Genomic DNA, 56,577 nt, shown 5'->3' on the forward strand with positions numbered 1-56,577 from the left:
GACTGTGGTGTTTGACTGAGTTGTAGGTCGTGGGCCGGTTTAGTGCATACAAAGGAGTTCGCTGATGCTCAAGTCAATCAAGGTGCGCGATTACATGACCCGCAATCTGGTGACCTTTCGCCCTGAAATGAATCTGTTTACGGCGATCAACCGGTTACTGGATCACCGTATCTCCGGCGCGCCGGTGGTCGACGGGCAGGGGCATCTGGTGGGCCTGTTGTCCGAGGGTGACTGTCTGCGTGGCATTCTTTCCGGGGCTTATTACGAGTCCGCGGGGGGCGACGTCAGTGCCTATATGACCACCGAGGTGGAAATCATTTCCCCCGAGGCCGATATCATCGAGGTGTCCGAGTGTTTTCTGCGCGGTCGCCGGCGGCGTCTGCCGGTGGTCGAGGATGGCCGTCTGGTTGGCCAGGTCAGTCGTAGCGATGTGCTGCGCGCGGTCAAGGAGTTCGCCCAGCATGATGAAGGGCGCTTGCTGGTGGACTGAGGTGTCTGAGCTGTGCGGCCAGGCACTGAGCCGGAGGGCGATGCGATGAATGATCCACTGACGCGAGCCACCGCCACCGCTCCGCCCGTGGTGGGCGAGGGTTGCACCCAGCGTTACGATCCGCAGGCCCTGGGCCCGGAGGATGGTACCGAGTTTGCCGAGGCCGCCGAGTTGTGGCGGCAGCTGCAGCGGGATAAACAGGCGGCGGTCGACAGCGATAAGCCGAAATAAAAACGGGGCACTCATGGAGTGCCCCGTTTGCATTGCGCGGTCCGTTAAATGCGGAAACTGTCGACCAGCTGCTTGAGCCTGGAGGCCTGTTGTTCCAGGTCGCCGCAGGCGCGCAGGGTGGCGTTGAGGTTTTCCACGCCTTCCTGGTTGAGGGTGTTGATCTCGGTTATGTCGACGTTGAGCGACTCGATCACCGAGGTCTGTTCTTCGGTGGCGGTGGCTACCGACTGGTTCATGCCGTCGATCTCACCGATACGCGCGGTAACGCTGCCCAGGCGTTCGCCGGCCTGGTTGGCGATCACCACGCTCTCCTCGCTGTAACGCTGGCTCTCGGTCATGGTGGTGACCGACTCGCGGGAGCCGACCTGCAGCTCTTCGATCATCTTCTCGATTTCCTGCGCCGACTCCTGGGTACGGTGGGCCAGGTTGCGTACCTCGTCGGCGACCACGGCAAAGCCGCGGCCGGCTTCGCCTGCGCGGGCGGCCTCGATAGCGGCGTTAAGGGCGAGCAGGTTGGTCTGCTGGGAGATGCTTTTGATCACCTCGAGAATCTGCCCGATATTCACCGTCTTGCTGTTCAGGGTCTCGATATTGCTGCAGGAGGCGCTGATCTTGGACGACAGCTCGTTCATCGCCACGATGGTTTTTTCCACCACCTGGCGGCCGTCTTCGGCCAGGCCGCGGGCATCCGAGGCCTGGGTCGAGGCGTCGGCGGCGTTGCGGGCGATTTCCTGAGCAGCCGCACCCAGCTCATTGATGGCGGCGGCCACGCTGTTGGTACGGCTGGCCTGTTCGTCGGAATTGATCATCGAGGAGTTGGAGGCGTTGACCACCAGTTTGGCCACTTCGTTGACTTGGCTGGTGGCCGAGGAAACTTCACGAATCGAGCTGTGAATCCGCTCGACGAAACGGTTGAAGGCGGTGGCCAGGCGGCCGAACTCGTCATTGGACTGGATATGCAGGCGTTTGGTCAGGTCCCCCTCGCCCTGGGCGATGTCTTCCATGGCCTTGCCCATCACCAGCAGGGGCTGCATCAGCACCCGGATCAGCATGCTCAGCAGCAGGATGATCAGCACCACGGCAATCAGGGTGGCGATGATCGCCGAGGCGCGGAATTCGCTGAGCATCGCATAGGCTTTGGTCTTGTCAACGGACAGGCCGACATACCAGTTGACCGAAGGCAGGCCTTTTACCGGGGCGAAGGTGAGGATGCGGGTTTCGCCGTTGACCTGGGCTTCGCTGAAATCACTGCCGATGTGCGGGGTGTTCTGCGGAAAGATCTCGCTGAGGTTCTTCATCACCAGATTCTTGTCCGGGTGCACCAGGACCTTGCCGTCGGCGCTGACCAGGAAGGCATAACCGATGCCATTGAAGTCCAGGGAGTTGATGATCTCGACCAGGGTGTTGAGGCTCAGGTCGCCACCGACCACACCCGCCGCCTTGGCGGGCGTGGCGATGGTGATGATCAGCTCGCTGGTGGCCGCATCCACATAGGGTTCGGTCAGGGTGGTGCCGCCGGCGGTCATGGCATCCTTGTACCAGGGGCGCACGCGGGGGTCGTAGTCCGCCGGCATCTTCTCGTCCGGGCGCATGGTGAAGGCACCCTCGGCACTGCCCAGGTAGGTGAAGGCAAAGGTCGAGGTCAGGGCTTTCTGTTCGAGCAGGCCGACCAGGCTGTCGGTCGAGGCGTCGCGGGCAATCGACTGGGCGGTACTTTCGACCAGTAGAATGCGGCCCGACAGCCAGTTCTGGATGGTGCCGGCGGTGACGTTGCCCATCTCATGCAGGTAGCTTTCCAGATTCGCGCGGATGGCATTGCGTTGCAGGTAGTCGTTGTAGAGGGTAAACAGGGCAAAAGCGCAGAGCACCACCAGGGAGGCCGCGAGTAGAATTTTGTGGCTGAACTTCAGGTTATTGGTCATGGCTTCTTGCGTCCAGTGAGGTCAGGCATCAGTCTTTGGCCGATGTAAGGCAGTCGCTACGCCGGGATGCGGCGCTAAGAACTGTGTCGGCATACCAGCAGTAAAGCTTTAACCGGGAGGATGGCAATATGGCCGAGAACAATCAGTTTGTGCTGGGCGCGGGCGTCGATGGGCAGCCGGTCAGTCAGTCGTTGCGCCTGGCCAATCGCCATGGCCTGATCGCGGGTGCCACCGGCACGGGCAAGACCGTGACCCTGCAGCGGCTGATCGAAGGCTTCAGCGATGCCGGCGTGGCGGTATTCGCCGCGGATGTGAAGGGCGATCTGTGCGGCCTGGGTGCGGTCGGCAGCCCCCAGGGCAAGGTGGCCGAGCGGATTGCCAGCATGCCCTGGCTCGGGCATCGGCCGACGGCCTACCCGCTGAGTCTGTGGGATGTGCACGGTCAGAGCGGCCATCCGTTACGCACCACCCTGAGCGAAATGGGCCCCCTGCTGATCGGCGCGTTGCTGGAGCTGACCGACAGTCAGCAGGCGGCGCTCTATGCCGCGTTCAAGGTGGCCGATCGCGAAGGCCTGCTGCTGCTCGACCTGAAAGACCTCAAGGCCCTGCTGGCGCATCTGAAAAGCCACCCCGAGGTACTGGGCGAGGACAGCGCGCTGTTTACCTCCACCTCTTCCCAGGCCCTGCTGCGCAAGCTGGCGGGGCTGGAGCAGCAGGGGGCCGAGGCCCTGTTCGGCGAGCCCGCGCTGCAGCTGGAAGACCTCCTGCACCCGGATCGTGACGGCCGCGGGCGGATTCATCTGCTTGATGCCAGCCGCCTGGTACACGAAGCGCCCAAGGTTTACGCGACCTTCCTATTGTGGCTGCTGGCCGAACTGTTCGAGCAGCTGCCCGAGCGCGGCGATGCCGACAAGCCGGTGCTGGCGCTGTTCTTCGATGAGGCTCATCTGCTCTTCGCCGACACCCCGAAAGCCCTGCAGGAACGCCTGGAACAGGTGGTGCGACTGATCCGTTCGAAAGGTGTCGGGGTGTATTTCGTCACCCAGTCGCCCAGCGACTTGCCCGATGAGGTGCTGGCTCAGCTTGGCCTGCGCATCCAGCACGGCCTGCGCGCCTTTACCGCCAAGGAGCAGAAGTCCCTGCGCGCGGTGGCCGAGGGTTTCCGCCCCAATCCCGCGATCGATACCCTGGCCACCCTTACCGAACTGGGTATCGGTGAGGCTCTGGTCGGCACGCTGGAGGAGAAGGGCACGCCGGCCATGGTCCAGCGGGTGGCCATTGCCCCGCCGCAGTCGCGCATCGGTCCGCTCAGCGACAGCGAGCGGGTCGCGCTGGTCCGTCAGTCGCCACTGCTCGGGCGTTACGACAAACCCATCGACCGCGAATCCGCCTACGAGCTGCTTAGCGCCCGCGCCGAGCAGGCCGCCCGGGAGAAGGCCGAGCAGGCCAAGCCGGCGGCTGCTGGTAAGACCGCCGGTATCGGCAGTGCCGCGGGCGACCTGCTCGGCGGCCTGGCTGGCCAGGTGCTGAAATCGACGATGCGCCAGGCCGCCAATCAGATCGGTCGGCAGCTGGTGCGTGGCTTGCTGGGGTCCTTGCTAGGTGGCAAGGGCCGCTAGCAGGCCGTTGAAAAACTACCTACGTTGCCGATACGGCGTTAAAAACAGGCCGGGACGCGGCGTCTCAAAATGCTCATGTACAACTCGTACACTCCGCTTTTTCGCCTGTTTTTGCCTTGTCTCGGCGGCCTCGCCTACATTTTTCAACGGCCTGCTAAGTCCGGAGCTGGGTCGCAGGCGTTGCCTGGGCTCAGTCGGGGGCTTGGGTGCTTTTAGCCTGCAGATCTTTCTCGATCTTCTCGATTTCTTTCTCGAAGGCCTGATCAAGCAGGTTGGATTTTTTGCGCCAAGGCTTGCGCTCGGGGTCCGGCTGAGCGGCGTAGGTAATAACTTCCCCGCCGTATACTTCCTTGTAACGCTGCGCCTGGCGCTCGAGTTCGGCGCGCAGTTCGTCTTTCGTCACGTGTGTACCCATGGTGATCTGGAGGTTATTGGTTACGATATAAACCCGTCGGGATGTATCGTCCAATGCTTGAATCAGTTGGCTGTTGCGTTAGCGCTACAAAGCGTTTAACCAAAGCCTGCTGAAAGTATGTTTGCCATGCCAAAACAACTGTTTGGCGCAATTGTCAGGCGGTTCGAACCGGTGGCTTTTTATCAGCCAGGTAATTATGGCGAAGCCAAATTAAATGTCCAGCCCGCCTTGCTTGAGAACCCCGCTCAATACGAACGAGGTGCCCGATGGCCCGTATACGCCTATCTGTCGGCCGCGCAGTTCCTTTGGATGCGGTGAAAATACCGTCGACCTCGCGGTCTTCCGCCAGCTGCAATGCTCTACGTCATAGTAGGACTTCGATACTGCAGAGGTAGTTCAAAACCCGACAGACCTGATTAACCACATCCAGCAATGCGCCGCCGGAGTTATTGCCGCGCGATTATGAATAGCGTTATGCGCACAGCACGGCTTGTTTCCTTGGCTGCCCTAAGTTCGTGCAGCGTTTTTTCTAGTAATAAGGCTGGCAAACTCGATACGACATTTTGTCCGACATTATTAGCGCCGTTACAGGGGCGCTGCCAATAGCTGATAGTGCAGGCTGAAGGCCAGTTGGCTGGATTGTCCCTGGCGCAATAGCCGCAGGCCTGGCTGGCCGGGCAGGTGATGGGCATTGACCGGATGCGTGACGGGCTCGAAACAGAAGAAATCCTGGCCGGTCGGGGTGTAGAGGATAAAGTAATCGGCTCCCTGGCTGTGGCACAGCAGGCGGTAGCCGGCATCGGCCTGGATGATCTCGCAGTAGCCGTTCCAGCCGCTGAAGGCGTTGTCGATCTGCTCGGCGGGCAGCTCCCGGGGTTCGGCGAAGTCCCAGCCGGCCGGCAGCGCCGCGAGTGCTGTGGACAGGCGGCTGGGGTCGCACTGCCAGAGTTGCTCTGCAGCGACGCGCAGGCGGGTGTGGGGGCTGCGCGGAAAATAGGGGTGCCAGCCCAGGCCATGCCAGGCGGCGCGTTCGTCCAGATGAGTGACCTGCAGCTCGATGTCGAGCCGCCCGCCGTGCAGGCGAAAGCGCTGCACCGCGCGATAGGCAAAGGGCAGCTGGCTGTCGAGTTGCAGGACGATTTCCGTCGCGCTCTGTGCGCTCACCTGCCAGGGCTGTTGCCAGGCGCTGCCGTGGATCGGCAAGGGGTCGCTGGGGCTGTTGGCGGTCAGGTCGAACCAGCCATCGGGGCCGGCAAAGCCGCCGCCAGCGATGCGATTGGACCAGGGCACCAGCGGGTAGCAGGCCAGCCGCCGTGGCGTGGCGGCGTCGAGCGCCTGTTGGTCGCTGTGGCGCAGCAGCGCCTGACCGGTGGCGATGACCGACCAATTGACGATGCTGCCGCCCAGCTCGGGGGCCAGGCTCAGGCAGGTGATGCCGTCGTCGAGGCTGAGGAGTGTCGTTGTCATCGGGTTCCACCTTGGCCAGTAGCGGCCTTGAAAGTGGGTGATGTCGTTGCCGCACACGGCCGATGCGTGACCGGGGGTGTCATCGTACAACTGCTGGGATATGATGGCAGCCTAGCCGTCAGCCGAGAAAGATCTCCGATATGGACACTCAGAACAGCCCACCGCGCGTACGCAGAAAGCATCGCAGCCTGGCCCAGGAACTGGTGACCGAGCTGTCCCAGCGGATTCGCGACGGTGTGATCAAGCGCGGTGACAAGTTGCCGACTGAGTCGGCGATCATGGAAGAGCAGGGCGTCAGCCGCACCGTGGTGCGCGAGGCGCTGTCGCGCTTGCAGGCGGCTGGCCTGGTGGAGACCCGTCACGGCATCGGCACCTTCGTGCTGGACACACCGAGCCCCAGCGGTTTTCGCATCGACCCGGCGACCATCGTCACCCTGCGCGATGTGTTGGCGATTCTCGAGTTGCGCATCAGTCTCGAGGTCGAGTCGGCGGGGCTGGCCGCGCAACGGCGCAGCGCCGAGCAGCTGACGGCCATGCGCGAGGCCCTGGATGCCCTGAGCCAGAATGTCACCCACTCCGGTGACGCGGTGGCGTCGGACTTCCAGTTCCATCTGCTGATCGCCGAGGCCACCGGCAACCGCTACTTCACCGACATCATGAGCCACCTGGGCACCAGCATCATCCCGCGCACCCGGCTGAATTCGGCGCGCATCGCCCAGGACGATCAGGAGCATTACATGGCGCGCCTGAGTCGCGAGCATGAGCAGATCTTCGAGGCCATCGCCCGTCAGGATTCCGATGCGGCCCGCGCGGCCATGCGCCTGCACCTGACCAACAGCCGCGAGCGCCTGCGTCAGGCCCATGAAGCGGCGGAAGCGCAGGCCCTGCACGGTTGATGGTGAGGCATCCTGCTCGGCTTTAGCGTCCATCGTGATTAAGTCCGCCATGCCCTAGGCCTGGCGTTTGTATGCCAGCAGGACGATACCGCTGACCACCAGCACCCCGCCGAAAATCTGCAGGCCGTTGAGCAACTGGCCGAGAATCAGCCAGCCGAACAGCAGACCGGCCACCGGTTCGATATTCATCACCGGGGCATTGCGCGCGATATCCAGGCGGGTGACCAGGATAAACAGCGCGGAAAACGCCACCCCATACAGCAACACCAGGCAGCCCAGGGCGAGCCAGCCGGCCGTGGCGCTGGGCAGATCCATCCCGCCCGGCAACAGGCCGCCGCCCCCGGCCAGGGCCGAGGCGGCGAACACCACCAGCATGGTCAGCATGCTACGCACCGCGCCCGGCATGCCGCTGAGCCGGTGTTCGGTGATCCACAGGGCGCAGGCGAATGCCGCCGCGCCGGTAAGGCCGAACAGCACCCCTTCGATCCAGCGTTGATCGATCTCGGCCGGGCCGGACAGCTGCTGCGGCAGGTCGAGCACAAACACCAGGCCCAGCAGGATCAGCCCCATCAGCCAGGCCGCGCGGCGAGTCGGTCGCGGCCCGCCGAGGGCCCAGGTCAGCAGCGCCAGCAGGATCGGCGCGAGGTTGACCACCAGCAACGCCAGCGCCACCGGAATCCGCGCCACCGCCGAGTAGATGCAGAAACTCTGCACGGCAATCAGCAGGCCCAGCATCAGCTGCCAGCCCCAGGTCTGGCGGCGCATCTTCAGCGATTCCCTGCGCCACAGCACCAGGGCGGCGAGCGCCAGCAGGGTTACCCCTGAGCGGCAGAGCATCGCCAGCAACAGGCCGGTGTCGTGGTCGAAGGCGATCCGCGCGGCAATATGGTTGCCGGCGAAGGAGCAGGCCAGGGTAGCCAGGATCAGTGCGGCGATATGCCGGGGGAAGGGTGTGGCGGCTGGCATGGCGGGGGTTATGTCCTTACAAAGCAAGGAGCCGCCAGGTCGGCGGCTCCAGGTGATCGTGACCCATTGTTGAGTGTTACAGCACCACGCTCGGCAGCCACAGCGAGATAGCCGGAATATAGGTCACCGCCAGCAGCACCATAAACAGCGCGGCATAGAACGGCAGCAGCGCCTTGATGGTGTTCTCGATGGTCACCTTGCCGATGGCCGCGCCGACAAACAGCACCGCACCCACCGGCGGGGTGATCAGGCCGATGCCCAGGTTGACCAGCATGATCATGCCGAAGTGCACCGGGTCGACGCCAATATCCACCACCACCGGCAGCAGGATCGGCGTGAGGATCAGGATCAGCGGGGCCATGTCCATCAGCGTGCCGAGTACCAGCAGCATAAAGTTGATGCACATCAGGATCACGTAGCGGTTATCCGACAGGGTCAGAAACAGCGCGGTGATCTTCGACGGAATCTGCATCAGGGTCATGATGTAGCCGAAGCTGGCGGCGAAGGCGATCAGGATCATCACGATCGACAGCGTACGCACGGTGCGGTGCAACAGCTTGGGCAGCTCGTGCCACTTGTAGTCGCGGTAGATAAACATGGTCACGAAGAATGCCCAGACCACGGCGATGGAGGCTGACTCGGTGGCGGTAAAAATACCGGAGAGGATGCCGCCGAGGATGATCACCATGGTGAACAGGCCCCACAACGCATCCACGCAGATTTTCAGCGCCTGCTTGAGTGGGATGACCTCGCCCTTGGGGTAGTTGCGTTTGCGCGCAAAGAACAGGCACAAGCCCATCATCACTGCGCTGAGCAGCAGCCCCGGGCCGATACCGGCGATAAACAGCGAGGCGATCGACACCGTGCCGCCAGCGGCCAGCGAATACAGCACCGAGTTGTGGCTGGGCGGGGTCAGCAGCGCTTGTACCGAGCCGCTGACGGTGACGGCGGTGGAGTATTCACGCGGGTAGCCCTTCTTTTCCATTTCCGGAATCAGCACCGAGCCGACCGAGGCGGTATCGGCCAGGGACGAGCCGGAGATCGCGCCGAAGAAGGTCGAGGCCAGAATGTTGACCAGCGACAGACCGCCGCGGACGAAACCCACCAGCACGTTGGCGAAGTTCACCAGACGCCGCGACATGCCGCCTTCGGCCATGATCGCGCCAGCCAGGACGAAGAACGGGATGGCCAGCAGGGAGAATTTGCTCACGCCGCCGCTGATCTGAATCATGATCGCGTGGAGCGGAATATCGATGTACCAGGCACCGAGCAAGGCCGATATGCCCAGGGAGTAGGCCACGGGTACGCGCAGCAGAATCAGCACGAGAAAGCTGCCAAGCAGGATTAGCGCATCCATTTACAAGGCCTCCTTGCTGTCTTCAACCAACTCGAAGTTGACCACGCGGCGGTGGCTCTGGTCGCCGAGGAACAGGCGCTCAAGAACGAAGATCAGGGTGATAAAACCGCCAATCGGAATGGGTGAGTAGCTGATACCTACCCGCAGTGTCGGTAGCGTACTCATGAACTGGTTCCAGGTGGCTGCGCACAGCTTGATGCCCCAGATGGTCATAAACAGGGCGATGGCCGCCATCAGCAGCTGCACCAGCAGGTTGATGCAGGGTTGCCATGCGGGCGAGAGGCGGTCGGTAAAGGTGGTCACGGCCATGTGTGCGCCGGCCCTATAGCTGGCGGCGGCACCGATAAAGGTGAACAGCACCATCAGCATGATCGCAATGGGCTCCGGCCAGCCGGCACCACTGCCCAGCACGTAACGGGCGAAAATGCCCCACGGAATGATCAGCGCCATCACGACGATGGCGCTGCCAGCGACCCAGATGCAAGCCTGGTAAATCACGTCGTTGATGCGTAACAGCAAGTTTTTCATGAGACTTCACCACGCGCGTGGCGACGGCCTGAGCCGCCGCCACGGGGTTGTTCAGAGAGAGCGAGTTACTGGACCGCTTCGATACGCTTGATCAGCTCAGCGTAGGGCGCGCCGTATTTCGCGCGAATCGGCGCGGTGGCGTCGAAGAAGGGCTTCTTGTCGACTTCGATAAATTCGACGCCGGCTTCTTTCAGCTTGGCTTCGCTGCTGGCGGACTTCTCATCCCACAGCTTGCGCTCTTCGAACTGCGCTTCCTTGGCGTACTTCTTGACGATCTCCTGCTGCTCGGGGGTGAGCTTGTTCCAGCTGGCCTTGGACATCACCAGTGGCTCCGGCAGGATCAGGTGGCCGGTCAGGCTGTAGTACTTGGCCGTGCGGTAGTGGTTGTGCTCAAGCATGGTCGGCGGGTTGTTTTCCGCGCCGTCGACAACGCCGGTCTGCAAGGCGCTGAAGATTTCGCCGGTGTCCATGGCCACGCCATTGGCACCCATGGCGTTGAAGGTTTCGATAAACAGCGGGTTGCCCATCACGCGGATCTTCATGCCCTTGAGGTCTTCAAGGTTGCGTACCGGCGTCTTCGAATAGATGTTGCGGGTGCCGCCATCCATCCACGCCAGGCCGACCATGTTGAATTCGGAGTTGGTGATCTTGTCGAGGATTTCCTGGCCGATTTCACCGTCGATGATCGCGCGCATGTGCGCCGTGTCGCGGAAGATAAATGGCATGTTGAACACGTTGACGTCCGGTACCACCGGGCCAACGGTACCCAGGCTGACGCGGGTCATCTGCACGGCACCGATCTGCACCTGTTCGACCACTTCCTTTTCCGAACCGAGCACGCCGCCGGCGAACATCTTGAAGCTCAGCTCACCATGGGTGGCCGCTTCGATCTTCTTGCCCATGGCTTCCTGGGCGACAACGGTCGGGTAGCCGGCCGGATGAATCTCGGCCATCTTCATGGTGGTGGCTTGCGCCAGGCCTGACAGGCAGAAGGCAAAGGGCAGGGCGGCGACAAGCAACTTGCGTTTGAAGGTCATGGTGAAGCTCCAGTCTTGTTGTTGTTGGGAGTGCAGCGTTGCGAAAACCGAGCGCGCGACCAATCGCGAGTCGCCGCTCAGTTGTTGAAGCAGGTTTCCTCCAGGCCCTTGGCACCGGGTTGCAGGGCGAACACAGCGCCAGCCAGTGGCTGGTCGCTGAGGTCGCCGGCCGGGCGGATCGAGGTGACAAACAGGGTGTCCAGATTGCGCCCGCCAAAGGCGCACATGGTTGGCTTCTTCACCGGCACGGCGAGGGAGCGATCCAGGCGGCCGTCGGGGCTGAAACGGTGGATCAGCCCGGCGTCGTTGGCACAGATCCAGTAGCCGCCGTCGCTGTCCACCGCCGCGCCATCGGGGCGGCCGGGGTGCTGGCGCATGTCGACGAACAAGCGGCGGTTATGCGGCGTGCCGCTGTCGATGTCGTAATCGAAGGCCCAGATGGCCTGTACCGACGGGTGCGAGTCGGACAGGTACATGGTCCGCCCATCCGGGCTGAAGGCCAGGCCGTTGGGCACAATAAGGTCGCTTATTTGTGCGGCAAGCGGCTCGCTTTGCCCGCCGTTGTAGCGGTACAGGGCCCCGACCGGCGCGGCGGCGCTCATATCGAGCAGCATGCTGCCGGCCCAGAAGCGGCCCTGGCGGTCGCAGCGGCCATCGTTGAAGCGCATAGCCGGGCGGGCGTGCGCCACGCTGCTCAGTGGGCTGCTGTGCAGGCTACCGTCCGCGCCGGGCTGCAGGTGAAACAGGCCGCTTTGCATGCCCGCGATCCAGCCGCCGTCACGGCAGCGGGCAATACAGGCGAGCATTTCCGAAGCCGTCCATTGCTGGGTGCGATTATCCGCGGGGCTCCAGCGGTACAACTGGCCGGCCGGGATATCGACCCAGTACAGGGCCTGTTCCTCGGTACTCCACACCGGGCTTTCACCGGTGGCATTGCGTGCGTCGACAATCAGTTCGGCTTGCATGGCAGCTGGTTTCCCTTGGTGGTTCTGCAGCGCTGGGGTGTTTCAGGCGTCGCCGAATGGGCCGGCGGCAACAAAGGCACCGCCCTGGTAGACCATCGCCGGATCATCGGCGGCGGGCATGGGCTGGGCTTCGATCTGGGCGCGGAACTGCTCCGAACTGTCCTTGGGCTGGTAGCCCAGGTGCGTGGCCAGGTGGTTGTCCCACCAGACGTTGTGGTTATCCGACATGCCATAGACCACGGTGTGGCCGACGTCGGGGGTGTACAGGGCACGTTCGAGCAGCTGGGTCAGGTCGCTGTAGCTCAGCCAGGTGCTCATCATTCGGCGGTTGTGCGGCTCGGGGAAGGAGGAGCCGATGCGGATGCTCACGGTCTCGATGCCGTAGCGGTCGAAGTAGAAGCTGGCCATGTCTTCGCCGTAGGACTTGGACAGGCCGTAGTAGCTGTCCGGCCGGCGCGGCGCGTTGGCGTCGATGAATTCGTTCTGCTTGTAGAAGCCGATCACGTGGTTGGAGCTGGCGAAGATCACTCGCTTGACGCCATGCCGGCGCGCCGCTTCATAGATGTGGAACACGCCGCAGATATTGGCCCCGAGGATTTCCTCGAACGAGCGCTCGACCGACACCCCGCCGAAGTGCAGGATCGCGTCCACGCCCTCGACCAGCTGATGCACCGCGGCCTTGTCGGCCAGGTCGCAGACCCGGACTTCTTCATAGGTGCCAGCGGCGGGAGCCATCTCGGCGATATCGGAGACCCGCAGGATGGCAGCGTAAGGCCGCAGGCTTTCCCGCAGTACCTTACCCAGACCGCCAGCGGCACCGGTGAGCAGCAGACGATTGAAGGGAGCTGGAGCGTTGGCTGTTGGGGTCATGGCAGGGCTCTGCTTTGTTGTTATTGGGTGTGTCATCTGTTGTCGTATGACTTGCACCGATTATCATCAGGCCAGTGGGCAGATGTCAACGCGCAAGAGGAACCACATGCGGTTATTCGTCTGCTCGATACCGCGATTTGTCAGGCGCTAAACCCCTTGTGTTGTGTGGTTTTGTTCGGGTTAAAGGCCTCTATAACGCCATCTTCAGGGCGGTTTGGCAAGCGCCTGAGCGGCTCTCTCCAGGCTCCGGTCGGTTGTTCGGCAAATGTGCGTTCCTGCACTATCGACTAAAGTTGTATGACAACGTATCTCGTGCGATTCGAGTGGAGGCGCTGGCTAAAGTGCGTCGGCTTTCGAGGGCCATGGCATGAGCAGAAAATCACCCGACTTGCGCGCCGCTGCCGCGCCGACCCTGATCGACGTGGCCAGGGTGGTGAGCGTTCCCCCATCACCCTATCCCGCATTCTGGGCCGTCCCCGCCCCGCGACAGGAGGTGGTCTTGCTCGCGGCCGCGCCGGAGCATCGAACAAGCGGTTGCCGAACCGCCTGGCTGCGCCAGTTGCGATGCGTTATTTTCCAGATTGTTTAGCGGCTAGAAAGCGTTGCTCAGCACTCGCCAGCACAAGGTGTCATTTTGATGAGATCGTCATTCGAAAGTGTCCTGAAGGACAAGAACCGGCTGCATCTCGAGCGAGTACGGCGTGACGAGCCGGTGGTGGCCAAGCGCCGGGTTGCCTTCGTATTGTTGGATCACTTCTCGATGATGGCCTTTACCGGTGCCGTGGATGCGTTGGTCACGGCCAACCTGATGAGCGCGTTGCCGTTGTACGAGGTGCTGGTGGTCGGTGTCGAGGATGTGGTGGTCAGTGACCTGGGTATCGTCATCTCGGCGGACTGTCGTCTAGCCGAGTTGCAGGAGCGCCAGCAACAGCTGATCGTGGTCTGTGGTGGCTTGCGGGTGCCGTTGCAGCCGCACCCGTTGCTCAGGGCCAAGCTGCGCTCGGCCGACCATGCCGGGACCATGCTCGGCGGGCTGTGGAACGGTGCCTATTTTCTGGCTGAAGCCGGGCTGCTGGATGGCTACGACTGTGCTTTTCACCCCGATGGCCGGTCAATGATGACTGAGCTGTTTCCCCGGGTGCGACTGTCCAGACATTCCTTTGTGTTGGATCGCGAGCGAATAGCCTGCGCCGGTGCCAGCAGTTCCCTGGACATGATGCTTGCGGTGGTCAAGCGCGACTGTGGTGACAGTCTGGTTCAAGCCGTGGAAGAAGTGCTTAGCTGCGACAAGCTGCAGGAGGTGATGGACGTGTCGGTGGTGGCCGTAGATCGCGACCCGACCTTGCCGCAGCCGCTGAAGCTGGCCCTGGAGCTGATGCACAACAATATCGACGAGCCGCTGAAGATGGATGAGATCGCTGCCTGCGCAGAGATTTCCGTGCGCCAGCTCGAGCGGCAATTCTGCCGTCACGTCAACGCCACGCCTTCACGCTACTACCTGGAGTTGCGCCTGACTCGCGCGCGTCAGTTATTGCAGCAGACCAATAAATCCCTTGCCGATATTGCCGTTGCCTGTGGCTTCGTCAGCATCTCGCATTTCCGCCGCTGCTTCCGTGAGTTCTTCGACATCGCGCCGGGCTGTTTCCGGGCTGGCGTGCGCAAGGGCTAAACCGCCGACATTGAAACGCCATGGCTTTCTGGGGGCGAGAAGGGCAGCTGACCCGCGATTCGGGCCGGATGGAAATCGTGCCCATCGCTATTCCGTGAGGGCTGTTGAGGTAATCGGGAACAGACCACGATCACCCTCGGGCGTCACCATCAACAGCAGTCCGCGTCCTATCGCCCCGCATCCCCCTCAGCCAACGCACAGAAAAACTCCACGTATTGCCTATGCCCGCCGCAAAAAACCACATCCAGCCTGAGCGGGTCTGCGCTGTCGCTGATGCCGGCGAAGGCTGGCCAGGGCGGCAGGTTGGGGGCGGTTGCGCTGCGTTGCAGGTGCGCGATATCGATGCCGGGGCGGGCGACTTCGCCGTTGCTGCTATCGATATAGGCCAGGGTGTTATTGCTGTCGAAGGCTTCGCCGAGTCGCTGCACCAGGCTGAGAAAGCCGCGGTCGCTGCCGCCGCGCAGTTGTTGCGGCCTGCCGTCGAGGGTGCGGGTGTTGGAGGTGACGGTGTCGCCGACGCCGAGGATGCGCGGCATCAGCGCCGGGTCGAAATGCTCGCGGGCCAGTTGCAGTAGCGCGTCCTGGTCGCGCGGGGCCTGGCGGGCGTTGAAGTGTTCGCCCAGCGGGTAGTGCCCGGTGCGTTGCTGGTAATAGTGGTTGAGGATCAGCAGCACGCCGACTTCCTTGATCGCGCCCTTGAGCATGAACTGGAAATCGGTGCTGCCGGCATCGTCGCCGTCGCTGTATTTGAGCCGTTCGTGGCCCTGGGTGTCTTGCCCGAGATTCGGTGCGTAGTGGACGAAGAAGGCGTCTCCCAGGCCGGCCTGGCTGGCTTGCTGTTGCAAGGCGCTCATAAAGTCGGCGACCGCCTGCTGCAATTGCCGGTACAGCATCGGTTGGGCGCTGAAGTGTTGGTAGAGGCTGTTGAGGTTGAGGGTCGGCGAGGCGAGGTTATCCAGCACGCTGGCACTCACCAGGGCGGTGATCTCGGTGGCGGCGAGGGCGTAGGGCGGGGCGGCCAGCAGTTCGGCGAGAAAGCGCGTGGCCTTGTCCGGCACGCCTCGCAGGAACGCCAGCTCCGCCTCACTGACGCCTGGGTGGCTGACCCTGGCGAAGCGGTCCTGCAACTGCACGCCACCGGCGGCCAACCCCGGCAGGTAGAGGCCCTGTTCGCGGGCATGGTTGGGGTCGTCGAAGGCCTTGTCGACTATGCTGTTCACCCCGCGGCTGCCGATATGTTCGCCGTTGGTCAGTACCTGGAAACACCCGGCCAGAAGCGCCGCGGCCTGCACGTAGCGGCGTTCGAGGGTGCGGGTCAGCGGGTCGCGCACCAGGCCCATGCAGACGCCATCCAGGTCCTGGATGATCAGCAGTTTGTCGGTCGCGAGAAGGGAATCGAGCAAGCGCGGGTGGTCGAGGGAGAAGCGTTGGATGTGGGTAGTCATGGGGGCATCTTACGCCCAGTGCCAGGTTCGACCAAAGTTGAGGCCGGGATGTTGATGGCTGAGCAAAAAAGGGGACGCCCATTAGCCGGTCTGTTGCGGGCCGGCAGCTGTCGGTCATGAAGGGCAGAAGTCGGCCTGGAGCGGTCATTCCGGAATAAAAATAAACCTGTCCCCTTTGCACCGTTGCGCTTGACCCTATTCCCTCCTTCCGGCCACATGCGCGTACTGATCAAAAATGAACAAGGAAGAACCCCACATGCCCCGCCTGGTTTGGCTGCGCGACCACATGCAACACAGCGACACCCTGGCGCAGTGGCTGCATCAGCAGTTCGCATACGAGTTTATCGAGCAGCCATTGGCCGACTGGCAGCGCGAGTTCGCCGAAGGCCAGGATAATGGCGACTGGCAATGCCTGATCGCCCTGGAGAATGACCAGCTACTTGGCGGTGCTGCACTCGCCGCCAACGACTTGCCCGAACGCCCGGAGCTGAGCCCTTGGCTCGCCTGCGTCTTTATCGCCCCGCAGGCCCGCAAACGAGGCCTGGCGGAACAGCTGATAGAAGGCATTTGCGCCGCCGCAAAGGCCAACGGCACCACACGGCTGTACCTGCACACCCATGATCGCAGCGACTACTACGCCAAACGTGGATGGCAGGTGCAGGAGTGTTTTCAGGCCTGGGGCAAGGAGCAGTGGTTGATGCTGCGGGATCTTTGAGTTCGCTTATGTTTGAAGCCGAAGGCGGAGAGTAAACCTCTGGGAACGTGGATGCTCGCAACAGGGATGAGCCGGCCAGAAGCTGCTGGTGCAGCAGCATCAATACCGTGGTCTGTTCCCGATTGTTGCTGATGGTGCTTTCTGTGACCCCGGTTTTATATGGTGCGGTGATTGAGGCGATGGTGAAGCCTTCGCTGGAAAGGGGAATGCCGTCACCAGTAGTCGGCTGCTATCGGCCATTAGCGGTCATCCAATGTTTACATCGATAGGTACTCTCCAACAGTTCTGCTCGAAGCTAATGCTTTACCCCGCGAAACGGGGTAAAGCCAAAGCAATGATTTAGTTACCGCGGTACGTTGAGAAGCCATACGGGCTGAGCAGCAGCGGAATATGGTAGTGAGGCACACTGCCATCCGCTGCGAAAATCACCGGCACCTCGGGAAAGAAAGTTGCCGCCTGATGACTCTTGAACCATTCACCGGTTTTGAAGGTGACGCGATAAGTCCCTTTCTCCAGCGCTTTGCCTTCCGGATACAGTGCAGTGATGCGACCCTGCTCATTGGTGGTGCCGGTGTTCAGCTTGCTCCAGTCCTCACCGTCCTGCTTTTCCAGGGTCACACTCACGCCTGGTGAGGGAAGGCCGTCCTGCAGATTCAGCACATGGACGCTCAGTGGGTTACCTGCCGCAAAAACTGCGGAGGAAAGTGCGCTCAGTACGGCACCTGCGAAAAGGGTTTTCAGTGTATTCATGGTGATCTCCTGATTACTTGAGGGTGGGTAAAACTTGTGCAATGGCTTTCAGCGCGCAGCCTTCATCGATCTGGCCACCACCGGCTCCGGCAACGCCGATGGCACCGATAACTTCGTCACCCACCTTCAGCGGTACGCCACCGCCTAACAGCAGCAGCTCATCGAGGGTGTTGAGGTTTTCAGCTTCTGGATTGCTGCGCGCACGCTCTGCCAGCAGGCCGGTAGCTGTCTTCGTTGACAGGGCGGTAAAAGCCTTGCGCTGCGCGGCCAGGGTGTTGTGTGGCCCGACATTGTCATCGCGCTGCACGGCGACCAGGTTGCCGCCGCGGTCGACGACCGCCGCTACGCCGGTTCGGCCGTCTGCATGACAGGCTGCCAAGGTGGCGTCCAGAAGTTGATTGGCCATGGCCAGGGTGACATCCGCACGCTGGGCAACCTTTGGAGTCTCGGCCCACACGGCACTTGAAGCTATGGCCAGCGCCAGGCATGACGTGGTGAAGCGTTTTCCGATTTGCATAAGTCCTCCCGTTCCAAGCTCGGCTGAGCAGTTGCCGGCCATACTGCACAAGCGTTGCGCTCAGACTGATTGCCTGCGCATTACCAATTTGTAATGGGACGAAGCGGCTTATCGGCCTAGGCTATGCGCCTGTGCTGGAGGACTTGATGCGTATCCTGGTGGTTGAAGACGAAGTAAAGACGGCGGATTACCTGCGCAAGGGCCTGGGTGAGTCCGGCTATATGGTTGAAGTCGCCTTGAATGGCCTGGATGGCCAGCACCTGGTGCAGGAAAGCGAGTTTGATCTGATCATCCTCGACGTCATGCTGCCCGGTTTGGACGGCTGGCAATTGCTGCAGATCATCCGGCGAAAATCGCAAACGCCTGTGCTCTTCCTGACGGCGCGAGATGCCATCGAAGACCGCGTCAAAGGGCTTGAACTGGGTGCCGATGATTACCTGATCAAACCCTTCTCCTATGCAGAGTTGCTGGCTCGCGTGCGCACCCTGCTGCGCCGCGGGCCACCCCGAGAGGTGGAGCAGTTTCAGGTTGCCGATCTGCATCTGGACTTGCTCAAACGCAGGGTCACCCGCAATGGTGAGCGCCTGATCCTGACCAACAAGGAGTTCGCGCTGCTGCACCTGTTGCTCAGCCGCGAGGGTGAGGTGCTGTCACGAGCGCTGATTGCCTCGCATGTCTGGCAGATGAATTTTGATAGCGATACCAATGTCGTGGACGTCGCTATTCGACGTTTGCGGGCCAAGGTTGATGATCCGTATCCGATCAAGCTGATCCACACCGTGCGTGGCATGGGCTACATGCTGGATGCCCAGGCATGAGTCTTTTGCCGCGCACACTGAGCCTGCGACTGGCACTGATGTTTGCCCTGGTCAGCGCGGTGCTGCTGGGCGCAGTGGGGCTTTACCTGTACCAGTCGTTGCAGCGCGAAATCGCCTGGCGTGATGATCAGGCACTGCTCGGTCGTCTGCTGCGCATGCAGACGCTTATCGGTGACAGTGAGAGTGTCGACTTACTGCGCAGCCGCCCTCAGTTGTACGAAAACATGCTGGGCAATCGCGATAACTTGCTATGGGTTATCGACAAGAATGGGCAGCGTCTGATCGAAATCAACCCACTTGCCCTGCCATTACCGAGTCTCTCGCCAGCGCCTGCGGCGAGGCTTGCCGATAGCTCGGATAGTCCAGCGCTGCGTCTTGCCTGGGTCGATATATCGACTGCAAACAGCCGCCTTACCTTGATCGCGGGTAAGTACCTTGGCGAGCGTGAGCAGATGCTCAGTGCCTATCGTTTGAAAGTTGTGCTGGCAGTGACGGTGGGGGCGTTGTTGGCGTTTTTGCTCGGCTGGCTGGTAAGCCAGCGTGGCCTTAAGCCTGTGCGTCAGCTGGCGACACGCGCCGCCACTATTGATGCGCGGCACCTGCATGTACGCCTGGAGCCGTTCAAGGATGTCCGCGAATTGAGTGCGCTAAGCCATGCACTCAATCAGATGCTTGGCCGACTGGAACAGGGTTTTGCCCAGCTTTCGCGCTTCTCTGAAGACCTCGCGCACGAGATGCGCACGCCACTGAGCAACCTGATGGGGCAAACCCAGCAGACGCTTGATCGCAGTCGCTCGACTGAGGAATACCAGAATCTGCTGGCCTCCAATCAGGAGGAGTACGAGCGCCTGGCCCGGATGATCGACAGCATGTTGTTTCTGGCACGAACGGAGCAGCCCGGATCGTCGATCAAACGCGAATCTGTTGATCTGCAGAGCCTGGTTGGGCAGCTCTGCGAATATTTCGAAGGAATGGCGCAGGAGCGTGGCATTGAGCTGATCAATATGGCCAGCGACACGCTGAACGCTGACCCGGAGTTACTGCGGCGGGCGCTGGCTAATCTGCTAGCAAATGCGCTGCGTTATGGCGCGCCTGATACACCGGTGACAATCCGTTCCTTACACACCACTAATGGGCTTGAGGTCAGTGTGCATAACCAGGGTGATGTGATTGCTGCCGAACACCTGCCGCATCTTTTCGAGCGGTTTTATCGCTGTGACCCTTCGCGCAACCAGCCCGATGATTCGGGTGGGCTTGGGTTGGCAATAGTGCGCTCAATCATGCAAGCCCATGGGGGAAAAGTCAGTGTCACCAGTAGCCATTTAGGCACGGATTTAGTGCTGTTTTTCCCGATAGATTTATCTGAGTGATTGAGTCGTTCCCTCTTTCCTAGACACATGTCTAATGTCCGCTTCTGGCCGTTAGCTGTCTGTCACGCGCCGTAGCTTTTCGGTGCGCAAGCAACCCCTCACCAAGGTCCGCCATGCGCGTACCCCGGAGCCAGGCATCGGCCGAACCGCGAGCGCAGCCCGCAAGCATTTGCCATCCCCCACGCTGCCCGGCAGAATCGCCCGCCGATCCAGCCGTCCGTGCCGGACGTGTGTGGTGAAAGGGGTTGAAGTTGAACGAACGGGCATTGTCCATGCGCCTGGAGCGCGTAGCGGCTCATGTACCGGTGGGTGCGCGCCTGGCCGATATTGGATCGGATCATTGCTACCTGCCCGTGGCGTTGCTGCGGCGTGGCGTGATCACGGCGGCGGTGGCCGGCGAGGTGGCGTTGACGCCGTTTCACGCGGCTGAACGTACCGTGCGCGAGAACGGACTGAGCCAGTGCATCAGCGTGCGCCTGGCCAATGGCCTGGCGGCAATCGAGCCGGGTGACGGGATCACGGCGATCAGCCTTTGTGGCATGGGCGGCGAGAGAATCCGCGACATTCTCGACAGCGGCAAGGCCCGCCTGAGCGGTGCTGAGCGCCTGATTCTGCAGCCCAACGGTGGTGAGCAGCCCCTGCGCCAATGGCTGATGGACAACGGCTACTGCATCCTCTGCGAGGACGTGCTGCGGGAAAACCGCTTCTATTACGAAGTCATAGTCGCCGAGCGCATAAGGCCGGTGCTGTACAGCGCTGAGGAGCTGTACTTCGGACCGCGGCAGCTGCAGCAACGCAGCCCGGCATTTCTGACCAAGTGGCAGCGAATCTTGCGCTTGAAGCAACGCACCCTGGCCGACTTCGCCCAGGCACGGCAGGCCGTGCCCGAGGCGAAGGTGCGGGAGGTTGCCCAGCACGCCCGCTGGATCAGCGAGATGCTGGCTTAAGCGTGCCCTGGGGGCGGGCTCAGGTACGCAGTATCTCGTTCACCAGGCTTTTCTTGCTGCGCAGTGAGCTGACCACCTGCCAGAGGATAAAGACCAGGGCCAGGCAGAGGAATACCGCGGCGATGGGGTTGCTGAGAAACGCGCCGAAGTTGCCGTCGGAGAGCATCAGGCCGCGGCGCAGGTTGGTTTCCGCCATGGGCCCGAGGATAAAGCCGATGATAAAGGGGGCCGCGGGCATCCCGGCTTTGACGAAGAGGTAACCGAGCAGGCCGAACAGCAGGATCGACCAGACGTCGAACAGCCGGCTGCTCAGACCGAAGGCACCGACCACGCAGAGCACCAGGATAATCGGCAGGAGAATGTGCTTGGGCACGTCGAGCAGCTTGATAAACAGGCGCAGGCCGTAGAACTCCATAAACAGCATCAGCACGGTGGCGACGATCAGCGCGGCGAAGATGGTGTACACCAGCGGCCCCTGGCTGATAAACAGCAGCGGGCCGGGCTGGATGCCATGGATCAGGAAGCCGCCGAGCAGGATCGCGGTGACGGTGTCGCCCGGAATACCCAGGGTCATCAGCGGCAGCATGGCCCCGCCGATGCCGGCGTTGTTGGCCGTCTCACTGGCGACGATGCCGCCGATATTGCCCTTGCCGTAGGTTTCGGGATTCTTCGCGCGCTTCTTCGAGATGATGTAGGCGACCAGGTTGGAGGTGCCGGCACCGATGCCCGGGAGGATGCCGATACCCAGGCCGATCAGGCCGGAGCGTCCGGCGTTGGGCAGCTGCTCCCGAAACTCCTTGAGCGAGAAGCCGAAGCCCTTGATGTGCTTGAGACTGACCGACTTGGCCTTGTCCTGATGAGCACGGCGGCCGGTCTCGGCCAGTTTGATGATTTCGGCCACGGCGAACATGCCGACCATCACCGTGAGCATGGCGAAGCCGCCATTGAGCTCGGCGACGCCGAAGGTGAAGCGGCGGAGCGCCTCCACCGGGGCGATGCCCACGGTGGATACGGCAAAGCCCAGGGCCCCGGCGAACAGGCCCTTGACCATGGAACCGGCGGACAGGGTGGCGATCAGGGTCAGGGAGAACACCGCGATGGCGAAGTACTCGTGGGGACCGAAACGCAGGGCGACCTTGGCCAGCTGTGGGGCGATAAGCATCAGCGCCGCGATGCTGAAAATGGTGCCGAGAAAGGAAAACACGATACCGATGCCGAGGGCCTTGACCCCATGGCCCTGTTCCATCAACGGGCCGCCGTCGAACACCGTGGCGATGGAGGAGGGCGTGCCGGGGATCTTCAACAGGATGGCCGAGATCAGCCCGCCCGAGGTGGCCCCGATAAACAGCGCGACCAGCAGCGACAGGCCGGCTTGCGGGCCCATGGTGAAGGTCAGCGGCAGGCACAGGGCCACCGCCATGGTCGCCGACAGGCCGGGCACCGCGCCGAAGACGATGCCGACGGCAACGCCGACCACCATCAGCACCATGATATGGACAGTGAAGACGGCACCGAAGCCTTGCTGCAGTAATTCGAGCATGGTCGATCCTCCTTAGAACGGCAGCAGCCCGGAAGGCAGCATCAGATCGAAGGCCTCGCGGAACAGTAGATAGGTGATGGCCGACGTGACCAAGGCGATCAGGGCATAGACGAGGTGGTTGACCCGATGATCGAGTGGGGTCAGGACGATGAACTGCAGGTACAGGTAGATCGCGGTCATGATCGGAAAGCCGACCGGGTTGAGCAGGGCGATATAGCCGACGATCAACGCCAGGGTCTTGACCACCGTCTTGATATCGCTGCTGGCCGGGGTTTCGCCCTCGCCCTCGCCCTCGCCCTCGCCCTCGCCCTCGACCTCGACCTCGACCTCGCCCTCAGCCACGGCCGTGGCGAGGCCGCGCACACTCAGCAGTTGCAGCACGCCGAGCAGGCAGAGCATGGCCGACAGCAGGCTGGGCACGAAGGCCGCGTCGATACCATCGTGGCGCGGCAGCTGGGTGGTCATTAACAGGTAGCCGAGACCGGTGCCGAGCATGGCAACGCCGATCAGCAGCTCCTTTTTCTTGCTGGTAGCCATCGGGGAACCTCTGGGGATGGGACCGGGAACCGGTCGGTCGTCAAACCGACCGGGTCACCTGTTACTTGTTGCGCAGAGCATCCTTGTACTGCATGAAATCGTCGCGGGTCTTGCTCAGTACGGCGATAGCTTCTTCGGTGCCATGGTAGGCCACCGGTTGCTTGAAGGACTTCTTCAGCTCATCGGCGTACTCGGGCATCTCGGTGATCTGCTGCATGATGCCGGCCATCTTGGTCACGATGGCTGGGTCGGTGCCTTTCGGGAAGGCGACCACATAGGGCTTGTCGATGGTGAAGTCGACGCCCTGCTCCTTGAAGGTCGGCACGTCGCCGAGCAGTGCGTTGCGCTCGCTATTGGGCTGGCCGAGGGCGAACATCTGGCCGCCAGTGACGTAGTCCTGCACCGAACCGTAGCTGATCGCGCCCAGATCGATACGACCGCCCAGCAGGGCGACGACCTTCTCCGACACGGTACCGGCGTCGACCATCTTCAGTTTCACCCCGGCCAGCTGTTCGAACATCAGCCCCTGGATATGCGAGAAGCTGCCTATCTCGGTGCCGTAGCTGACGCTGTCCGGATTGGCCCTGGCCTTGTCGATCAGCTCCTGCAGGGTCTTGACCCCGGCGCTCTCGCTGGAAACGAAGATCGCGCCCTTGTCCACGCCGGCGATGCAGGCAATATCGAAGGCTTCGAAGCTGTCATCCGACAGGCCGGCCACTTCGTTGACGATCAACTGGCCGGTGTGGGTAAAGAGGAGGGTGTTGCCGTCCGCCGCCGCGCCCTTGACCTGCTCGGCCGCCAGGGTGCCGCCACCGCCGGCGACGTTGGTGACCACCATGTTCTTGCCGGTGATCTTGTTGAAGTACTTGGCCATCATGCGCGCATTGAAGTCGGTATCGCCGCCGGGGTTGGCGATCACCACCACCTGCACTGGGCGGGTCGGCCAGTTGACCTCGTCGGCGGCGAAGGCGGTCGATTGGGCGGCGAGGGCACCCATACCGACCAGGGCAGAGAGGAGGGAGGCGCGGATTGTTTTTTTCATTGGAGTTCTCCGGTGAGTGGGCTTGCGGCGAAGCGATTAATTAGGCCGGTGTGCGGCCGAGGCTCGGTTGCTTGGGGTGGTACTGCCAGCCTGGCACCAGGTACTGCATGGCCATGGCGTCGTCGCGGGCAGCACCGGCGACCTGTTGATAGAGTTCGTGGGCGAGCATGATGCGGTCCATGTCCGGCTCGATGCCCAGTCCCGGTTTCTGTGGCACCTGCACCTGACCGCCGATGATCTGCAGCGGTTCGCGGGTCAGGCGTTCCTGGCCTTCCTGCCAGATCCAGTGGGTGTCGATAGCGGTGATGCGCCCCGGTGCGGCGGCGGCCGCATGGGTGAACATGGCCAGGGAAATATCGAAATGGTTGTTGGAGTGCGAGCCCCAGGTCAGGCCGAATTCCTCGCACATCTGCGCCAGCCGCACCGAGCCTTGCATGGTCCAGAAGTGCGGGTCGGCCAGGGGGATGTCGACCGCTTCCAGGCGTAGCGAGTGGCCCATCTGCCGCCAGTCGGTGGCAACCATATTGGTGGCGGTGGGGATGCCGGTGGCACGTTTGAACTCGGCCATGATCTCCCGGCCGGAGTAGCCGTTTTCCGGACCGCAGGGATCTTCGGCATAGGCCAGCAGATGACCCTGGCCCTTGCACAGTTCGATGGCCTCACTCAGCGACCAGGCCCCGTTGGGGTCGAGGGTCACGCGGGCTTCGGGGAAGCAGGCCTTGATCGCGGCCACCGCCTGCATTTCCTCGGCACCGCGCATCACCCCGCCCTTGAGCTTGAAGTCAGTAAAGCCATAGCGGGCGTTGGCGGCCTGGGCCAGACGGGCGATGGCCTCGGGGGTAACGGCGGGCTGATGGCGCAGGTGGTACCAGTCTTCCCCCGAGCCCTGGCCGGCCAGATAGGGCAGGTCGCTGCGCTGACGGTCACCTATATAGAAGAGGTAGGCGAGCATCGGCACGCTGTCGCGTTGCTGGCCGTTGCCGAGCAGCTCGGCCACCGGCACGTCAAGGTGCTGGCCGAGCAGGTCGAGCAGCGCGGCTTCGACGGCGGTGATCACGTTGTCCATGCGCAGATTGATCTCATGCGGCTGCTTGAGTACGGCGGCCTCGGCCGCGGACGTCACCTGATGCACGGTGGCCTGGGGCGCGCCGCCATCACGCCCGGCGATGGCCTGGCGCAGGCTGTTGAGTACGCGGTTATAGCGGCCGACCGGCTGACCGATGACCAGCCCTTTGCTGCGCTCCAGGGCCTGGCGAATACCTTCTCCGCCGGGCACTTCGCCGATGCCGCTGCGACCGGCGCTGTCTTTCAGCAGCACCAGGTTGCGGGTGAAGTAGGGCGCATGGGCACCGCACAGGTTGAGCAGCATGCTGTCGTGGCCGGCCACCGGGATGACCTGCATCTCCACCACTCGCGGGCTGTGCGTATGGACTTGTTCAAGCATGGACAGGGCTCTCCAGGGGCAGGGCAGCCGGGGTGCGGAGCGGTGCGCCGGTCGCACCAAGGCGCGGCGTTGCAGGCAGGGTGCGGTGCAGGGGGCGCAAGCAGGAATGAGGGCGGTGGTGCGGTGCGGTGCTACGCAGCAGGTGCAGAGCGTTGCGCGAGGGCACGGCGTACAAGGCGAATTGGCCCTGGCTGGCGACAGCGGCCGGGCAGATGAAAGGCACGTGTGTCTTGCGAGTGGTAATCATGGCTGGGCCTGATTTTTTGTTTTTAGAATGTCATACGTTGTCGTATGACTTGGCTGGATTATCAACAGCGTCTGACGAGCTTGTCAACGCGCCGTTGCGCGAAAAGTACCGGCGCTGACCATCGGTTATGGCTGCGGTGTGCCTCTACCACTTAAGTCGTAGTAATCCTTGCTGGCTCTGCAATGACCATGGCAAGGCTTCTAGCGCCGAGCCTGGCGCGCAGCCGTGGCGTCGCTGCGCTAGTGCCTGGCGGAGGTGGGGGGTGGCAACTCGGGCGATAGTCTGTCGAGAAAAGTGATGGTATTGATCATTGTTGTACGATAACGTATCTCTACAGTCTCGACTGCTGCTCCTCTCCACCATTCGCTTTACAGGGTGTTCGCACAATGAATCCACAAGAACTGAAGTCCATCCTCTCTTCCGGTCTGCTGTCCTTTCCCGTGACCGATTTCGATGCTGCCGGCGATTTCCGCCCCGATACCTATGCGCGCCGCCTGGAATGGCTGGCCCCCTATGGTGCTTCGGCGCTGTTCGCCGCCGGTGGTACGGGGGAGTTTTTCTCCCTGACTGGCAAAGAGTATTCGGCAGTGATCAAGACCGCGGTCGACACCTGCGCGGGCAGCGTGCCGATCCTCGCCGGCGTCGGTGGGCCGACCCGTCAGGCCATCGAAATGGCTCAGGAAGCCGAGCGCCTGGGGGCCAAGGGCTTGCTGCTGCTGCCGCACTACCTGACTGAAGCCAGCCAGGAAGGCGTGGCCCTGCACGTTGAAGCCGTGTGCAAATCGGTGAAGATCGGTGTGGTGGTCTACAACCGCAGCGTCTGCCGCCTGAACGCGCCGCTGCTGGAGCAGGTGGCGGAGCGTTGCCCGAACCTGATCGGCTACAAGGACGGCATCGGCGATATCGAGCTGATGGTGTCGATCCGCCGCCGTCTGGGCGATCGCCTGAGCTACCTGGGCGGCCTGCAGACCGCCGAAGTCTACGCCGCGGCTTATAAGGCCCTGGGCGTGCCGGTGTACTCCTCGGCGGTGTTCAACTTTATTCCCAAGACCGCGATGAGTTTCTACCACGCCATGGCGCGTGACGATCACGCCACCGTTGGCAAGATCATCGATGACTTCTTCCTGCCATACCTGGCCATCCGCAACCGCTGCGCCGGTTATGGCGTCAGCATCATCAAGGCCGGCGCGAAGATTGTCGGCCATGACGCAGGCCCCGTGCGCACCCCGCTGACCGATCTGCTGCCGGAAGAGTACGAAATGCTCGCCGCCCTGATCGAAGCCCAGGGCGCGCAATAAACAGTTGAATGTGGCGGGCCAAGCCGCCGTAGGGTGCGCTGTGCGCACCAGCCGTTCGCCGTCATTGGTGCGCGCGGCCTGGGCGGCCCCGCGACACCCTACGCAAGCCATACATAGCTAGGACGGGATCATGAACAAGCGTTACGACAACTATATCGGCGGCCAATGGGTCGCCGGCCGCGACTACTCGCGCAATATCAACCCGTCCGACCTCTCCGATGTGGTCGGCGAATACGCCCAGGCCGACGCCTCCCAGGTTGATCAGGCCATCGCCGCCGCCCGCGCCGCGTTTCCGGCCTGGTCGACGTCCGGTATCCAGGCGCGCAGCGATGCGCTGGACAAGGTCGGCAGCGAAATCCTCGCCCGCCGTGAAGAGCTTGGTGCGCTGCTGGCCCGGGAAGAGGGCAAGACCCTGCCCGAAGCGATTGGCGAGGTGACCCGCGCCGGCAATATCTTCAAGTTCTACGGCGGCGAATGCCTTCGCCAGGCCGGTGAAGTGCTGGCCTCGGTGCGCCCCGGCGTCTCGGTGGAAGTGACCCGCGAGCCGCTGGGCGTTATCGGCCTGATTACCCCGTGGAACTTCCCCATCGCCATTCCGGCCTGGAAAGTCGCCCCGGCCCTGGCCTACGGCAACTGCGTGGTCTTGAAACCGGCCGATCTGGTGCCGGGCTGCGCCTGGGCGATTGCCGAAATCATCTCCCGCGCCGGCTTCCCGGCCGGGGTGTTCAACCTGGTGATGGGCAGCGGCCGAGTGGTCGGTGAAGCCATCGTGCAGCACCCGCAGGTCGATGGTGTCAGCTTTACCGGTTCGGTCGGCGTCGGCCGCAGCATCGCCGCCAACTGTGTGGCGCGTGGTGCCAAGGTGCAGCTGGAGATGGGCGGCAAAAACCCGCAGATCATCCTCGATGACGCGGACCTGAAAACCGCTGTGGAACTGTCGGTGCAAAGCGCCTTCTACTCCACCGGCCAGCGTTGCACCGCCTCCAGCCGGCTGATCGTCACCGCCGGCATCTACGACCGGTTCGTCGCGGCCATGGCCGAGCGGATGCAGTCGATCACCGTCGGCAATGCGCTGGAGAAGGGCACCGATATCGGCCCCGTGGTGTCCCAGGCGCAGCTGGAGCAGGACCTGCGTTATATCGAGATCGGCAAGCAGGAAGGTGCACGCCTGGTCTGCGGCGGTGAGCGCGTCTCCTGCGCGCAGGACGGCTACTACCTGGCCCCGACCCTGTTTGCCGACTGCACGGCGGACATGCGCATCAGCCGCGAAGAGATCTTCGGCCCGGTGGCCAATGTCATCCGCGTGGCCGATTACGACGAGGCGCTGGCCATGGCCAACGACACCGAGTTCGGCCTGTCCGCCGGTATCTGCACCACCTCGCTGAAGTACGCCAACCACTTCAAGCGTCACGCCCAGGCCGGCATGGTCATGGTCAACCTGCCCACTGCCGGGGTGGATTACCACGTGCCGTTTGGCGGCCGTAAGGGTTCGTCCTATGGCAGCCGCGAGCAGGGTAAATACGCCCAGGAGTTCTATACCACGGTGAAGACCACTTACGTCGGTTAAGTCCGGCACCGGTCTCAACCGCGTAGGGTGGATCACGTTTCACCGATCCACCACAGCGTCGTTGTGGTGGATGAAAAAGCGTCATCCACCCTACGGCCGCAACAAGAGCTTTATCCCGCCCAACAATAAAAAGGGAACGGTCATGAGTACAGCTAACACTGCCGGCACCTTCGCCGGTGCGCCGATTATCACTGAGCTGCAGGTGGTGCCGGTTGCCGGCCACGACAGCATGCTGCTCAATCTGAGTGGTGCCCACGGCCCATTCTTTACCCGCAATATCCTGATTCTCAAGGACAACGCCGGGCGCATTGGCGTCGGCGAGGTTCCCGGTGGCGAAGCCATCCGTCAGACCCTGGAAGATGCCCGCAGCTTGCTGGTGGGCCAGTCCATCGGTAACTACAACGGCCTGCTCAACCAGGTGCGCAAGGCCTTTGCCGACCGCGACTCCGGCGGCCGTGGCCTGCAGACCTTCGACCTGCGCATCACCATCCACGCGGTCACCGCCCTGGAGGCGGCGCTGCTCGACCTGCTCGGTCAGCACCTCGATGTGCCGGTGGCGGCCCTGCTCGGTGAAGGTCAGCAGCGTGACGCAGTGGAGATGCTCGGTTACCTGTTCTTTATCGGCGACCGCGAGAAGACCGATCTGGGCTACCGCAGCGAAGCCGATGCCGATGACGCCTGGTTCCGCGTGCGCAACCAGGAGGCGCTGAGCCCCGAGACCATCGTTCGTCAGGCCGAGGCGGCCCATGCGCGTTATGGCTTCAACGACTTCAAGCTCAAGGGCGGCGTGCTGCGCGGCGGCGAGGAGGTTGAGGCAATCCGCGCCCTGGCCGAACGCTTCCCGCAGGCACGGGTGACCCTCGACCCCAATGGCGGCTGGTCCCTGGCGGAAGCCATCGAGCTGTGCCGCGACCTGCACGGCATGCTGGCCTATGCCGAAGACCCCTGTGGTGCCGAGCACGGCTACTCCGGGCGCGAGGTGATGGCCGAATTCCGCCGCGCCACTGGCCTGCCGACCGCGACCAATATGATCGCCACCGACTGGCGGCAGATGGGTCACTGCATCCAGTTGCAGTCGGTGGACATTCCGTTGGCCGACCCGCATTTCTGGACCATGCAGGGCTCGGTGCGGGTGGCGCAGATGTGCAACGAATGGGGCCTGACTTGGGGCTCGCATTCCAACAACCACTTCGACATTTCCCTGGCGATGTTCACCCATGTGGCCGCCGCCGCGCCGGGCAAGGTCACCGCCATCGACACTCACTGGATCTGGCAGGACGGCCAGCACCTGACCCGCAATCCGCTGCAGATCGAAGGCGGCCTGGTGCAAGTGCCGAAGACCCCCGGCCTGGGCGTGGAGCTGGATTGGGATGCCCTGGCCAAGGCCCATGAGCTGTACCAGGGCATGGGCCTGGGCGCGCGCAACGATGCCGTGGCCATGCAGTACCTGATCTCCGGCTGGCAGTTCGATAACAAGCGGCCCTGTCTCGTTCGCTAATCCGCGGTCCGGCGTCCCGGCGGCCGGCGTCCCGGCGGTCCAGCGGGGCTGCTGCCAGCGCGCAGCAGCCCCGCCTTATTCGAATTCTTGTTGAGCTCGCCCCATGCATGCAGTCAAACCAGGCCGGGTGCGTTACTCCATCCTGCTGATGCTGTTCCTCGTCACCACGGTCACCTTTGCCGACCGCTCCAGCCTGTCGATTGCCGGTGCCGCGCTGCAGGCGGACCTGGGCATTGATGCAGTAATGCTCGGCTATATCTTTTCAGCGTTCGGCTGGGCCTATGTGATCGGGCAGATTCCCGGTGGCTGGCTGTTCGATCGCTTTGGTGCCAGGCGCGTGTATTTCATCACTCTGTTCTGTTGGTCGCTGTTTACCCTGTTGCAGGGCCTGGTCGACATGCTGCCGCTGGCCTGGGCCATCGTTACCCTGTTTGGTCTGCGCCTGGCGGTAGGCTTTGCCGGTGCGCCGTGTTTTCCCGGCAATGCACGGATCATCGCCGCCTGGTTCCCGACTCGCGAGCGGGCCACCGCCACCGCCATGTCCACGTCGGCGCAGTATGCCGCCACTGCGGTATTTGCCCCGCTGATGGGCTGGGTGGTGCAGGACCTGGGCTGGCAGTATGTGTTTTTCGTGCTGGGCGGCCTGGGCCTGCTGCTCTGTGGCGTGTGGCTCAAACTGATGCACGGCCCGCGTGAACATCCACATCTGGGCGCGGCCGAGTTCGCCCATATCGAAGACGGCGGCGCGCTGATCGATATGGCCCCGCGCCCTGCCGGTGCGGGCGGCTCGCAGTGGCGCTCTCTCAAACTGCTGCTGACCCAGCGCACGCTGATCGGCCTGTACCTGGGCCAGTACTGCAACAACGCCATCACCTATTTCTTCCTCACCTGGTTTCCCGTGTATCTGGTGCAGGCGCGCGGCATGAGCATTCTTACCGCCGGCTTTATGGCGGCGCTGCCGGCCATCAGCGGCTTCGTCGGCGGCGTGCTCGGCGGCCTGGTGTCGGACGGCCTGCTGCGCAGCGGCTATTCCCTGACCCTGGCGCGCAAGCTGCCCATCGTCGTCGGCATGCTGCTGGCGAGCAGCATTGTGCTGTGTGTCTATGCCGAGAGTGATACGGCGGTGATCGGCCTGATGGCCCTGGCGTTTTTCGGCAAGGGCTTCGGCTCCCTCGGCTGGACGCTGGTGGCCGACACTTCGCCCCGGCAGATCGTCGGCCTGTCCGGCGGGCTGTTCAATACCTTCGGCAACCTGGCGGCGATCACCACACCTATAGTGGTCGGTTACCTAGTCGGTCTCACGGGCTCGTTCGATGCGGCGCTTGTCTATGTGGGTGCCAACGCTGTGCTGGCGGTGATCAGTTATCTGTTTATCGTCGGCCGAATTCACCGGATCGAACTGGGCGAGCCGCCAAGCCTGGCGGCTGCAAGCGCCATGGCGGCGTCCAACTTGAAATCCTGATCCGAACTAGAGGAGAGCATGTCCATGCAGTTGATTTCCCATCAGGATTCGCCGCGCTATATCCGCCTGCACCCGGCCGACAACGTCGGTGTGGTGGTCAATGAGCAGGGCGTGGCCAAGGGCGGCCGCTTTTCCGATGGCCTGGAGGCCGTCGAAGGCATTCCGCAGAGCCATAAAGTGGCGTTGCAGGACATCGCCATCGAAGGTGAAGTGGTGCGCTACGGCGAGGTCATAGGTTATGCCCTGGAGCCCATCGCCGCCGGGCGCTGGGTCACCGAGGCGCAGCTGCGCATGCCCGAGCCTCCGGCCCTGGACAACCTGCCCAAGGCGACCTTGGCCGCCGCGCCGGTCGAGCCGCTTACGGGTTATACCTTCGAGGGTTTCCGCAACCCGGACGGCAGCGTCGGTACGCGCAATATTCTCGGCGTGACCACCACCGTGCAGTGTGTGGTCGGCGTGCTCGACCACTGCGTGGAGCGGGTACGCAAGGAGCTGCTGCCCAAGTATCCCAACGTCGACGACGTGGTGGCCCTGTCGCACAGCTATGGCTGCGGTGTGGCGATCAACGCGCCGGATGCGGTGGTGCCGATCCGCACGCTATACAACATCAGCCGCAACCCCAACCTCGGCGGTCAGGCGCTGGTCATCAGCCTCGGCTGCGAAAAGCTGCAGGCCAGCCAGTTGATGGATGGCGATCAGCTCACCAACGGCATGGACGAGGAAGACTGGTTGTTCCGCCTGCAGGATTCCAGCAACGGTTTCGCCGGCATGGTCGAGCAGATCATGGCGATGATCGAGGCGCGCCTGCAGGTGCTTGATCGGCGTCGCCGCGAGACGGTGCCGGCGTCTGAATTGTCCGTTGGCATGCAGTGTGGCGGCAGCGACGCCTTCTCCGGTATTACCGCCAACCCGGCGCTGGGTGTGGCCGCCGATCTGCTGGTGCGCGCCGGTGCCACGGTGATGTTCTCCGAGAACACCGAGGTGCGTGACGGCATCCACCTGCTCACCCCCCGTGCCGCTAGCGTCGAGGTGGCCGATGCGCTGATCCGCGAGATGGATTGGTATGACCGCTACCTGCAGCGCGGCATGGCCGACCGCAGCGCCAACACCACCCCGGGCAACAAGAAGGGCGGGTTGAACAACATCGTCGAGAAGGCCATGGGCTCGATCGCCAAGTCCGGCTCCAGCCCCATCGCTGGGGTGGTGTCACCGGGTGAGCGGGTGCGTGGCAAGGGGCTGTGGTTCTGCGCCACGCCGGCCAGCGACTTTATCTGCGGCACCCTGCAGATCGCCGCCGGGATGAACCTGCACATCTTCACCACCGGCCGCGGCACGCCCTACGGCCTGGCCATGGTGCCGGTGATCAAGGTCGCCACCCGCACCCAGCTGGCCGAGCGCTGGCCCGACCTGATCGACGTCGACGCCGGGCAGATCACCAGCGGGCGCATGACCCTGGACGAGATGGGTTGGCACATCTTTCAGCTGTACCTGGACGTCGCCAGCGGCAAGCAACAGACCTGGGCCGAGAAGCACAGGCTGCACAACGATCTGGTGTTATTCAACCCGGCTCCGGTCACCTGAATGCTGGTGCGCGCGGCGCACCCTACGGAGCAGGCGCGTACGGACTGTAGGGTGCGCCGTGCGCACCAATTTCCACCGAGATAAAGGCCATCATGAACAAACCCCAGGTACTGCAGATCGGCCCGCTAAGCGAACGCTTCAACCGCACGCTGGCTGATCACTATCAGGTGACTGCGCTATGGCAGCAGGCTGATCCGCTGCGTTTCCTGCAAGAGCAGGGCGAGCAGTTCGAGTTGCTGGTGTCTTCGGCGCGCTTTGGTTGCAGCGCCGAGCAGCTGGCGTGTCTGTCGAACCTGCGCGCCATCTGCAGCTTTGGCGTGGGCTACGACCCCTATCCGCTGGAGCTGTTGCGCGAGCGTGGCATCGCCCTCAGCACCACCCCGGATGTGCTCAACGATTGCGTGGCCGACCTGGCCATGGGCCTTATCATCGACACTGCGCGGCGCATGTCGGAAAGCGACCGCTTCGTCCGTGCCGGTAACTGGGTCGATGGTGCGTTTCCACTGGCGCGCAAGGTCAGCGGCAAGCGCCTGGGGATCGTCGGTCTCGGCCGCATCGGCGAGGCAGTGGTGCAGCGCGCCAGCGGGTTTGCCATGAAGGTGCGTTACCACAACCGCAAGCCGCTGGCCGATTGCCCCCATGCTTATGAGGCCAATCTGATCGAATTGGCGCGCTGGGCGGATTTTCTTGTGCTGACATGCCCCGGCGGTGCGTCTACTCAGCAGCTGATCGGCCGCGAGGTGCTCGAGGCTCTGGGGCCGGACGGCATTCTGATCAATGTCGCGCGCGGTTCGGTGGTCGATGAGCCGGCGCTGATCGCCGCCCTGCGCAGTGGTGCCCTCGGCGCTGCCGGGCTGGATGTGTACGCGGCCGAACCGCAGGTGCCGCTGGCGCTGCGCGAGCTGGATAACCTGGTGCTGCTGCCGCATATCGGCAGCGGCAGCGAAGAAACCCGGCTGCAGATGGAAGAGCTGGTGCTGGCCAATCTGCAGGCCTTTCTCGAACACGGTGAGCTGCTCACGCCCCTGTGAGCAGCTGCTGTAACCCATATGCGTTTCGGCTGTCGCCGCCTCGCCTATAACCCGGTTGGGCCACAAGCCTGCGCCGGGTCCCTCTAAAGTCGTTCTCGACATCCCGGTAACGGCGCGCCACAAGCGCGCCGTTTTTTTGGGCTATGCCTGAGCAGGTTGCTGTCGACATGCTCCGCTCATGCAGGAGCTTGCCCGCGAACCGAAGTGAATAGAGAAACATCGCGGCCAATAACGAGGCCTCCTCGCCGCTTCTGCGGGTTGCTCAGGGCAGCTTCTCCAGGGCCGCGCAACTGGCCGGGTAGTTCTGCTGGCAGGCGCTCTGGAACAGCCGGCGGGCCTGAGCGGGGTCGTGTGCAACGCCCTGTTCGCCACGCAGGTAGAGGTTGCCGAGGATATGCTGGGCCATCGGGTTGCCACCGGCGGCGGACTGGTTGAGGTACTTGAGCATCTGCGCCGGGTTGGCGAAGTCGGGATTGTCGCGGCCGGTATAGAGGTAGGCCAGGCTGACCGCCGCCATGGCGTGGCCCTTATCGGCGGCCAGCTTCCACCAGTACTCGGCCTGCTTGAGGTCCTTCTGCGGTTTGCCGACAAAGTACAGGCTGCCGAGCTGGAACTGGCTATCGAGATCACCACGATTGGCCTGAGCCTGCAGCCGCGCCTGGTCGTGGGTATCGACAGTGCTGGGTGGTTGCGCCTTTCCCGTCTCGGGGGCTTGCGGGGCGGTGGTCTGGCTGGCACAGCCGGCCATCAGCAGGACGGCGCAGAACAGGGCGATGGGCCTGAGGGCAGGTGTCATGGGCATTCCTTGTGCGGGTTGGCGGGCGTAGGTCCGTGCGGCTGCCGTCTGGCGGCGCTACAGGCAGTATCGGGCAAAATACCTCGGCTGCGGGCGCAAGTTGCGTCGCCGGCCGCTGGTGTGTGCGGCGCGGGCGACCAGAATTCATCGCAGTTTGTCGCCTCGGGCGTTTCCCTGGCGGCGCGGAGCTGCGATTCTTGGCGGACAGGTGCGGTGCGCCAATAGCTTTCCGAGGTATGTATGCAGATCAGTTCCGACTTCGACAGCGGCAATATCGAGGTTATCGACGCCAGCAACCCGCAGCGGGTGCGGCTGGCCATTCGTCCCGATCTCAACAGCGGGCACTTCCAGTGGTTCCACTTCAAGGTCGAGGGCCTGCAGCCAGGCCAGCGCTACGGCTTCAGCCTGGGCAATGCCGGGCAGTCGTCCTATCCCCGCGCCTGGGACGGTTATCACGCCGTGGCTTCCTACGACCAGCTCAACTGGTTTCGCGTGCCCAGCCGGTTTGAAGATGGCGCGCTGAATTTCGACATCGAGCCGCAGCACGGGCAGATCTGGTTCGCCTATTTCGAGCCCTACAGCCGTGAGCGCCACGGCCGGCTGATCGAGCAGGCGTTGAGCCAGGCCGGTGCCGAACTGTTCGCCACCGGCAAAAGCATCGAGGGGCGCGATATCCAGGTGCTGCGCGTCAGCCGCAATCCCGCGGCCCAGCGGCGGATCTGGATCATCGCTCAGCAGCATCCCGGCGAGCATATGGCCGAGTGGTTTATCCAGGGGCTGATCGAGCGCCTGCAGCGGCGCGACGATGCCGAGCTGAATAGCTTGCTGGCGCAGGCCGATCTGTATCTGGTGCCGAATATGAATCCCGACGGTGCCTTTCGTGGCCATCTGCGCACCAATGTCGCCGGTTGCGACCTCAATCGTGCCTGGCAGTCGGCCAGCACCGCGCAAAGCCCCGAGGTGTTCTTCGTTCAGCAGCTAATGCGCCAGGTCGGCGTCGACCTGTTTCTGGATATCCACGGTGACGAGGAAATCCCCCATGTGTTTGTCGCCGGCTGCGAAGGCAACCCCGGCTATAGCTCGCGCCTGCAACGCCTGGAAAACCAGTTCAAGCAGTTGCTGATCGACAGCGGTGCCGAATTCCAGACCACCTTCGGCTACACCCCCGACCAGTTCGGCGAGGCCAATACCAGCCTGGCCTGCAACGCCGTCGGTCTGGAGTTCGATTGCCTGGCATTCACCATCGAAATGCCGTTCAAGGACCACGACGACAATCCCAACCCGCAGACTGGCTGGAACGGCGCGCGCTCCATGCGTTTGGGCCAGGACGTGCTGAGCGTGGTGGCGGCGATGGTGGGCGGGTTGCGCTGAGGTAACAGACAAAACGCTATGCCCCGGACTGTGCGGCGTTCAGGCCCCTCACGTCGTAGGGTGTGCTGTGCGCACCGAGGCTGGCTACAGATTCCTGGTGCGCACAGCGCACCCTATTTATGCGCGCTCTCTAGCCGTTTCACTCTTCCCCCAGACGTTCCATGTGACGCGTATAAAAACGCCCGTCGCAAGGACGGGCTGAAGGTTACACACACAAGGAGTAAACAGACGCGGGTACAGCGGTGAATCAGAGGATCGACAGCGGGTAGTTGAAGATCAGGCGGTTCTCGTCGAACTCGTTGTTGCTGAAGTCGCGACGGATGGTGTTGTTGCGCCATTTCATCGACAGGTTTTTCAAGCTGCCGCTCTGGATGACGTAGGCCAGTTCGGTTTCGCGGCCCCACTCCTTGCCGTCGTTGGTGCTCGCGGTGTGCACGTTGTCGCCGCTGATATAGCGGTTCATCAGGGTCAGGCCGGGGATGCCGAGGGCGGCGAAGTTGTAGTCGTGGCGCACCTGCCAGGAGCGTTCCTGGGCGTTGTCGTAGCTGGCGTTGTAGCTGTCGTTGGCCAGGCTGCCGCCGCTGGTGCCGTTGACGCGCATCCAGCCGGTATCGCCGCTGACCTTCTGCAGGCCGACGTAGAAGGTGTTGCCGCCGATCTTGGCCGAGAACAACCCCGAGTAGGTCCTGTTGTCCAGCTCGCCGGCCAGGGCGCTGCCGTCATCTTCGCCCTGGAAGTAGCCAAGGTTGGCCCCCAGGGTCCAGTCGCCGACCGGTTGGCTGTGCTGCAGCTGCAGGTACTGCTGGTTGTAGATGTCCTGCAGTTCGGCATGCCACAGGCCGACCAGGGTGCGGTTGTCGTTGAAGCGGTATTCGCCGCCGGCGAAGTTGAAGCGGTCGGAGCTGGCACCGGCGAAGCTCATGTCTTCCATACTGGCGTCGTTGCGCGGGCTGTTCTGGCGGAACTGGCCGCCGTAGAGGGTCAGGCCGTCGATCTCGTTGGAGGTCAGTTGGGCCCCCTGGAAGGTCTGCGGCAGCGAACGGCCGTCGTCGGAGCGCAGGATCGGCAGCACCGCCATCCATTCGCCGACCTTCAGCTCGGTCTTCGACAGCTTGGCCTTGGCGGCCACGGCCAGGCGACCGTAGTTGTCGGCCGGGCGGCCGTCGTCATGCACCGGCAGCAGGCTGGTGTTGCGCGTGCCGCGGCCACCGTCGAGTTTGATTGCGCCCATGGCCAGTGCATCCAGACCGAAACCGACGGTGCCCTGGGTAAAGCCCGAGCGCGCGTCGAGGATCATGCTCTGGGTCCACTCTTCGGCCTTGCTCTGGCTGTTAGCCGGGTCGACGAAGTTGCGGTTGATATAGAAGTTGCGCAGGCCGAGGGTGACCTTGGCGTCGTCGGTGAAGCTGGCGGCCTGGCTGCTGAGTGGCAAGGCGAGGGCCATGCTGCCTGCGGTGAGCAGGGCGAGCGAGAGGGCATTGCGTGCAGTCATTGTTGTTGTGCTCCCATTTTTGAACAAGCCGTTCCCTGCCTGCCTCGGGTAGCCAGCGGCGAGCGAAAGGAACGGGTGAGTTGCCCCATGCCAGGGCGACAGGCGTGTCCGAGGTCGGAACGCGCCTCTGCTTCGGGCTTAGCCGTCGGCGAATGCGGGGTGTGTGTGCGTGTGTCGCTGAGGCGTTCTGCTGGCTCGCCGCGAAGCGGAGCCGGCCGGGAGGGGCGAGAAGCGAGCCGATGCGGCGAGGGCAACAGTCGTCATGGTTGGGCCTTGTTTTTGTTTTTATGGTTGGTCATATGTTGTCATACAACTATGGCTGGATTATCGACAGCCTTACCGAGCTTTGTCAACGCGTCCCTAGACGAAAGTCCAATAAGAAAAACTGCTGGCGACGGTCTGCAGTCATCACTGAGTCCAGGTATTTAAGGGCTTTGATGGGAGCTTTCGATTATCTCAGGCGCTGCCCAAGGCCACCCCGGTCTGCCGGATACAGACGCCCTGCCGTGTATACAGGGCTGTTGTTGCCTAATTTGTTGTGCGATAACGTACGACAAAATTGGACGCTTTATGTCCACTGCATGATGTGGAGGCACCTATGCCGCATTGCCTTGTCGAGGGCTCGCAAAGCCTGACGCAACTGATTGCGCCGGCCGAGTTGCTCGGCGTTGTCGAGGACGCGGCGGCCGCCACCGGGTTGTTCCTGCCCGGGGAGGTCAAGCTGCGCCTGAGTCTGTGTGAGTACTTCAGTGTGGGCGGCAGCCAGGAGGATTTTGTTCACCTGATCTTCTACATCCTGGCCGGGCGTACGGATCAGCAGAAGCGCCTGCTGCCCCGGTGCGGCGCTGCGTATCGGTGTCGAGGATCTGGATGCCTTGCATGCCTAGCTGACGGCGCGGGGCTATGGCAATGCGCGGCCGGGCATCACCAGTCAGCCCTGGGGGCGTGATATGGCGGTGACCGATCCGTTTGGCAATCGCCTGATCTTTACCGATATTCGCGCGGCTTAACCGCGCAAGTCAGGCAGCGCCAACCGGCTGGTCGGCGCTGCACTGGCTACTTCAACCGCGGTAGTAGCGCTGCGGTACAAACGGGGTCTTGGCCACTTTCATGGCCACGCGCTTGCCGCGCACCATAGCCCATACCTCGGTATCCAGGGCGATATGGCTGCTTTGCAGATAACCCATGGCCACCGGGGCTGCCAGGGTCGGGCCGAAGCCGCCGCTGCATACGCTGCCGATCACATTGCCATCAGCATCGACGATTTCCGCGCCTTCGCGCACCGGTACTCGCTCCTGCGGCAGCAGGCCGACGCGCTTGCTGGCCACGCCTTGCTGCTGCTGGGCGAAGATTCGCTCGGCACCGGGGAAGCCCCCGGCCCGTGCGCCATCGGCGCGGCGGGTCTTGGAGATGGCCCACAGCAGGCTCGCCTCGATCGGCGTGGTGCTGGTGCTCATATCGTGGCCATACAGGCACAGACCGGCTTCCAGGCGCAGCGAGTCGCGCGCGCCGAGGCCAATGGCGGCCACTTCCGGTTCGGCCAGCAGGCTGCGTGCCAGGGTTTCGGCATGGGCGGCCGGCACCGAGATTTCGAAGCCGTCTTCGCCGGTGTAGCCAGAGCGGCTGACGTAGCAGTCGGCACCCAGCAGGCGCACCGGGGCGAACTGCATGAAGGTCATCTTGGCCACTTCTGGTGCCAGGCGCGCCAGTACGTCGACGGCTTTCGGGCCTTGCAGGGCGAGCAGGGCTCGGTCGAAACAGGCTTCGATCTGGCACTGGCTGGCGATCTGCAGTTGCAGGTGCATCAGGTCCTGGTGCTTGCAGGCGGCGTTGACCACCAGGAACAGGGTGTCGTTGCCCAGATTGGCGACCATCAGGTCGTCGAGGATGCCGCCCTGGTCATCGGTGAACATGGCGTAGCGCTGCATGCCTACGGGCAGGTCGATGATGTCCACTGGCACTAGGCGCTCCAGGGCCTGTGCCGCCTGCGGGCCGCGCAGAATGATCTGACCCATGTGCGAGACGTCGAACAGGCCGGCGGCTTCGCGAGTGTGCAGGTGTTCCTTCATTACCCCGAGCGGGTACTGCACCGGCATGTCATAGCCGGCGAACGGCACCATGCGCGCGCCCAGTTCGAGATGCAGGGCATGTAGCGGGGTTTTCGCCAGGGTTTCAGTGGTCATGCGGTTCTCCATGTCGGTAAAGGTTGTTTATATAGGCGCGAGCTAAAAGCATCGCGAGGCCGAAGCTGCTCCCGGCGGCTTACGGCATTTCCTCCATCCATGGAGGTCACAAGCTCGCGCCTACAGGGTCGTATGGTTGTTGGCTTTAGCACTCGATGATATTGACGGCCAGGCCTCCGCGCGCGGTTTCCTTGTACTTGTTGTTCATATCGGCACCGGTCTGGCGCATGGTACGGATCACTTTATCCAGCGAGACGAAATGCTGGCCGTCGCCGCGCAGGGCCATGCGGGCGGCGTTGATCGCCTTGACCGAACCCATGGCGTTGCGTTCGATGCAGGGTACTTGCACCAGGCCGCCAATGGGGTCGCAGGTCAGGCCAAGGTTGTGTTCCATGCCTATTTCGGCGGCGTTCTCCACCTGGTTGACGCTGCCGCCGAGCACTTCACACAGGGCCCCGGCGGCCATCGAGCAGGCCACGCCGACCTCGCCCTGGCAGCCGACTTCGGCACCGGAGATCGAGGCGTTTTCTTTGTAGAGGATGCCGATGGCGGCGGCGGTGAGCAGAAAGCGCACCACGCCGTCGTCGTTGGAGCTGGGGATAAAGCGGCTGTAGTAATGCAGCACCGCCGGCACGATACCGGCCGCGCCATTGGTCGGGGCGGTGACCACGCGGCCGCCGCTGGCATTTTCCTCGTTCACCGCCAGGGCGTAGAGGTTGACCCAGTCGAGTACGCTCAAGGCATCGCGCAGGCTGGCTTCCGGGTGCTTGCACAGCTGGCGGTGCAGATCGGCGGCGCGGCGCTTGACCTTGAGCCCGCCGGGCATGATGCCCTCGTTGCGGCAACCGGCTTCGACGCAATCCTGCATCACCTGCCAGATGTGCAGCAGGCGTGCGCGGGTCTCGGCCTCCGGCCGCCAGGCGGCTTCGTTGGCCAGCATCACCTGGCTGATCGACAGCTTGTGTTCGGCGCAGTGCGCCAGCAGCTGCTTGCCGGTGGTAAAGGGGTATTGCAGGACGGTGCTGTCTTCGACGATGCGGTCGGCCCCAGCGGCCTGTTCATCGACCACGAAACCGCCACCCACCGAGTAGTACTCGCGCGAACGGATCTGCAAACCGGCGGCGTCGAAGGCGCGAAAGATCATGCCGTTGGGGTGAAAGGTCAGGGGTTTGCGGATCATCGCCAGGTGCTGCTTCTCGACGAAGCGAATGGGCTTTTCGCCGAGCAGATTGAGTTCGCCGCTGGCGCGAATCGCCGCCAGGCGGGCGTCGACGCTGCTGGTGTCGACGCTGTCCGGCTGTTCACCTTCGAGGCCCAGCAGCACGGCTTTGTCGCTGCCATGGCCCTTGCCGGTGGCACCGAGAGAGCCGTACAGCTCCACCTTCACTGCGTCGGTGGTGGCCAGTAAGTCATCGCGGCGCAGGCCTTCGGCAAAGCGCAGGGCGGCCAGCATGGGCCCTACCGTGTGCGAGCTGGACGGGCCGATGCCGATCTTGAAAAGGTCAAAAACGCTTAGTGACATGCTTGCTCCGACTGCGTGTTTTGCTGCCGCCCTTGTGGGGCGGCGATGATGCGGCGCGCGGGATAATCGCGCCGATAGTGGCAAAAACTGCGTGCCGTCCTAGTCAGCGTAGACCGGGAAGCTGGCGCATAGGTCCGCAACCTGACCACGAACGCGCTCAATTACAGCCGGGTTTTCCAAGTCGTCGAGGATGTCGCAGATCCAGCCGGCCAGGGTGCGGCACTCGCTCTGCTTGAAGCCACGGGTGGTCACCGCCGGGGTGCCGATGCGGATGCCGGAGGTGACAAACGGCGACTGCGGATCGTTCGGCACGGCGTTCTTGTTCACCGTGATATGCGCCGCGCCCAGGGCGGCGTCGGCAGCCTTGCCGGTGAGGCCCTGCTTGATCAGGCTGACTAGCATCAGGTGGTTGTCGGTGCCGCCGGAGACCACGTCATAGCCGCGTGCAACGAACACATCGGCCATGGCCTGGGCGTTGTCGATCACCTGTTGCTGATAGACCTTGAAACCAGGCTCCAGGGCCTCCTTGAAGCACACCGCCTTGGCTGCGATCACATGCATCAGCGGGCCGCCCTGGGCACCGGGGAAGACGGCCGAGTTGAGCTTTTTCTCGATGTCGGGATTGGACTTGGCCAGAATCAGGCCGCCGCGCGGGCCGCGCAGGGTCTTGTGCGTGGTGGTGGTGACCACATCGGCAAACGGCAGCGGGTTGGGGTACAGACCGGCCGCAACCAGGCCAGCGACATGGGCCATGTCGACAAACAGCAGCGCGCCGACCTTGTCGGCGATTTCGCGGAAGCGGGCGAAATCCAGGGTGCGCGAATAAGCGGAGAAACCGGCGACGATCATCTTTGGCTTGTGCTCAAGCGCCAGGCGCTCGACTTCGGCGTAATCGATCAGACCCTGTTCGTCGATGCCGTACTGCACCGCGTTGTAGAGCTTGCCTGAGGACGACACCTTGGCACCGTGGGTCAGGTGGCCGCCATGGGCCAGGCTCATGCCGAGGATGGTATCGCCGGCATTGATCAACGCCAGGTACACCGCGCTGTTGGCGGAAGAACCGGAGTGCGGCTGCACATTGGCATAGTCCGCGCCGAACAGCTGCTTGGCCCGTTCGATGGCCAGCGCCTCGACCACATCCACGTGCTCACAACCGCCGTAATAACGCTTGCCCGGATAGCCTTCGGCGTACTTGTTGGTCAGGCCGCTGCCCTGAGCCTGCATGACGCGTTGGCTGCAATAGTTTTCCGAGGCAATCAGCTCGATATGGTCTTCCTGGCGCTGCTCTTCGGCGTTGATCGCAGCGAGCAGGGCGTCATCGTAGCCTTGCAGTTGGTCGTGCTTGCTAAACATGGTGAGGCCCTCTGGTTTTTATATGAGGTGCAGCTAACCCGCCTCGGGTAGAGGTGAGTCGAAATTCTTGGGTAAACAAACCGTAGGATGGGTTAGCGGCGCATTGCCCTGAACAGGCTGATAACGCCGCTATTGAATGCCGCGTAACCCATCGTTGATGGGTGTGGCGTGATGGGTATCGCTGCGCTTAACCCATCCTACGGGTGTAGGTTGCAGCCTTAGGCTTCCTGATACGCCTCAATGGACGGGCAGGCGCAGATCAGGTTGCGGTCGCCGAACACGTTGTCCACGCGGCCGACCGGCGGCCAGTACTTGGCCTCGATCAGACTGGCTACCGGGTACACGGCCTGTTCGCGGCTGTAAGCGTGAGTCCACTCGCCGACCAGTTCCAGGGCGGTGTGCGGGGCGTTTTTCAGCGGGTTGTCGTTGGCGTCCAGCTGGCCGGCTTCCACCGCACGAATCTCGTTGCGAATGGCGATCATCGCGTCGCAGAAGCGATCCAGCTCTTCCTTGGATTCGCTCTCGGTCGGCTCGATCATCAGGGTGCCGGCTACCGGGAAGGACATGGTTGGGGCGTGGAAGCCAAAGTCGATCAGGCGCTTGGCCACGTCGTCGACGCTGATGCCGCTGCTGTCCTTGATCGGACGGATATCCAGAATGCACTCGTGCGCCACCAGGCCGTTGCTGCCCGAATACAGCACCGGGTAGTGCTCTTCCAGGCGGCGGGCGATGTAGTTGGCGTTGAGAATGGCCATCTGCGAAGCGCGCTTGAGACCTTCGCCGCCCATCATGCTGATGTACATCCAGGTGATGGGCAGGATGCTGGCGCTGCCGAACGGCGCGGCGCTGACTGCACCTTCCTTGCGGGCCATATGGCCGTGGCCAGGCAGGAACGGAATCAGGTGCGCCTTGACGCCAATCGGGCCAACGCCTGGGCCGCCACCGCCGTGCGGGATGCAGAAGGTCTTGTGCAGGTTCAGGTGCGAGACGTCGCCGCCGAACTTGCCCGGGGCGCACAGGCCGACCATGGCATTCATGTTGGCACCGTCGATGTAAACCTGGCCGCCATTGTCATGAATGATCTGGCAGATTTCGCGGATGCCTTCCTCGAACACGCCGTGGGTCGACGGGTAGGTGATCATCAGCGCAGCCAGACGGTCCTTGTGCTCTTCGGCCTTGGCCTTGAGGTCGGCGATGTCGACGTTACCGCTGCTGTCACAGGCGGTTACCACCACGCGCATACCGGCCATGCTGGCGGTCGCCGGGTTGGTGCCGTGGGCCGATTGCGGGATCAGGCAGATGTCGCGCTGATCATCGCCGCGGCTCTGGTGGTAGGCGCGGATCGCCAGCAGGCCGGCGTACTCACCCTGGGAGCCAGCGTTCGGCTGCAGGGAGATGCCGTCATAGCCGGTGGCCGCGCAGAGCATGGCTTCCAGTTCGCTGGTCAGCTGGGTGTAACCCTGGCTCTGTTCGACCGGGGCGAAGGGGTGCAGGTTGCCGAACTCGGCCCAGGTCACCGGGATCATCTCGCTGGCGGCGTTGAGCTTCATGGTGCAGGAGCCCAGCGGGATCATGCTGCGGTCCAGGGCCAGGTCCTTGTCGGCCAGCTTGCGCAGGTAGCGCATCAGCTCGGTTTCGCTGTGGTAGCGATTGAACACCGGGTGGCTGAGGATTTCCGATTCGCGCAACAGGCCTTTAGGCAGGTGGGCGACTACTCCGGCCGCCAGTTCAGCGAAGGCTGGAACGGTTTTGCCCTCGGCAAATACCGCCAGCAGCGCTTCGACGGCGGCCTGGTCGGTGGTTTCGTCGAGGGACAGGCCCAGGCGCTCGGCATCGATTTCACGCAGATTGATGCTGGCAGCGCGCGCCGCCGCGTGCAGGGCAGCGGTTTTGCCACCGGTGGCCAGGGTCAGGGTGTCGAAGAAGAACTCTTGCTCAACCGTGTAACCCATAGCGCGCAGGCCCTTGGCCAGGATCGCGGTGAACTGGTGCACGCGCTGGGCAATCTGGGTCAGGCCTTTCGGGCCGTGGTACACGGCGTACATGCTGGCGATGTTGGCCAGCAGCACCTGAGCTGTGCAGATGTTACTGGTGGCCTTCTCGCGGCGGATATGCTGCTCGCGGGTCTGCATGGCCAGGCGCAGGGCCGGCTTGCCGAAACGGTCGATCGACATGCCGACCAGGCGGCCTGGCATGTCGCGCTTGAATGCATCGCGGGTGGCGAAGTAGGCGGCGTGTGGGCCACCAAAGCCCAGCGGCACGCCGAAACGCTGCGCGCTGCCCAGGGCCACGTCGGCACCGAACTCGCCCGGTGCGGTGAGCAGGGTCAGGGCCAGCAGGTCGGCGGCGACGGCGACCAGGGCGTTGGCCGCATGGAAACGCTCGACCAGCTCGCGGTAGTCGAAGATGTCGCCATTGCTTGCCGGGTACTGCAGCAGCGCGCCGAAGTAGGCGCTGGCATCGGTGATGGCGGCTTCGTCGCCCACCACGACCTCAATACCCAGCGGCTCGGCACGGGTGCGCAGCACGTCGAGGGTTTGTGGATGGCAATGCTGGGAGGCGAAGAAGGCGTTGCTGGCCTTGTTCTTCGACAGGCGCTTGCAGAAGGTCATGGCCTCGGCAGCGGCGGTGGCTTCATCCAGCAGCGAGGCGTTGGCGATCTGCATACCGGTAAGGTCGCTGATCAGGGTCTGGAAGTTCAGCAGGGACTCCAGACGGCCCTGGGAAATTTCAGGCTGGTAGGGGGTGTAGGCGGTGTACCAGGCCGGGTTTTCCAGCAGGTTGCGCAGGATCGGGCTTGGCGTGTGGGTGCCGTGATAGCCCTGACCGATGTAGGTTTTGAATTGCTGGTTCTTGCCGGCAATGGCCTTGATCTTGGCCAGAGCGTCGGCTTCCGACAGGCCCGGCAGGGAGCCCAGTACGCTAGTGCCCTTGATGCTTTCAGGGATAACGTTATCGGTCAGCGCGTCGATGCTGGCATAGCCGAGCAGTTCTAGCATGGCGGCGGTATCGGCCTCACGTGGGCCGATATGCCGGGCGATAAATTCGTTCTGGGTGGTCAGCTTGGTCATTGCAATCTCTCAGGCGTCAGCATTGGCGTTGAGCAGGCGCTCGTAGGCGGCCTGGTCGAGCAGGTCGGCTACCGCGCTGGCATTGGCCGGACGGAAACGGAAGAACCAACCCTTGCCCAGGGGATCTTCGTTGACCAGCTCAGGGCTGGATTCTAGCTCGCCATTGACGTCGACCACCTCACCGTCCAGCGGCATGGCGATATTGCTCGCTGCTTTTACCGATTCCAGCACCGCCACTTCGTCACCCTCGGCATAGCTCTGGGCTTCCGGCAGCTGCACGAACACCACGTCACCCAGGGCTTCCTGGGCATAGGCGGTGATGCCCACGGTAACCAGACCATCGGCATCCTGACGCAGCCATTCGTGCTCAACGGTAAAACGCAATTCGCTCATGTGAACTCCTCAAGGGTGGTGACTCGCCCTTTCTGCTGGGGCGATGTGCGGGGGTGCTCGTGCCGGGCAACGAGCGGAAAGGTTTAAAGACCATAGCAAAGCGAGTGCCATTATAAAAATATTCAATGAAAACAATAGGTTATAAGTTTTATCTGATTTTAGGCGAGTTGTGTTGTAGCGAAATCGATACGCTTGATCGGGGTTGACCGCATTTCTGGGCGGGCAGGGCACTGATGTCGCGGCCTGACAGGTTCGTGTCGCTTTCATTACGTTGTATTGAAAGCGATACGGTGCCGCCGGGCAATTGGGTCGATCTCCAGCCCTGGCGCGCCGCGAACCTTGCCGCAGGTCGCGGCAGCGCTGGCGTGGCGGTCATTCACCGAGGCTATGGTCGACCATTGCGTGGGGCCATGGCTGGCCTGAAATCCGGCGCGGTAGAGCCATGTTCACTCTTTCGGCTGATAGGGCAAATACCTCTTTCGGGCGCTTATCCACCGGCGGGGGGCTGGGTAGCTTGGGGCCTCAACACGTAACCCGCTTTCCAGGAGAGCCGCATGAGAACAAAAACAAGACATGCCATCTTCCAGCCCTGCGCCTTGGCTTCCGCCATTGCTCTGGGCTGTGTCGCGCCTGTCCAGGCTGTCACTTTCAACATCGGCGAGGTCGAAGCGCAGTTCGACTCCCAACTGTCCGTGGGGGCCAGTTGGTCGGTGCGCGGCGCGGATCCTGATTTCGTCTCGGTCGCCAGCGGCGGCAAAGCCTCATCGCGCACCTCGGATGACGGCCGGCTGAACTTCAAGAAGGGCGAGACCTTCTCGAAGATCTTCAAGGGTATTCATGACCTGGAGCTCAAGTACGGCGACACCGGGGTCTTTGTTCGCGGCAAGTACTGGTACGACTTCGAGACCAAGGACGAGAGCCGTCTGTTCTATGACATCGACGATCACAACCGCAAGGAAGCGGCTCAGGCCTCCGGCGCGCAGATCCTCGATGCCTTTATCTACCACAACTACAGTATTGGCGATAAGCCGGGCAGTGTGCGGGTCGGCAAGCAGGTGGTCAGCTGGGGCGAGAGCACCTTTATCGGCAACTCGATCAACTCGATCAACCCGATCGACGCCGCCGCCTTCCGCCGTCCCGGCGCGGAGATCAAGGAGGGCCTGATCCCGGTCAACATGCTCTACGTATCGCAGAGCCTGACCGACTCCGTGAGCATGGAGGCCTTCTATCAGTTGGAGTGGGACCAGACTATCGTCGATAACTGCGGCACCTTCTTCTCCACCGCCGATGTACTGGCCGATGGCTGCGAGGATCGCCTGGTAGTGCTGGGGCCTGATCTGCCGCCGGGCGAGTCGACCAACTCGTTTGTCGATAATGCCTATATCCCCCGCGCCGGGGATCGGGACGCCCGCGACAGTGGCCAGTACGGCCTGGCCTTGCGTTGGTTCGCCGAGTCGTTGAACGACACCGAATTCGGTCTCTATGCGATGAACTACCATAGCCGCGCGCCGGTGTTCAGCACCATCCGCACCACCACGCCGAACTTCGTCAGCTTTATTCCCGGTGCGCCCAATGCCGGCTACTTCCTCGAATACCCGGAAGACATCCGCCTCTACGGCCTTAGCTTCCAGACCAACGTCGGTGGCACCGCGCTGTCCGGCGAGGTCAGCTACCGGCCGAATATGCCGATGCAGATCAACTCCACCGACCTGTCCTTTGGCGCGCTGGGGCTGCCCTTCAACCCGGTATTCGAGTCCGGTCACGCAGAGAACGTTTCCGGGGCCGATATCCACGGCTACGAACGCAAGCCCTTTACCCAGGCACAGGTCACGGCCGTGCACTTTATCGACCGGGTGCTGGGGGCCAGCCGCCTGACCCTGCTCGGCGAGGTCGGCTATAACCATATCAGTGGCATCAGTGACGATATCGGCGAGCTGCGCTTTGGCCGCGACCCCATCTATGGGGCCGGCGAGTTCAGCGTGCCGGGCGTGTGCGGTGCGTTCAACGCCGCCAATCCCGACGAGTGCCAGGGCGACGGTTTCTACACCAGCAGTTCCTGGGGCTACCGCCTCCGCGCCAGCGCCGACTACAGCAACGTGTTCGCCGGTATCAACCTGACCCCGAGCGTGGCCTGGTCGCATGACGTCGACGGTTACGGGCCGAACTTCAACGAAGGCAGCAAGGCCATCAGCATCGGCCTGAATGCCGACTACCAGAACACCTATACCGCCAGCTTGAGCTATACAGATTTCTTCGGCGGTGAATACAACACCGTCACCGACCGTGATTTCGTCGCCCTGAGTTTTGGCGTGAACTTCTGATCAACCTGCGCAAAGGATCCGTAAAGAATGAAAAGCACAAGAATCCTGCAAACCGGAGCGCTGACACTGAGCCTGTTGGCCAGCAGTCTGATGGCCGCCGTTACTCCGGAGGAGGCGGCGCAACTGGGTTCCAGCCTGACACCGCTGGGCGCGGAAATGGCCGGCAACGCCGACGGCAGTATCCCGGCCTGGACCGGCGGCCTGCCGACGAATGCCGGCGCAGTGGATGGCAATGGCTTCCTCGCCGACCCGTTCGCCAGTGAGCAGCCGCTGTTCACCATCACCGCCGCCAACGCCGCCCAGTACCAGGACAAGCTGTCCGTAGGGCAGTTGGCGATGCTCAAGCGTTACCCCGACAGCTACAAGATCCCGGTCTATCCGACCCATCGCAGTGCAGCGGTACCCGATGCCATCTATGCCGCGGCCAAGCAGAGCGCGCTGAATACCGGTGCCATCGACGGCGGCAACGGCCTGCAGAACTTCAACGACAGCCGCTATTACGCCTTCCCGATTCCCAAGAGTGGGGTCGAGGTGGTGTGGAACCATATCACCCGCTACCGCGGCGGCAACGTGCGGCGCTGGATCACCCAGGCCACACCGCAGACCAATGGCTCCTACAGCCTGGTCAAGTTCGAGGACGAAATCGCCTTCCCTTCGGATATGCCCGATGTCGACCCGGCCAAGGCCGCCAATATCCTGCTCTACTTCAAGCAGCGGGTGACCGCGCCGTCACGCCTGGCCGGTAACGTGCTGCTGGTTCACGAGACCATCGACCAGGTCAAGGAGCCGCGCCTGGCGTGGATCTACAACGCCGGTCAGCGCCGCGTGCGCCGCGCTCCGCAGGTGGCCTATGACGGCCCGGGTACCGCCGCCGACGGCATGCGTACCGCCGACAACTTCGACCTGTTCTCCGGTGCGCCAGATCGTTACGACTGGAAGCTGGTGGGCAAGAAGGAGATGTATATCCCCTACAACAGCTACAAGCTGGACTCGCCCGCGCTCAAGTACGACGACGTGATCAAGGCAGGGCATATCAATCAGGACCTGACCCGCTACGAGCTGCATCGGGTGTGGGAAGTGGAGGCCACGCTGAAGTCCGGCGAGCGGCATATCTACGCCAAGCGCCACATGTACTTCGACGAGGACAGCTGGCAGCTGGCCCTGGTCGACCACTACGACGGCCGTGGCCAGTTGTGGCGGGTTGCCGAGGGGCATGCGCAGAGCTATTACCACCAGAAGATGACCGGCTACACCCTGGAAGCGCTGTACGACGTGATCGCCGGTCGCTACCTGGCTCTGGGCATGAAGAACGAGGAGAAGTCCGCCTACAGCTTCGGCTTCCAGGCCAGCGCTGCCGACTACACCCCGGCCGCCCTGCGCAGTGCGGGGGTGCGTTAAAACACCAGGCGCGAACTCGTGATTGTTACTCCGTGATTGGGCGGCCCTCGGGCCGCCTTTTTTATGGGCGCTCATGCTGGCACCAACCTGAGGCCGTCATGGGTGAGGTTAACAAATGCGCCTGGCACTTTTTATCGCCGCGTATCAGCGAGGCAAATACAACTACTGCGGTGGCCGTTATGGGTCTAGCCTCAATGCTCCCAGCCTGAGCAGTAGCCGCCGATCCTATGACTGCCTACGCGCCATCTCCGCTTATTGCTGCGCCGCCCAGTGTGCAGGGCCGGCTGCTGCGCCAACCACCCGGGCATATCCCGCGCGAGGCGCTGTTGCAGCGGCTGCTGGCCTACGACTGCCGGCTGCGCCTGCTGGTCGCCCCGGCCGGTTTCGGCAAGAGCGTGCTGCTGGCCGATTGCGCCCACCAATGCCCGCCGGACCATGAACTGCTCTGGCTCAACTGTGCGGTGCCGGGCCTGGACCCCGCGCAGCTTTGCCAGCTGCTGTGCCAGGCCCTGGGCTATGCCCCGAGCCTGAGCAGCAGCGAACTGCTGGCGGCCCTGGCCCAGGAACCGCGACGCCTGTGGCTGGTGCTCAACGACTACCCGGTAGCGCCGGCGGACGAACTGGATGGCTACCTGAATCTCCTGCTCAATGCCGCTGCGGCGGGCATCTGCTGGTGGCTGGGCAGCCGGCGGCGGCCGGCGTGCAACCTGCCGCGTCTGCTGCTGGAGGGCGAGCTGCTCGAACTGGGGCCCAGCGATCTGCTGTTCAGCGCCGCCGAGGTCTCGGCCTGGCTGGGGCAGTTGCAGCCGCAGCGCAGTGCCTGGGCCGAGGCCCTGCACGGGGCGACCCAGGGCTGGCCAGCGGCCTTGCGCTTGCGCGTGCTGGCGGCTCAGGGCGAGCCGGATACGCTGGCTGCGCCGCTGGATGAGCAACATGGCGAACTGCTGCGCGACTACCTGACCCGCGAAGTGCTGCAGGAGCTGCCCCACGAGCTGCTGCAGACCTTGCAGCAGCTGGCGCAGCTGCCGCGCTTCAATTACGAGCTGTGCGAGCACCTGTTCGGGGTCGGCGAGGGCGGCGAGTGGATGCGTCAGCTGGCCGAGCGCGGGGCCTTTATTCACGAGCTGGAACAGCACAAGGGCTGGTTCGCCCTGTTCGCCCCGGTGGCCACGCTGTTGCGTCGGTCTACCCGGGCGCTGCCGTGCCACAGCCTGCACCTGCACGCCAGCCAGTGGTTCGCCGCCCAGGGCGACATCCGCGCGGCGGTGGAACATGCGCTGCTCGGCGGGCAGCCGGAGGTGGCCGGCAGCTTTCTCGAACGCTTTACCGAAGAGCAGCTGTTGCAGGGCCAGGACCTGGCGCTGATTCTCGGCTGGCGCGCCGAGCTGCCGGACAGCCTGCTGCTCAGTACACCGCGGCTGATTCTGCTGAATGCCTGGGTGTTACTGCTGGTCGGCCGGCTGGACGAGGCGCTGGCCTGCGTCGATCAGTTGGCGCGTTTTCAGCCGCGCGGCGATGGCCCGCGCACCCTTGAGCTGTTTGCCCAGTGGCAGGCCATTCAGGGCATTGCCGCCTACGGCCGCGGCTGCGCGATAGACAGCCGCGAACAGCTGTTGGAGGCGTTGCCGAATCTGCCGCCCAGTGCCTGGGCGCAGGCCTTGCTGTGCCGTTCGATACTGACCCAGGTGGCCATTGGCGAGGGTGATCTGGAACTGGCCCAGCAGCTCAGCTACAAGGCGCTGCGGCAGGCGCGGGCGTGCGGCAGCCTGGTGTTCGAAGCCCTGCTGGAACTCGATCACGCCCTGCTGCTGGAGGCCCGCGGTGAGTTCGCCCGGGCCGAGGCTCTGCTCCAGCGGGTGCTGGCTTCCTGCGACCTCGCCGTTTTACGCGAGACCCCGGTGCTGGGGCGCGCCCAGCTGCGCCTGGGGCGCTTGAGCCTGCGCCAGGGCCGCCGTGAGGAGGCCGCGCGGCTGCTCCAGGCCGGGCTCGACGATGCCCAGCGCTGCGGCGACCCGGGGGCTTTTCATGGCTATCTGGGCCTGGCCGATCTGGCCGCCGGCGAGGGCGATCTGGCCGCGGCCTTCGCCCTGTTGGCGCAGGCCGAACGGCTGATGCAGCGGCAGCGGGTCAGCGAAACCCTCTACCGCGGCACCCTGCTGCTGGCCAGCGGTCGCCTGTGGCTGTATCAGGGGCACCGCCAGCGCGCCCGTGAAGCGGCCACCCGGGTGCTGGGCTACGCCCGGCGGGTCAAGGTCATGCTGCCGCCGCCGAATTTCCCCGAGATGATCCCGCGCTTTCAGCTGTTGCTGCTACAACTCGATCTGGAAGAGGGCGCGGATGTGCGCATGCCGCTGCAGGCCCTGCTCGAGCAGGCGCTGGCCCAGGGGCGTCAGGCCCTGGCCTGCGAACTCTGGCTGGCCTATGCCGAAGCCTGTGCGCAGTGGGACGATGAGGCCACGGCCAAACAGGCGCGGCAGGCCGGCCAGGCTCTGCGCCTGCGCCTGGATTACCAGTGCCTGTGGTTTACCGTGACCGATCCCGAACATGCTCCTCAGCCGACCGCCACGCCGGGCAGTGCGGACATGCAACTGAGCTGCCGCGAGCTGGCGGTGCTCGGCCTGATCGCCCAGGGCCTGTCCAACCAGGAGGTCGCCGAGCAGCTGTTTATCTCCCTGCATACGGTCAAGACCCACGCGCGACGCATCAACGGCAAGCTCGGCGTGGCGCGGCGCACCCAGGCTGTGGCCAAGGCCAAGGCGTTGGGCTTTCTGTAGGTTCTGCCCTCATTACGTGTCGCGAGGCGATAAATCGTAGGTTGGTGTTGAGCGCAGCGAAGCCCAGCAGGTGTAGAGCCACGATGCCGTCGTAGGGTGCGCTGTGCGCACCGAGAATCTACTGCCTGATCGCCCTGGTGCCAGATCAATGCAATGCCGCTGTGCTCTGCAGCAAACGCAGGCGCTGGCTGAGTTGCAGGCGCTGGGCCGGGTCGTCGCAGAGCAGGATGGCGTGCTGCAGGTCGAAGCGCTCGCCTTGCGGGCATTCAAGCAACTGATAGAGCTCGGCGCGGGCCAGGTGGTCGTGCAGGTTGGGCGTACCCAGTTGCAGCACCCGCTCGGCATCTTTCAGCGCGGCCAGGTAGTCGCCGGTCTCCTGATGCAGGTGCCGCAGGTTGCGCGACAGGCGCTGCAGCATGGTTCGGCCATCGCAGGCCTGCAGGTGGCTGGCGTTGAGTTCGACGGCGGGGCCCATATGGTTGAGTAGTAGCTCGCGGCATTCGCGGGTATACAGACGGCGACCGCTGCACGGGTCGAGCAGGTGATCGGCCCCGGGCACACGCAGCAGAAAGTGCCCGGGGAAGTTCACCCCCTGCAAGGCAATCTCCAGGCGTCTGGCCAGCTCCAGGGCCAGCAGCGCCAGGCTCAGAGGCTGGCCGCGGCGGCGACGCAGCACCTGATCCAGCAGCGCCGTCCGGGGACGCAGGGGTTGCTCGTCCTCCGAGTGAAAGTCCAGCTGGCTGAGACGCCGCAGCAGTGCCTGGCCCAGCTCGGGGGCAGGGCCCGCGGACAAACCCTGGCGAACCTGATGCTGCAGGCTGTCGAGTTCGCGCATTACCTCGGCCGGTTGCAGGCTTGGCTGGTGTTCGACGGCTATCCACAGCGCCGCCTCGAAGGTGGCGGCAGGTTGCTTGTCCAGGCAGGCAAGGCAGGCGGCGCGTGGATTCATGGCAGTCCCCCGGGCCGGTCGTGGCGAAATGCCAACAACCCCGGCTTCTGGCTTTGTAGCCAAGAGCAGGGCTCGCGTCCAGTGCTGCGTTGGCGCATGCCGAGCTGACCACTGGGAATGTGTGTGGCCAACCGCTGCCTATACTGAGAAGCAAATCAGTACGGGAGCCACTGCATGTTCGCCATGATGGAAACCACCCGGCTGGAGTCGTTGCACTTCGCCCAGGACCCGCAAACCGGGCTCAAGGCCATTATTGCCATTCACAACAGCCGCCTGGGGCCTGCGCTGGGGGGCTGCCGCTACCTGAGCTACGTCGACGAGCAGAGCGCCATCGAGGATGCCCTGCGTCTGGCCAAAGGCATGAGCTACAAGGCGGCGCTGGCCGGTGTGGCCCATGGCGGCGGCAAGGCGGTGATCATCCGCCCGGACCATGTGGACAACCGTGGCGCACTGTTCGAGGCCTTCGGGCGCTTTGTCGAAACCCTCAACGGCCACTACATCACCGCCATGGACAGCGGCACCTCCAGCGCCGATATGGACTGCATCGCTCAGCATACCCAGCACGTCACCAGCACCACGGCGGAGGGCGACCCCTCGCCGCATACCGCCATGGGCGTGTTCGCCGGGATTCGTGCCACGGCCATGGCGCGCCTCGGTGGCGACAACCTGGAAGGGCTGCGCGTGGCCATCCAGGGGCTGGGGCATGTCGGCTATGCCCTGGCCGAGCAGCTGCATGCCGCCGGTGCCGAACTGCTGGTCAGCGATCTGGATATGGGCCGGGTGCAACTGGCGGTGGAGCAACTGGGGGCTCATCCGGTGGCCAGCGAGGCCCTGCTCACCACCCCCTGCGACATTCTCGCGCCCTGCGGTCTGGGCGGCGTGTTGAATAGCGAAACGGCTGGCCAGCTGCGCTGCTCGGCGGTCGCCGGGGCGGCCAACAATCAGCTGGCCAGCAGTGACGTGGCCGATACCCTGCAGGCGCGAGGGATTCTCTATGCGCCGGATTATGTGATCAACGCCGGCGGACTGATTTATGTCGCCCTGCGCCATCGCGGCGAAAGTCTGCTGGCCATTACCAACCACCTGAGCCAGATCAGCCTGCGGTTGACCGAAATCTACGCCCATGCCCAGGCCGACAAGCGGCCGCCTTCGCGGGTGGCCGATGTCATGGCCGAGCGCCTGCTCTACGGGCCCTGAGCAGTGCCGCACTGATACGGCTGCGGGCCATCAGCCTGCAGTTCAGTGGACATCCATAAGATGTCGAGGAGTACAGCAATGCCTGACAGTCTGAAACTGCTCTATACCCGCCTTCTCGATCCCCAGGGCCGCCTGCTTGACGGGCTGCCGGCCTGGGCCGATGACCCTGCCCTGCTGGTGCGCCTGTACCGGCAGATGGTGCTGACCCGCCTGTTCGACCAGAAGGCCGTGGCCCTGCAGCGTACCGGCCGCATCGGCACCTATGCGCCGACCCTGGGCCAGGAGGCCATAGGCGTGGCCATCGGCGCGCTGATGCAGGCCGAGGACGTGCTGGTGCCCTATTACCGCGACACCGCAGTACAGCTGATGCGCGGGGTAAAGATGGAGGAAATCCTCCTCTACTGGGGGGGCGACGAGCGCGGCAGCGCCTATGCCGACCCGGCCGTGGCCCAGGACTTCCCGCTCTGCGTGCCGATCGCCACTCAGGCCCTTCATGCCTGCGGGGTGGCCAGCGCGTTCAAGATCCGCGGCCAGCACCGCGTGGCGGTGACCACCTGTGGCGACGGCGCGACCAGCAAGGGCGACTTTCTCGAGGCGCTGAATGTTGCTGGGGCCTGGCAGCTGCCGGTGGTGTTCGTGGTCAACAACAACCAGTGGGCCATCTCGGTGCCGCGGCGCATTCAGTGCGGTGCACCGACTCTGGCGCAGAAGGCCCTGGGTGCCGGCTTCCCCGGCGAGCAGGTGGACGGCAACGATGTACTGGCGGTTTACGCACGCATGCAGGCGGCCCTGGAGCGCGCCCGCCATGGCAAGGGGCCGGTGCTGCTGGAATGCCTGAGCTATCGCCTAGGCGATCACACCACCGCCGACGATGCCACCCGCTACCGCAGCAGCGAGGAGGTCAAGCAGGCCTGGCAGGAAGAGCCGATCAAGCGTCTGCAGCTTTTTATGGTGGCCCAGGGGTTGTGGGACGAGGGCCGCGAGCAGGCATTGATCGGCGAGTGCCAGGCTCTTGTGCAGCAGGCGGTGGAGGCCTTCGAGGTGGTCGGCGATCCACCTGCCACCGCGGCGCTGGAGTATGTCTACGAGCAGTGGCCGGCCGCCCTGGCCGAGCAGTGCGAGATGTTCCTGGAACGGGCGGCGCGGCGCAGGGCGGCCGCTGAACGGGGAGGGGACGGCCATGCCCAGTGACAAAGTCAGCCTGCTCGAGGCGGTCAACCTGGCCCTGCACCGGGCCATGTACGAGGACGAGAACGTGGTCGCGCTGGGTGAGGATATCGGCGTCAACGGCGGGGTTTTCCGCGCCACCGCCGGGCTGCGCGACGCCTTCGGCATCAAGCGGGTGATCGACACCCCCCTGGCGGAAACCATGATCGCCGGCCTGGCGGTGGGCATGGCCGCCCAGGGCCTGAAGCCGGTGATGGAAATCCAGTTCATGGGCTTTATCTACCCGGCGCTGGATCAGCTGGTGTCCCATGCCAGCCGCCTGCGCAACCGCACCCGCGGCCGCTTGAGC

49 protein-coding genes (2 of these 49 cut by a window edge) are annotated in these 56,577 nt (G+C 63.4%); 25 read left to right on the forward strand and 24 right to left on the reverse strand.

Going from position 1 to position 56,577, the window contains the following annotated elements:
- The 3 genes in view from purU to WMW70_RS04025 are tightly spaced (at most 45 nt apart) and all read left to right on the forward strand, a layout consistent with a single transcriptional unit that may run on beyond the window.
- On the forward strand, positions 1-19 hold the 3' end of the coding sequence (gene purU / locus WMW70_RS04015; RefSeq protein WP_341436199.1) for a formyltetrahydrofolate deformylase. It extends 833 nt beyond the left edge of the window; 19 of the gene's 852 nt are visible here — the last part of the coding sequence; its start codon lies beyond the left edge, outside the window; the stop codon is at positions 17-19.
- Positions 20-64: 45 nt separating this feature from the next.
- Entirely contained in the window at positions 65-490 is a 426-nt protein-coding gene (locus WMW70_RS04020; protein ID WP_341436200.1) for a CBS domain-containing protein, read from the forward strand.
- A 45-nt stretch (positions 491-535) separates the two neighbouring features.
- Positions 536-721 (forward strand): hypothetical protein, encoded by a 186-nt coding sequence (locus WMW70_RS04025; protein ID WP_341436201.1) that lies wholly within the window; start codon positions 536-538, stop codon positions 719-721.
- A 44-nt stretch (positions 722-765) separates the two neighbouring features.
- On the opposite strand, the gene WMW70_RS04030 is transcribed toward WMW70_RS04025, so the two are convergent.
- Positions 766-2,643 (reverse strand): methyl-accepting chemotaxis protein, encoded by a 1,878-nt coding sequence (locus WMW70_RS04030; RefSeq protein ID WP_341436202.1) that lies wholly within the window; start codon positions 2,641-2,643, stop codon positions 766-768.
- 128 nt (positions 2,644-2,771) lie between these two features.
- Between WMW70_RS04030 and WMW70_RS04035 the strand changes: the two genes are divergently transcribed.
- Positions 2,772-4,262 carry a helicase HerA-like domain-containing protein gene (locus WMW70_RS04035; protein WP_341436203.1) on the forward strand — a complete coding sequence of 497 codons (1,491 nt, stop codon included), beginning with the start codon at positions 2,772-2,774 and terminating at the stop codon, positions 4,260-4,262.
- A gap of 190 nt (positions 4,263-4,452) precedes the next feature.
- Here the strand turns inward: WMW70_RS04035 and WMW70_RS04040 are convergent, their stop codons facing one another.
- Both WMW70_RS04040 and WMW70_RS04045 read right to left on the reverse strand, forming a co-directional pair.
- Positions 4,453-4,665: a hypothetical protein gene (locus tag WMW70_RS04040; protein ID WP_341436204.1), complete on the reverse strand. Its 213-nt coding sequence runs from the start codon at positions 4,663-4,665 to the stop codon at positions 4,453-4,455.
- Positions 4,666-5,262: 597 nt separating this feature from the next.
- Positions 5,263-6,144: an aldose 1-epimerase gene (locus WMW70_RS04045; RefSeq protein WP_341436205.1), complete on the reverse strand. Its 882-nt coding sequence runs from the start codon at positions 6,142-6,144 to the stop codon at positions 5,263-5,265.
- Between the two features lie 140 nt (positions 6,145-6,284).
- On the opposite strand from WMW70_RS04045, the gene WMW70_RS04050 reads away from it, so the two are divergent.
- Positions 6,285-7,040, forward strand: a complete 756-nt coding sequence (locus WMW70_RS04050; RefSeq protein WP_341436206.1) for a FadR/GntR family transcriptional regulator — start codon at positions 6,285-6,287, stop codon at positions 7,038-7,040.
- Positions 7,041-7,094: 54 nt separating this feature from the next.
- Here WMW70_RS04050 and WMW70_RS04055 read toward each other — a convergent pair whose 3' ends face one another.
- From WMW70_RS04055 to WMW70_RS04080, 6 genes are all read right to left on the reverse strand, one after another.
- Positions 7,095-8,006 (reverse strand): EamA family transporter, encoded by a 912-nt coding sequence (locus WMW70_RS04055; RefSeq protein WP_341436207.1) that lies wholly within the window; start codon positions 8,004-8,006, stop codon positions 7,095-7,097.
- Between the two features lie 76 nt (positions 8,007-8,082).
- Positions 8,083-9,363, reverse strand: coding sequence for a TRAP transporter large permease (locus tag WMW70_RS04060; RefSeq protein ID WP_341436209.1), 1,281 nt, complete (start codon positions 9,361-9,363; stop codon positions 8,083-8,085).
- Entirely contained in the window at positions 9,364-9,891 is a 528-nt protein-coding gene (locus tag WMW70_RS04065) for a TRAP transporter small permease (protein WP_341436211.1), read from the reverse strand.
- 65 nt (positions 9,892-9,956) lie between these two features.
- On the reverse strand, positions 9,957-10,928 hold the full coding sequence (locus WMW70_RS04070; protein WP_341436212.1) for a TRAP transporter substrate-binding protein: 972 nt from the start codon (positions 10,926-10,928) through the stop codon (positions 9,957-9,959).
- Between the two features lie 77 nt (positions 10,929-11,005).
- The gene (locus WMW70_RS04075) at positions 11,006-11,893 is read right to left on the reverse strand and encodes a glucurono-1,5-lactonase (RefSeq protein ID WP_341436213.1); all 888 of its coding nucleotides are present in this window, start codon (positions 11,891-11,893) and stop codon (positions 11,006-11,008) included.
- 42 nt (positions 11,894-11,935) lie between these two features.
- Positions 11,936-12,763: an NAD-dependent epimerase/dehydratase family protein gene (locus WMW70_RS04080; protein WP_341436214.1), complete on the reverse strand. Its 828-nt coding sequence runs from the start codon at positions 12,761-12,763 to the stop codon at positions 11,936-11,938.
- A gap of 637 nt (positions 12,764-13,400) precedes the next feature.
- Here WMW70_RS04080 and WMW70_RS04085 point away from each other — a divergent pair.
- Positions 13,401-14,432, forward strand: a complete 1,032-nt coding sequence (locus WMW70_RS04085; RefSeq protein ID WP_341436215.1) for a GlxA family transcriptional regulator — start codon at positions 13,401-13,403, stop codon at positions 14,430-14,432.
- A gap of 167 nt (positions 14,433-14,599) precedes the next feature.
- On the opposite strand, the gene stpA is transcribed toward WMW70_RS04085, so the two are convergent.
- Positions 14,600-15,877: a glucosylglycerol 3-phosphatase gene (stpA, locus tag WMW70_RS04090; protein WP_341436216.1), complete on the reverse strand. Its 1,278-nt coding sequence runs from the start codon at positions 15,875-15,877 to the stop codon at positions 14,600-14,602.
- Between the two features lie 256 nt (positions 15,878-16,133).
- Between stpA and WMW70_RS04095 the strand changes: the two genes are divergently transcribed.
- A complete protein-coding gene (locus tag WMW70_RS04095) occupies positions 16,134-16,592 on the forward strand; it encodes a GNAT family N-acetyltransferase (RefSeq protein WP_341436217.1) in 459 nt (152 codons plus the stop codon).
- Between the two features lie 339 nt (positions 16,593-16,931).
- Here WMW70_RS04095 and uraH read toward each other — a convergent pair whose 3' ends face one another.
- Both uraH and WMW70_RS04105 read right to left on the reverse strand, forming a co-directional pair.
- Positions 16,932-17,342, reverse strand: coding sequence for a hydroxyisourate hydrolase (uraH, locus tag WMW70_RS04100; RefSeq protein WP_341436218.1), 411 nt, complete (start codon positions 17,340-17,342; stop codon positions 16,932-16,934).
- A 13-nt stretch (positions 17,343-17,355) separates the two neighbouring features.
- Positions 17,356-17,859 (reverse strand): GlcG/HbpS family heme-binding protein, encoded by a 504-nt coding sequence (locus WMW70_RS04105; RefSeq protein WP_341436219.1) that lies wholly within the window; start codon positions 17,857-17,859, stop codon positions 17,356-17,358.
- A gap of 146 nt (positions 17,860-18,005) precedes the next feature.
- Here WMW70_RS04105 and WMW70_RS04110 point away from each other — a divergent pair, with 146 nt between their 5' ends.
- The 3 genes from WMW70_RS04110 to WMW70_RS04120 all read left to right on the forward strand — a co-directional run bounded on the left by WMW70_RS04110 (position 18,006) and on the right by WMW70_RS04120 (position 20,994).
- The gene (locus WMW70_RS04110) at positions 18,006-18,677 is read left to right on the forward strand and encodes a heavy metal response regulator transcription factor (RefSeq protein WP_341436220.1); all 672 of its coding nucleotides are present in this window, start codon (positions 18,006-18,008) and stop codon (positions 18,675-18,677) included.
- The gene (locus WMW70_RS04115; protein WP_341436221.1) at positions 18,674-20,047 is read left to right on the forward strand and encodes a heavy metal sensor histidine kinase; all 1,374 of its coding nucleotides are present in this window, start codon (positions 18,674-18,676) and stop codon (positions 20,045-20,047) included. Before WMW70_RS04110 ends, WMW70_RS04115 begins: the two co-directional genes overlap by 4 nt.
- Before the next feature lie 251 nt (positions 20,048-20,298).
- Positions 20,299-20,994 (forward strand): tRNA (adenine(22)-N(1))-methyltransferase, encoded by a 696-nt coding sequence (locus tag WMW70_RS04120; RefSeq protein WP_341436553.1) that lies wholly within the window; start codon positions 20,299-20,301, stop codon positions 20,992-20,994.
- A gap of 19 nt (positions 20,995-21,013) precedes the next feature.
- On the opposite strand, the gene WMW70_RS04125 is transcribed toward WMW70_RS04120, so the two are convergent.
- The 4 genes from WMW70_RS04125 to WMW70_RS04140 form a co-directional block, all read right to left on the reverse strand.
- Positions 21,014-22,534: a tripartite tricarboxylate transporter permease gene (locus tag WMW70_RS04125; RefSeq protein WP_341436222.1), complete on the reverse strand. Its 1,521-nt coding sequence runs from the start codon at positions 22,532-22,534 to the stop codon at positions 21,014-21,016.
- 12 nt (positions 22,535-22,546) lie between these two features.
- Positions 22,547-23,071, reverse strand: a complete 525-nt coding sequence (locus WMW70_RS04130) for a tripartite tricarboxylate transporter TctB family protein (RefSeq protein ID WP_341436223.1) — start codon at positions 23,069-23,071, stop codon at positions 22,547-22,549.
- A gap of 61 nt (positions 23,072-23,132) precedes the next feature.
- Entirely contained in the window at positions 23,133-24,113 is a 981-nt protein-coding gene (locus WMW70_RS04135; RefSeq protein WP_341436224.1) for a tripartite tricarboxylate transporter substrate binding protein, read from the reverse strand.
- 40 nt (positions 24,114-24,153) lie between these two features.
- Positions 24,154-25,557, reverse strand: coding sequence for an enolase C-terminal domain-like protein (locus WMW70_RS04140; RefSeq protein WP_341436225.1), 1,404 nt, complete (start codon positions 25,555-25,557; stop codon positions 24,154-24,156).
- A 633-nt stretch (positions 25,558-26,190) separates the two neighbouring features.
- Between WMW70_RS04140 and kdgD the strand changes: the two genes are divergently transcribed.
- From kdgD to WMW70_RS04170, 6 genes are all read left to right on the forward strand, one after another.
- Positions 26,191-27,102, forward strand: coding sequence for a 5-dehydro-4-deoxyglucarate dehydratase (gene kdgD / locus WMW70_RS04145; protein WP_341436226.1), 912 nt, complete (start codon positions 26,191-26,193; stop codon positions 27,100-27,102).
- 130 nt (positions 27,103-27,232) lie between these two features.
- Positions 27,233-28,669 carry an aldehyde dehydrogenase family protein gene (locus WMW70_RS04150; protein WP_341436227.1) on the forward strand — a complete coding sequence of 479 codons (1,437 nt, stop codon included), beginning with the start codon at positions 27,233-27,235 and terminating at the stop codon, positions 28,667-28,669.
- A gap of 142 nt (positions 28,670-28,811) precedes the next feature.
- The gene (gene gudD, locus WMW70_RS04155; protein WP_341436228.1) at positions 28,812-30,167 is read left to right on the forward strand and encodes a glucarate dehydratase; all 1,356 of its coding nucleotides are present in this window, start codon (positions 28,812-28,814) and stop codon (positions 30,165-30,167) included.
- A 103-nt stretch (positions 30,168-30,270) separates the two neighbouring features.
- Positions 30,271-31,629 (forward strand): MFS transporter, encoded by a 1,359-nt coding sequence (locus tag WMW70_RS04160; RefSeq protein WP_341436229.1) that lies wholly within the window; start codon positions 30,271-30,273, stop codon positions 31,627-31,629.
- 24 nt (positions 31,630-31,653) lie between these two features.
- Positions 31,654-33,210, forward strand: a complete 1,557-nt coding sequence (garD, locus tag WMW70_RS04165; RefSeq protein WP_341436230.1) for a galactarate dehydratase — start codon at positions 31,654-31,656, stop codon at positions 33,208-33,210.
- A 92-nt stretch (positions 33,211-33,302) separates the two neighbouring features.
- Entirely contained in the window at positions 33,303-34,241 is a 939-nt protein-coding gene (locus WMW70_RS04170) for a 2-hydroxyacid dehydrogenase (protein ID WP_341436231.1), read from the forward strand.
- 262 nt (positions 34,242-34,503) lie between these two features.
- Here WMW70_RS04170 and WMW70_RS04175 read toward each other — a convergent pair whose 3' ends face one another.
- Positions 34,504-35,043, reverse strand: coding sequence for a tetratricopeptide repeat protein (locus tag WMW70_RS04175; protein ID WP_445942096.1), 540 nt, complete (start codon positions 35,041-35,043; stop codon positions 34,504-34,506).
- A gap of 234 nt (positions 35,044-35,277) precedes the next feature.
- On the opposite strand from WMW70_RS04175, the gene WMW70_RS04180 reads away from it, so the two are divergent.
- Positions 35,278-36,408, forward strand: a complete 1,131-nt coding sequence (locus tag WMW70_RS04180; RefSeq protein WP_341436233.1) for a M14 family metallopeptidase — start codon at positions 35,278-35,280, stop codon at positions 36,406-36,408.
- 247 nt (positions 36,409-36,655) lie between these two features.
- Here the strand turns inward: WMW70_RS04180 and WMW70_RS04185 are convergent, their stop codons facing one another.
- On the reverse strand, positions 36,656-37,900 hold the full coding sequence (locus WMW70_RS04185; protein ID WP_341436234.1) for an OprD family porin: 1,245 nt from the start codon (positions 37,898-37,900) through the stop codon (positions 36,656-36,658).
- A 598-nt stretch (positions 37,901-38,498) separates the two neighbouring features.
- On the opposite strand from WMW70_RS04185, the gene WMW70_RS04190 reads away from it, so the two are divergent.
- On the forward strand, positions 38,499-38,849 hold the full coding sequence (locus WMW70_RS04190; protein WP_341436235.1) for a 5-carboxymethyl-2-hydroxymuconate Delta-isomerase: 351 nt from the start codon (positions 38,499-38,501) through the stop codon (positions 38,847-38,849).
- Complete coding sequence (locus WMW70_RS22035) at positions 38,824-38,910, forward strand: hypothetical protein (protein ID WP_445942108.1); 87 nt, start codon at positions 38,824-38,826, stop codon at positions 38,908-38,910. The genes WMW70_RS04190 and WMW70_RS22035 overlap by 26 nt, the downstream gene beginning before the upstream one ends.
- A 51-nt stretch (positions 38,911-38,961) precedes the next feature.
- Here WMW70_RS22035 and gcvT read toward each other — a convergent pair whose 3' ends face one another.
- The 5 genes from gcvT to gcvH form a co-directional block, all read right to left on the reverse strand.
- Entirely contained in the window at positions 38,962-40,083 is a 1,122-nt protein-coding gene (gene gcvT / locus WMW70_RS04195) for a glycine cleavage system aminomethyltransferase GcvT (protein ID WP_341436236.1), read from the reverse strand.
- 145 nt (positions 40,084-40,228) lie between these two features.
- Positions 40,229-41,605: an L-serine ammonia-lyase gene (locus WMW70_RS04200; RefSeq protein WP_341436237.1), complete on the reverse strand. Its 1,377-nt coding sequence runs from the start codon at positions 41,603-41,605 to the stop codon at positions 40,229-40,231.
- Positions 41,606-41,704: 99 nt separating this feature from the next.
- Entirely contained in the window at positions 41,705-42,958 is a 1,254-nt protein-coding gene (gene glyA / locus WMW70_RS04205; RefSeq protein ID WP_341436238.1) for a serine hydroxymethyltransferase, read from the reverse strand.
- Between the two features lie 218 nt (positions 42,959-43,176).
- Positions 43,177-46,029 carry an aminomethyl-transferring glycine dehydrogenase gene (gcvP, locus tag WMW70_RS04210; RefSeq protein WP_341436239.1) on the reverse strand — a complete coding sequence of 951 codons (2,853 nt, stop codon included), beginning with the start codon at positions 46,027-46,029 and terminating at the stop codon, positions 43,177-43,179.
- A gap of 9 nt (positions 46,030-46,038) precedes the next feature.
- Positions 46,039-46,422: a glycine cleavage system protein GcvH gene (gene gcvH, locus WMW70_RS04215; RefSeq protein ID WP_341436240.1), complete on the reverse strand. Its 384-nt coding sequence runs from the start codon at positions 46,420-46,422 to the stop codon at positions 46,039-46,041.
- Positions 46,423-46,976: 554 nt separating this feature from the next.
- On the opposite strand from gcvH, the gene WMW70_RS04220 reads away from it, so the two are divergent.
- From WMW70_RS04220 to WMW70_RS04230, 3 genes are all read left to right on the forward strand, one after another.
- On the forward strand, positions 46,977-48,743 hold the full coding sequence (locus tag WMW70_RS04220; protein WP_341436241.1) for a DUF1302 domain-containing protein: 1,767 nt from the start codon (positions 46,977-46,979) through the stop codon (positions 48,741-48,743).
- A gap of 27 nt (positions 48,744-48,770) precedes the next feature.
- The gene (locus WMW70_RS04225) at positions 48,771-50,141 is read left to right on the forward strand and encodes a DUF1329 domain-containing protein (RefSeq protein ID WP_341436242.1); all 1,371 of its coding nucleotides are present in this window, start codon (positions 48,771-48,773) and stop codon (positions 50,139-50,141) included.
- A gap of 227 nt (positions 50,142-50,368) precedes the next feature.
- Entirely contained in the window at positions 50,369-52,915 is a 2,547-nt protein-coding gene (locus WMW70_RS04230) for a LuxR C-terminal-related transcriptional regulator (RefSeq protein WP_341436243.1), read from the forward strand.
- Positions 52,916-53,060: 145 nt separating this feature from the next.
- Here WMW70_RS04230 and WMW70_RS04235 read toward each other — a convergent pair whose 3' ends face one another.
- Positions 53,061-53,864 carry a SirB1 family protein gene (locus tag WMW70_RS04235; RefSeq protein ID WP_341436244.1) on the reverse strand — a complete coding sequence of 268 codons (804 nt, stop codon included), beginning with the start codon at positions 53,862-53,864 and terminating at the stop codon, positions 53,061-53,063.
- Positions 53,865-54,038: 174 nt separating this feature from the next.
- Here WMW70_RS04235 and WMW70_RS04240 point away from each other — a divergent pair, with 174 nt between their 5' ends.
- From WMW70_RS04240 to WMW70_RS04250, 3 genes are all read left to right on the forward strand, one after another.
- The gene (locus WMW70_RS04240) at positions 54,039-55,061 is read left to right on the forward strand and encodes a Leu/Phe/Val dehydrogenase (protein ID WP_341436245.1); all 1,023 of its coding nucleotides are present in this window, start codon (positions 54,039-54,041) and stop codon (positions 55,059-55,061) included.
- 78 nt (positions 55,062-55,139) lie between these two features.
- Complete coding sequence (gene pdhA / locus WMW70_RS04245; RefSeq protein WP_341436246.1) at positions 55,140-56,252, forward strand: pyruvate dehydrogenase (acetyl-transferring) E1 component subunit alpha; 1,113 nt, start codon at positions 55,140-55,142, stop codon at positions 56,250-56,252.
- On the forward strand, positions 56,242-56,577 hold the beginning of the coding sequence (locus WMW70_RS04250) for an alpha-ketoacid dehydrogenase subunit beta (RefSeq protein ID WP_341436247.1). The gene runs 651 nt beyond the window's last position; the window shows 336 of its 987 coding nt (coding positions 1-336); its start codon is at positions 56,242-56,244; its stop codon lies beyond the right edge, outside the window. Before pdhA ends, WMW70_RS04250 begins: the two co-directional genes overlap by 11 nt.

Origin of the sequence: Pseudomonas sp. XK-1 (assembly GCF_038069885.1) — a bacterium.
Lineage (GTDB): Bacteria > Pseudomonadota > Gammaproteobacteria > Pseudomonadales > Pseudomonadaceae > Aquipseudomonas.

Bases quoted from the DNA above. Each gene is read 5' to 3' on its own strand.
- WMW70_RS04020 (WP_341436200.1), top strand. From the start codon at position 65: ATGCTCAAGTCAATCAAGGTGCGCGATTACATGACCCGCAATCTGGTG.
- WMW70_RS04025 (WP_341436201.1), top strand. From the start codon at position 536: ATGAATGATCCACTGACGCGAGCCACCGCCACCGCTCCGCCCGTGGTG.
- WMW70_RS04030 (WP_341436202.1), bottom strand. From the start codon at position 2,643: ATGACCAATAACCTGAAGTTCAGCCACAAAATTCTACTCGCGGCCTCC.
- WMW70_RS04035 (WP_341436203.1), top strand. From the start codon at position 2,772: ATGGCCGAGAACAATCAGTTTGTGCTGGGCGCGGGCGTCGATGGGCAG.
- WMW70_RS04045 (WP_341436205.1), bottom strand. From the start codon at position 6,144: ATGACAACGACACTCCTCAGCCTCGACGACGGCATCACCTGCCTGAGC.
- WMW70_RS04050 (WP_341436206.1), top strand. From the start codon at position 6,285: ATGGACACTCAGAACAGCCCACCGCGCGTACGCAGAAAGCATCGCAGC.
- WMW70_RS04055 (WP_341436207.1), bottom strand. From the start codon at position 8,006: ATGCCAGCCGCCACACCCTTCCCCCGGCATATCGCCGCACTGATCCTG.
- WMW70_RS04060 (WP_341436209.1), bottom strand. From the start codon at position 9,363: ATGGATGCGCTAATCCTGCTTGGCAGCTTTCTCGTGCTGATTCTGCTG.
- WMW70_RS04065 (WP_341436211.1), bottom strand. From the start codon at position 9,891: ATGAAAAACTTGCTGTTACGCATCAACGACGTGATTTACCAGGCTTGC.
- WMW70_RS04070 (WP_341436212.1), bottom strand. From the start codon at position 10,928: ATGACCTTCAAACGCAAGTTGCTTGTCGCCGCCCTGCCCTTTGCCTTC.
- WMW70_RS04075 (WP_341436213.1), bottom strand. From the start codon at position 11,893: ATGCAAGCCGAACTGATTGTCGACGCACGCAATGCCACCGGTGAAAGC.
- WMW70_RS04080 (WP_341436214.1), bottom strand. From the start codon at position 12,763: ATGACCCCAACAGCCAACGCTCCAGCTCCCTTCAATCGTCTGCTGCTC.
- WMW70_RS04085 (WP_341436215.1), top strand. From the start codon at position 13,401: ATGAGATCGTCATTCGAAAGTGTCCTGAAGGACAAGAACCGGCTGCAT.
- stpA (WP_341436216.1), bottom strand. From the start codon at position 15,877: ATGACTACCCACATCCAACGCTTCTCCCTCGACCACCCGCGCTTGCTC.
- WMW70_RS04095 (WP_341436217.1), top strand. From the start codon at position 16,134: ATGCCCCGCCTGGTTTGGCTGCGCGACCACATGCAACACAGCGACACC.
- uraH (WP_341436218.1), bottom strand. From the start codon at position 17,342: ATGAATACACTGAAAACCCTTTTCGCAGGTGCCGTACTGAGCGCACTT.
- WMW70_RS04105 (WP_341436219.1), bottom strand. From the start codon at position 17,859: ATGCAAATCGGAAAACGCTTCACCACGTCATGCCTGGCGCTGGCCATA.
- WMW70_RS04110 (WP_341436220.1), top strand. From the start codon at position 18,006: ATGCGTATCCTGGTGGTTGAAGACGAAGTAAAGACGGCGGATTACCTG.
- WMW70_RS04115 (WP_341436221.1), top strand. From the start codon at position 18,674: ATGAGTCTTTTGCCGCGCACACTGAGCCTGCGACTGGCACTGATGTTT.
- WMW70_RS04125 (WP_341436222.1), bottom strand. From the start codon at position 22,534: ATGCTCGAATTACTGCAGCAAGGCTTCGGTGCCGTCTTCACTGTCCAT.
- WMW70_RS04130 (WP_341436223.1), bottom strand. From the start codon at position 23,071: ATGGCTACCAGCAAGAAAAAGGAGCTGCTGATCGGCGTTGCCATGCTC.
- WMW70_RS04135 (WP_341436224.1), bottom strand. From the start codon at position 24,113: ATGAAAAAAACAATCCGCGCCTCCCTCCTCTCTGCCCTGGTCGGTATG.
- WMW70_RS04140 (WP_341436225.1), bottom strand. From the start codon at position 25,557: ATGCTTGAACAAGTCCATACGCACAGCCCGCGAGTGGTGGAGATGCAG.
- kdgD (WP_341436226.1), top strand. From the start codon at position 26,191: ATGAATCCACAAGAACTGAAGTCCATCCTCTCTTCCGGTCTGCTGTCC.
- WMW70_RS04150 (WP_341436227.1), top strand. From the start codon at position 27,233: ATGAACAAGCGTTACGACAACTATATCGGCGGCCAATGGGTCGCCGGC.
- gudD (WP_341436228.1), top strand. From the start codon at position 28,812: ATGAGTACAGCTAACACTGCCGGCACCTTCGCCGGTGCGCCGATTATC.
- WMW70_RS04160 (WP_341436229.1), top strand. From the start codon at position 30,271: ATGCATGCAGTCAAACCAGGCCGGGTGCGTTACTCCATCCTGCTGATG.
- garD (WP_341436230.1), top strand. From the start codon at position 31,654: ATGCAGTTGATTTCCCATCAGGATTCGCCGCGCTATATCCGCCTGCAC.
- WMW70_RS04170 (WP_341436231.1), top strand. From the start codon at position 33,303: ATGAACAAACCCCAGGTACTGCAGATCGGCCCGCTAAGCGAACGCTTC.
- WMW70_RS04175 (WP_445942096.1), bottom strand. From the start codon at position 35,043: ATGCCCATGACACCTGCCCTCAGGCCCATCGCCCTGTTCTGCGCCGTC.
- WMW70_RS04180 (WP_341436233.1), top strand. From the start codon at position 35,278: ATGCAGATCAGTTCCGACTTCGACAGCGGCAATATCGAGGTTATCGAC.
- WMW70_RS04185 (WP_341436234.1), bottom strand. From the start codon at position 37,900: ATGACTGCACGCAATGCCCTCTCGCTCGCCCTGCTCACCGCAGGCAGC.
- WMW70_RS04190 (WP_341436235.1), top strand. From the start codon at position 38,499: ATGCCGCATTGCCTTGTCGAGGGCTCGCAAAGCCTGACGCAACTGATT.
- gcvT (WP_341436236.1), bottom strand. From the start codon at position 40,083: ATGACCACTGAAACCCTGGCGAAAACCCCGCTACATGCCCTGCATCTC.
- WMW70_RS04200 (WP_341436237.1), bottom strand. From the start codon at position 41,605: ATGTCACTAAGCGTTTTTGACCTTTTCAAGATCGGCATCGGCCCGTCC.
- glyA (WP_341436238.1), bottom strand. From the start codon at position 42,958: ATGTTTAGCAAGCACGACCAACTGCAAGGCTACGATGACGCCCTGCTC.
- gcvP (WP_341436239.1), bottom strand. From the start codon at position 46,029: ATGACCAAGCTGACCACCCAGAACGAATTTATCGCCCGGCATATCGGC.
- gcvH (WP_341436240.1), bottom strand. From the start codon at position 46,422: ATGAGCGAATTGCGTTTTACCGTTGAGCACGAATGGCTGCGTCAGGAT.
- WMW70_RS04220 (WP_341436241.1), top strand. From the start codon at position 46,977: ATGAGAACAAAAACAAGACATGCCATCTTCCAGCCCTGCGCCTTGGCT.
- WMW70_RS04225 (WP_341436242.1), top strand. From the start codon at position 48,771: ATGAAAAGCACAAGAATCCTGCAAACCGGAGCGCTGACACTGAGCCTG.
- WMW70_RS04230 (WP_341436243.1), top strand. From the start codon at position 50,369: ATGACTGCCTACGCGCCATCTCCGCTTATTGCTGCGCCGCCCAGTGTG.
- WMW70_RS04235 (WP_341436244.1), bottom strand. From the start codon at position 53,864: ATGAATCCACGCGCCGCCTGCCTTGCCTGCCTGGACAAGCAACCTGCC.
- WMW70_RS04240 (WP_341436245.1), top strand. From the start codon at position 54,039: ATGTTCGCCATGATGGAAACCACCCGGCTGGAGTCGTTGCACTTCGCC.
- pdhA (WP_341436246.1), top strand. From the start codon at position 55,140: ATGCCTGACAGTCTGAAACTGCTCTATACCCGCCTTCTCGATCCCCAG.